This window comes from Donghicola sp. (assembly GCF_025210255.1).
Lineage (GTDB): Bacteria > Pseudomonadota > Alphaproteobacteria > Rhodobacterales > Rhodobacteraceae > Donghicola > Donghicola eburneus.
On the sequence record NZ_JAOARZ010000026.1, the window covers coordinates 1 to 57,671 of the forward strand.

General features: G+C 56.5%; 50 protein-coding genes and 2 pseudogenes (1 of these 52 running past the window's edge). 20 read left to right on the forward strand and 32 right to left on the reverse strand.

What is annotated here, in order from left to right; genetic code table 11:
• A partial coding sequence (locus N4A58_RS12255) for a helix-turn-helix domain-containing protein (protein ID WP_293709987.1) occupies positions 1-256 on the reverse strand: 256 nt, incomplete at its 3' end.
• A 102-nt stretch (positions 257-358) separates the two neighbouring features.
• Between N4A58_RS12255 and N4A58_RS12260 the strand changes: the two are divergent.
• Positions 359-496: pseudogene (locus N4A58_RS12260) on the forward strand (transposase domain-containing protein); the annotation flags it as partial.
• A gap of 89 nt (positions 497-585) precedes the next feature.
• On the opposite strand, the pseudogene N4A58_RS12265 reads toward N4A58_RS12260, so the two are convergent.
• The 5 genes and pseudogenes from N4A58_RS12265 to N4A58_RS12285 all read right to left on the reverse strand — a co-directional run.
• A pseudogene (locus tag N4A58_RS12265) lies at positions 586-774 on the reverse strand (transposase); the annotation flags it as partial.
• Positions 775-974: 200 nt separating this feature from the next.
• Positions 975-2,210, reverse strand: a complete 1,236-nt coding sequence (locus N4A58_RS12270; protein WP_293709988.1) for a hypothetical protein — start codon at positions 2,208-2,210, stop codon at positions 975-977.
• Positions 2,207-4,063 carry a glycosyltransferase gene (locus N4A58_RS12275; RefSeq protein WP_293709990.1) on the reverse strand — a complete coding sequence of 619 codons (1,857 nt, stop codon included), beginning with the start codon at positions 4,061-4,063 and terminating at the stop codon, positions 2,207-2,209. Before N4A58_RS12275 ends, N4A58_RS12270 begins: the two co-directional genes overlap by 4 nt.
• A 153-nt stretch (positions 4,064-4,216) precedes the next feature.
• A complete protein-coding gene (locus tag N4A58_RS12280) occupies positions 4,217-4,870 on the reverse strand; it encodes an ABC transporter ATP-binding protein (protein ID WP_293709991.1) in 654 nt (217 codons plus the stop codon).
• A 15-nt stretch (positions 4,871-4,885) separates the two neighbouring features.
• Positions 4,886-6,253 carry a sugar transporter gene (locus tag N4A58_RS12285; RefSeq protein WP_293709993.1) on the reverse strand — a complete coding sequence of 456 codons (1,368 nt, stop codon included), beginning with the start codon at positions 6,251-6,253 and terminating at the stop codon, positions 4,886-4,888.
• 253 nt (positions 6,254-6,506) lie between these two features.
• On the opposite strand from N4A58_RS12285, the gene N4A58_RS12290 reads away from it, so the two are divergent.
• Positions 6,507-7,328, forward strand: a complete 822-nt coding sequence (locus N4A58_RS12290; protein ID WP_293709994.1) for an ABC transporter permease — start codon at positions 6,507-6,509, stop codon at positions 7,326-7,328.
• A 3-nt stretch (positions 7,329-7,331) separates the two neighbouring features.
• On the opposite strand, the gene N4A58_RS12295 is transcribed toward N4A58_RS12290, so the two are convergent.
• The 4 genes from N4A58_RS12295 to N4A58_RS12310 form a co-directional block, all read right to left on the reverse strand.
• The gene (locus N4A58_RS12295) at positions 7,332-8,438 is read right to left on the reverse strand and encodes a glycosyltransferase (protein ID WP_293709996.1); all 1,107 of its coding nucleotides are present in this window, start codon (positions 8,436-8,438) and stop codon (positions 7,332-7,334) included.
• 49 nt (positions 8,439-8,487) lie between these two features.
• A complete protein-coding gene (locus tag N4A58_RS12300) occupies positions 8,488-9,000 on the reverse strand; it encodes an acyloxyacyl hydrolase (protein ID WP_293709998.1) in 513 nt (170 codons plus the stop codon).
• Positions 9,001-9,212: 212 nt separating this feature from the next.
• Complete coding sequence (locus tag N4A58_RS12305) at positions 9,213-10,754, reverse strand: sodium:alanine symporter family protein (protein WP_293710000.1); 1,542 nt, start codon at positions 10,752-10,754, stop codon at positions 9,213-9,215.
• 25 nt (positions 10,755-10,779) lie between these two features.
• A complete protein-coding gene (locus N4A58_RS12310; RefSeq protein ID WP_092464479.1) occupies positions 10,780-11,214 on the reverse strand; it encodes a universal stress protein in 435 nt (144 codons plus the stop codon).
• A 284-nt stretch (positions 11,215-11,498) separates the two neighbouring features.
• On the opposite strand from N4A58_RS12310, the gene N4A58_RS12315 reads away from it, so the two are divergent.
• The 7 genes from N4A58_RS12315 to N4A58_RS12345 all read left to right on the forward strand — a co-directional run bounded on the left by N4A58_RS12315 (position 11,499) and on the right by N4A58_RS12345 (position 19,865).
• Entirely contained in the window at positions 11,499-12,737 is a 1,239-nt protein-coding gene (locus tag N4A58_RS12315) for an aminopeptidase (RefSeq protein ID WP_293710003.1), read from the forward strand.
• A gap of 334 nt (positions 12,738-13,071) precedes the next feature.
• Positions 13,072-13,401, forward strand: coding sequence for a hypothetical protein (locus N4A58_RS12320; protein ID WP_072702548.1), 330 nt, complete (start codon positions 13,072-13,074; stop codon positions 13,399-13,401).
• Positions 13,402-13,689: 288 nt separating this feature from the next.
• Positions 13,690-14,865, forward strand: coding sequence for a plasmid partitioning protein RepA (gene repA, locus N4A58_RS12325; RefSeq protein ID WP_092464483.1), 1,176 nt, complete (start codon positions 13,690-13,692; stop codon positions 14,863-14,865).
• Complete coding sequence (gene repB / locus N4A58_RS12330; RefSeq protein ID WP_293710006.1) at positions 14,865-15,776, forward strand: plasmid partitioning protein RepB; 912 nt, start codon at positions 14,865-14,867, stop codon at positions 15,774-15,776. The genes repA and repB overlap by 1 nt, the downstream gene beginning before the upstream one ends.
• Positions 15,777-15,958: 182 nt before the next feature.
• A complete protein-coding gene (gene repC / locus N4A58_RS12335) occupies positions 15,959-17,137 on the forward strand; it encodes a plasmid replication protein RepC (RefSeq protein ID WP_293710008.1) in 1,179 nt (392 codons plus the stop codon).
• A gap of 329 nt (positions 17,138-17,466) precedes the next feature.
• Positions 17,467-18,762, forward strand: coding sequence for an AAA family ATPase (locus N4A58_RS12340; RefSeq protein WP_072702559.1), 1,296 nt, complete (start codon positions 17,467-17,469; stop codon positions 18,760-18,762).
• An 11-nt stretch (positions 18,763-18,773) separates the two neighbouring features.
• Positions 18,774-19,865: a ParB N-terminal domain-containing protein gene (locus tag N4A58_RS12345; RefSeq protein WP_293710010.1), complete on the forward strand. Its 1,092-nt coding sequence runs from the start codon at positions 18,774-18,776 to the stop codon at positions 19,863-19,865.
• A gap of 55 nt (positions 19,866-19,920) precedes the next feature.
• On the opposite strand, the gene N4A58_RS12350 is transcribed toward N4A58_RS12345, so the two are convergent.
• On the reverse strand, positions 19,921-21,435 hold the full coding sequence (locus N4A58_RS12350; protein ID WP_293710012.1) for a HAMP domain-containing sensor histidine kinase: 1,515 nt from the start codon (positions 21,433-21,435) through the stop codon (positions 19,921-19,923).
• 459 nt (positions 21,436-21,894) lie between these two features.
• On the opposite strand from N4A58_RS12350, the gene N4A58_RS12355 reads away from it, so the two are divergent.
• Positions 21,895-22,212, forward strand: coding sequence for a hypothetical protein (locus N4A58_RS12355; RefSeq protein ID WP_293710013.1), 318 nt, complete (start codon positions 21,895-21,897; stop codon positions 22,210-22,212).
• On the opposite strand, the gene N4A58_RS12360 is transcribed toward N4A58_RS12355, so the two are convergent.
• The 3 genes from N4A58_RS12360 to N4A58_RS12370 all read right to left on the reverse strand — a co-directional run bounded on the left by N4A58_RS12360 (position 22,209) and on the right by N4A58_RS12370 (position 26,891).
• On the reverse strand, positions 22,209-24,326 hold the full coding sequence (locus N4A58_RS12360; RefSeq protein WP_293710014.1) for a HAMP domain-containing sensor histidine kinase: 2,118 nt from the start codon (positions 24,324-24,326) through the stop codon (positions 22,209-22,211). The genes N4A58_RS12355 and N4A58_RS12360 overlap by 4 nt on opposite strands.
• Positions 24,327-24,551: 225 nt before the next feature.
• The gene (gene htpX / locus N4A58_RS12365) at positions 24,552-25,493 is read right to left on the reverse strand and encodes a zinc metalloprotease HtpX (RefSeq protein WP_293710015.1); all 942 of its coding nucleotides are present in this window, start codon (positions 25,491-25,493) and stop codon (positions 24,552-24,554) included.
• Positions 25,494-25,583: 90 nt separating this feature from the next.
• Entirely contained in the window at positions 25,584-26,891 is a 1,308-nt protein-coding gene (locus N4A58_RS12370; RefSeq protein ID WP_293710016.1) for a type II toxin-antitoxin system HipA family toxin, read from the reverse strand.
• A 278-nt stretch (positions 26,892-27,169) separates the two neighbouring features.
• Here N4A58_RS12370 and N4A58_RS12375 point away from each other — a divergent pair, with 278 nt between their 5' ends.
• Positions 27,170-27,949, forward strand: coding sequence for a HAMP domain-containing sensor histidine kinase (locus N4A58_RS12375; protein WP_293710017.1), 780 nt, complete (start codon positions 27,170-27,172; stop codon positions 27,947-27,949).
• A gap of 138 nt (positions 27,950-28,087) precedes the next feature.
• On the forward strand, positions 28,088-29,134 hold the full coding sequence (locus tag N4A58_RS12380) for a Hint domain-containing protein (protein ID WP_293710018.1): 1,047 nt from the start codon (positions 28,088-28,090) through the stop codon (positions 29,132-29,134).
• On the opposite strand, the gene N4A58_RS12385 is transcribed toward N4A58_RS12380, so the two are convergent.
• Positions 29,131-30,036 (reverse strand): cation diffusion facilitator family transporter, encoded by a 906-nt coding sequence (locus N4A58_RS12385; protein ID WP_293710020.1) that lies wholly within the window; start codon positions 30,034-30,036, stop codon positions 29,131-29,133. The genes N4A58_RS12380 and N4A58_RS12385 overlap by 4 nt on opposite strands.
• A 191-nt stretch (positions 30,037-30,227) precedes the next feature.
• On the opposite strand from N4A58_RS12385, the gene N4A58_RS12390 reads away from it, so the two are divergent.
• Together N4A58_RS12390 and N4A58_RS12395 are read left to right on the forward strand one after the other, a co-directional pair.
• Positions 30,228-30,980 carry an SDR family NAD(P)-dependent oxidoreductase gene (locus N4A58_RS12390; protein WP_293710022.1) on the forward strand — a complete coding sequence of 251 codons (753 nt, stop codon included), beginning with the start codon at positions 30,228-30,230 and terminating at the stop codon, positions 30,978-30,980.
• A gap of 184 nt (positions 30,981-31,164) precedes the next feature.
• Entirely contained in the window at positions 31,165-31,581 is a 417-nt protein-coding gene (locus N4A58_RS12395) for an NUDIX hydrolase (RefSeq protein ID WP_293710024.1), read from the forward strand.
• Between the two features lie 46 nt (positions 31,582-31,627).
• Here N4A58_RS12395 and N4A58_RS12400 read toward each other — a convergent pair whose 3' ends face one another.
• Complete coding sequence (locus N4A58_RS12400) at positions 31,628-32,083, reverse strand: MarR family transcriptional regulator (protein WP_245780470.1); 456 nt, start codon at positions 32,081-32,083, stop codon at positions 31,628-31,630.
• Between the two features lie 447 nt (positions 32,084-32,530).
• On the opposite strand from N4A58_RS12400, the gene N4A58_RS12405 reads away from it, so the two are divergent.
• Genes N4A58_RS12405 through ggpS form a run of 3 tightly spaced genes read left to right on the forward strand, consistent with a single transcriptional unit; the run spans position 32,531 to position 35,957 of the window.
• Positions 32,531-33,634 carry an NAD(P)H-dependent glycerol-3-phosphate dehydrogenase gene (locus tag N4A58_RS12405; protein ID WP_293710027.1) on the forward strand — a complete coding sequence of 368 codons (1,104 nt, stop codon included), beginning with the start codon at positions 32,531-32,533 and terminating at the stop codon, positions 33,632-33,634.
• A complete protein-coding gene (locus N4A58_RS12410) occupies positions 33,631-34,410 on the forward strand; it encodes an HAD family hydrolase (RefSeq protein ID WP_293710029.1) in 780 nt (259 codons plus the stop codon). The genes N4A58_RS12405 and N4A58_RS12410 overlap by 4 nt, the downstream gene beginning before the upstream one ends.
• Positions 34,411-34,448: 38 nt before the next feature.
• A complete protein-coding gene (ggpS, locus tag N4A58_RS12415; RefSeq protein WP_293710031.1) occupies positions 34,449-35,957 on the forward strand; it encodes a glucosylglycerol-phosphate synthase in 1,509 nt (502 codons plus the stop codon).
• 32 nt (positions 35,958-35,989) lie between these two features.
• Here the strand turns inward: ggpS and N4A58_RS12420 are convergent, their stop codons facing one another.
• Together N4A58_RS12420 and N4A58_RS12425 are read right to left on the reverse strand one after the other, a co-directional pair.
• Positions 35,990-37,021, reverse strand: a complete 1,032-nt coding sequence (locus N4A58_RS12420) for a calcium-binding protein (RefSeq protein WP_293710033.1) — start codon at positions 37,019-37,021, stop codon at positions 35,990-35,992.
• Positions 37,022-37,148: 127 nt separating this feature from the next.
• The gene (locus tag N4A58_RS12425) at positions 37,149-38,156 is read right to left on the reverse strand and encodes a calcium-binding protein (RefSeq protein WP_293710035.1); all 1,008 of its coding nucleotides are present in this window, start codon (positions 38,154-38,156) and stop codon (positions 37,149-37,151) included.
• Positions 38,157-38,335: 179 nt separating this feature from the next.
• Between N4A58_RS12425 and N4A58_RS12430 the strand changes: the two genes are divergently transcribed.
• Positions 38,336-38,989 carry a nucleoside/nucleotide kinase family protein gene (locus N4A58_RS12430; protein WP_293710037.1) on the forward strand — a complete coding sequence of 218 codons (654 nt, stop codon included), beginning with the start codon at positions 38,336-38,338 and terminating at the stop codon, positions 38,987-38,989.
• Between the two features lie 62 nt (positions 38,990-39,051).
• Here N4A58_RS12430 and dhaL read toward each other — a convergent pair whose 3' ends face one another.
• The 9 genes from dhaL to N4A58_RS12475 all read right to left on the reverse strand — a co-directional run bounded on the left by dhaL (position 39,052) and on the right by N4A58_RS12475 (position 50,383).
• On the reverse strand, positions 39,052-40,806 hold the full coding sequence (dhaL, locus tag N4A58_RS12435; RefSeq protein ID WP_293710039.1) for a dihydroxyacetone kinase subunit DhaL: 1,755 nt from the start codon (positions 40,804-40,806) through the stop codon (positions 39,052-39,054).
• Between the two features lie 14 nt (positions 40,807-40,820).
• Positions 40,821-41,636 (reverse strand): TIM barrel protein, encoded by an 816-nt coding sequence (locus tag N4A58_RS12440; RefSeq protein ID WP_293710041.1) that lies wholly within the window; start codon positions 41,634-41,636, stop codon positions 40,821-40,823.
• Between the two features lie 194 nt (positions 41,637-41,830).
• Positions 41,831-43,378, reverse strand: a complete 1,548-nt coding sequence (locus tag N4A58_RS12445) for a Hint domain-containing protein (RefSeq protein ID WP_293710043.1) — start codon at positions 43,376-43,378, stop codon at positions 41,831-41,833.
• Between the two features lie 481 nt (positions 43,379-43,859).
• Positions 43,860-46,028 (reverse strand): esterase-like activity of phytase family protein, encoded by a 2,169-nt coding sequence (locus tag N4A58_RS12450; RefSeq protein WP_293710045.1) that lies wholly within the window; start codon positions 46,026-46,028, stop codon positions 43,860-43,862.
• Between the two features lie 108 nt (positions 46,029-46,136).
• Positions 46,137-47,129, reverse strand: a complete 993-nt coding sequence (locus tag N4A58_RS12455) for a LysR family transcriptional regulator (protein WP_072702611.1) — start codon at positions 47,127-47,129, stop codon at positions 46,137-46,139.
• 53 nt (positions 47,130-47,182) lie between these two features.
• Positions 47,183-47,875 (reverse strand): glycosyltransferase family 2 protein, encoded by a 693-nt coding sequence (locus N4A58_RS12460; protein ID WP_293710048.1) that lies wholly within the window; start codon positions 47,873-47,875, stop codon positions 47,183-47,185.
• Positions 47,872-48,444 (reverse strand): VTT domain-containing protein, encoded by a 573-nt coding sequence (locus N4A58_RS12465; protein WP_293710050.1) that lies wholly within the window; start codon positions 48,442-48,444, stop codon positions 47,872-47,874. Before N4A58_RS12465 ends, N4A58_RS12460 begins: the two co-directional genes overlap by 4 nt.
• Complete coding sequence (locus N4A58_RS12470; RefSeq protein ID WP_293710052.1) at positions 48,441-49,565, reverse strand: glycosyltransferase; 1,125 nt, start codon at positions 49,563-49,565, stop codon at positions 48,441-48,443. The genes N4A58_RS12465 and N4A58_RS12470 overlap by 4 nt, the downstream gene beginning before the upstream one ends.
• Positions 49,562-50,383: a UDP-2,3-diacylglucosamine diphosphatase gene (locus N4A58_RS12475; protein ID WP_293710054.1), complete on the reverse strand. Its 822-nt coding sequence runs from the start codon at positions 50,381-50,383 to the stop codon at positions 49,562-49,564. Before N4A58_RS12475 ends, N4A58_RS12470 begins: the two co-directional genes overlap by 4 nt.
• 283 nt (positions 50,384-50,666) lie before the next feature.
• Here N4A58_RS12475 and N4A58_RS12480 point away from each other — a divergent pair, with 283 nt between their 5' ends.
• Entirely contained in the window at positions 50,667-52,343 is a 1,677-nt protein-coding gene (locus tag N4A58_RS12480) for a methyl-accepting chemotaxis protein (RefSeq protein WP_293710056.1), read from the forward strand.
• Between the two features lie 6 nt (positions 52,344-52,349).
• Here the strand turns inward: N4A58_RS12480 and N4A58_RS12485 are convergent, their stop codons facing one another.
• Genes N4A58_RS12485 through N4A58_RS12505 form a run of 5 tightly spaced genes read right to left on the reverse strand, consistent with a single transcriptional unit; the run spans position 52,350 to position 56,959 of the window.
• Positions 52,350-53,228: an energy transducer TonB gene (locus tag N4A58_RS12485; RefSeq protein WP_293710058.1), complete on the reverse strand. Its 879-nt coding sequence runs from the start codon at positions 53,226-53,228 to the stop codon at positions 52,350-52,352.
• A gap of 3 nt (positions 53,229-53,231) precedes the next feature.
• Complete coding sequence (locus N4A58_RS12490; protein ID WP_072702631.1) at positions 53,232-54,020, reverse strand: heme ABC transporter ATP-binding protein; 789 nt, start codon at positions 54,018-54,020, stop codon at positions 53,232-53,234.
• A 1-nt stretch (position 54,021) separates the two neighbouring features.
• On the reverse strand, positions 54,022-55,080 hold the full coding sequence (locus tag N4A58_RS12495) for an iron ABC transporter permease (RefSeq protein ID WP_072702634.1): 1,059 nt from the start codon (positions 55,078-55,080) through the stop codon (positions 54,022-54,024).
• Positions 55,080-55,916 carry a hemin ABC transporter substrate-binding protein gene (locus N4A58_RS12500; protein WP_293710062.1) on the reverse strand — a complete coding sequence of 279 codons (837 nt, stop codon included), beginning with the start codon at positions 55,914-55,916 and terminating at the stop codon, positions 55,080-55,082. Before N4A58_RS12500 ends, N4A58_RS12495 begins: the two co-directional genes overlap by 1 nt.
• A complete protein-coding gene (locus tag N4A58_RS12505; protein WP_293710064.1) occupies positions 55,916-56,959 on the reverse strand; it encodes a ChuX/HutX family heme-like substrate-binding protein in 1,044 nt (347 codons plus the stop codon). The genes N4A58_RS12500 and N4A58_RS12505 overlap by 1 nt, the downstream gene beginning before the upstream one ends.
• 223 nt (positions 56,960-57,182) lie before the next feature.
• Between N4A58_RS12505 and N4A58_RS12510 the strand changes: the two genes are divergently transcribed.
• Positions 57,183-57,671, forward strand: partial view of a TonB-dependent receptor plug domain-containing protein gene (locus tag N4A58_RS12510; RefSeq protein ID WP_293710066.1) — the 5' end (the start) only. 1,485 nt of this gene lie beyond the right edge of the window; the window shows 489 of its 1,974 coding nt (coding positions 1-489); it begins with the start codon at positions 57,183-57,185; its stop codon lies beyond the right edge, outside the window.

Here is a 57,671-nt window from a genome sequence, read left to right on the forward strand (position 1 = left end):
ATTCGATCTCGAGGGCTTGGCGCCCAACCAAGCGTTCGAGAGCAGCAATCCTAGCCTCATATTCTGGGATCTGCTCTGACTGCTGAGTTTCTGTGTCAAATTCGCCGTTCTCGTATTTCTCAATCCAAGTGCGGATCAAATGGCGGCATAGATCATATTCAACACTCAAGGCGTTGAGGGCAGTGCCGTTGAAGTACGCTTCGACGATCATGCGCTTGACCGGAATGCTATGACGACGGTGTCTTCTCTTGGTCATGTGACCTTTCTCCTTGAAGGCCCGACTGGGGAAATTCAGAGATACTATGGTCCAGTTCCAGGGGCGCACTCCACATTCTGGGGATTTTTGACCTGCCATTGACAAACGGCAAAGCTGAACGGTTTCGACCCACAAGCCTACCTCACGGACATCCTGAGCCGGATCCATGATCACAAGATCAACCGGTTGGACGAATTACTCCCATGGAACTGGATAGCCCCGAGCGCGCACGAAGTCTGATCCACATGACGTCAATAACGACGCCAATAATGACATAGCCTAAGAAATTAGCTCCAATTCAGGCGGGCGGTCCCAATGGAGCCGTTACCCTTCATCGAGAGGCAAGTCTGTATCGCGGCGTCGCTGTAGCTCTGATGGCGGCCACGTCTGCTCGTCGGCACTCCATCCCAGCTCATCTCCGGGACAAACCAGATCGTCAGCGAACCTCGGCGCTTGAGCGCTTCGTTATAGGCTGGCCAGTTCTTGGTCCTGTAGGTTGGGGGTGTAGGTGTGCTCACGCATCCCGGCTACCACGCTGGGTTCGCGAGATGAATCCCTTACGCGATTTGTGCAACAAAGCCGCACGTCGCCATCCGATACCACCGAAGCGCAAAAAAGTTCTCCTAAGCAATAATTGTCGCCGCAACCGTTTTGTTCTGGCTTTCAACAAGAACGAGTCCTGATCCTAGTCATTTGCCAACACTAAGATTCATGGCTATTAGCTGTAATTATTGAAGCTGGTTTTTAACTCGTAAATATACTGCTGTAGTTCTTGATCTAGTAAAATTTCTTGATTGCAGTGTAAATATTCAAGAACCTTCTTTGCACACTCGATTTCGCAATAGGGCAACGAGGTGTTTGCCTTTTCTAGATCGGGGAAAAAAGAAGCATCTCCACTGATCTTGGCTATGTAGCTATCGATTGGCTGGAAATCACGAACGAGTTTTTCACGGTTCTTTGGGCCAAATAGCTCAATTTGATTGCTCGGAGGAAGATCACATTCACTGGCAGCCTTTCTCAGAGCTTTGCGAAGGAGTTTAGCTTTACCTGGTGCCAAGTCATGGTTCCCACGGCGTGCGATCTCGTAGGTCGCCCGATGAAGGGAGTCATTAACACGCCTTTCTGGTTCGCTTTCCTTGGGTAGTTGTAGGCCAGTTTGATCGAAGAAGTCTGCCACCGACCCTCCGTTCTGCTGGACTTGGGTATAATTTCGCAGAATGATTTTCGCGTTGGGTAAAGCATTCACCCACCCCTCAAGCATCAACTTGTAGTCAAAGTGAATGCTGGTTTCATATGCCCCCATACCATTATTGGCCAGACGCGGGAGCGAATGACCAAATTTCAAACGCTGACCGTGCCAACTTGCAATATACTCATCAATTCTTCTGAGTGTCGAAACAAGTGTTATATTAGCATCTGGAAAGTGAGAGAGTAAGTTCCGTATCAAACGAGGTTCGACTGCGTTGAAGTTTGCAAATACTTCTGCCGCTAGGATAACAGTATGTGGATTATTAAAGCGGATCTGATTTTTAATCGCGACAAACATTTGTCTGCGCGCAGGTAGATTTTCGTGGTAGCTTGGAACTTCGCGTTTCGTCGCCTCGGCCATCATTCTGAAAGCTAAGGCATTGTGTGGTTCACGTATATTGATAGGGAGTGCGCCATCTATTTGTGAATGACCACTCGCCAAAGAAGCCGCGTAAGAGAGTCCTTCAAAGTCGATAAAAGGATACAAGATTCCTTCGCGCGCAAGCGGGATGTAGTTTCGGGCGAGAAAATCCTGAAGTGACGTTGACCCTACCTTATGATGTCCGATGAAGAGTATCAAATTCAGCGGAGCATTCTTGTCGCGTATTTTAGGGCTCGAAGCGATACAGGCGGTCGAATCTTTTCGATGCTCAAGATCGTTTTTGAAAATGGAATGAATCCGATTCAGCTTGGTCTTCAGTGTCACTCTGCTGCTTCCCGCTGCATTGGCATCTTTTGCGACATGTTTAGCTTTTTACGCCAATATGTCTCACCGGTGTACTCATTATAGGCCTTACGATAGCGGCTCTTAAGGGACTCGTATTCACTCAAAAACGCTATGCTCGCCTTAATAAAACGCGATATTCCCTTCCAGCCTTTGATTTTGCTGTGTTTTACTGTATAGAATTTGTCGCGATCAGTATTCAAATTTGTTATCTCCGAGGCTCCCCAAAAAACTCCCATATGCCCACGCTGTGAAGCGTGGAGAAGGATTTTGGAACCTAACTTTTTGAATCCTGGGACTAATAGACCGTTCAAGGTGAACTTCATCATCGTCCTGTGCCAAAAAGGCGTATATGTCTCGCGGTGCGGAGGCAAAGGCGTGCCGCTTGCCAGCGGCTTCCACGCTTCATTTACTGTCAACGCTTTGATGTCAGCGCGGCGCTTCGCAAGGTCCGCATTCGTATCAAAGAATTCTGGTCCGCGCGTGACGTCTTCCAAAGCCAAGTTGATTGCTTCGATTGTCTCGTAATGCATTCTCGGAAGGTTGCGCAGAAGGAACCAAGCTGCGGTTTTTAACACACGCCACTTCCCAATCTCCATCTTGGGAAGCGTAAGATGGTGAACCATATGGCTCCGCAGATCCAGATACCAAGTGAGGGGACTTTCTTTCTCTGTGAAGCTTTCTTGTATCGAGACGACGCCATTGAGCGTAACCGTGTTAAAATCGTTCGCGAGTGAGAAGCTTACATCGTCGCCCCGGACAAAGAATGGAAAGGCATAATGGTCCACAGTGTCGACCGGGAAGGCGAAAAACCACCAGCCAGCATAGAAATTCCATTTCACAGGAAGGCTTGCTTCGAGTTCCATATCGACCATTTCGAAGGTGCTTCGAAGGTCGGTTCCCATGTGAAGTGGTAGACAGCGGCCATTAAATTGAGCGCCGTTCTCCCAGATTGCCCATCTATGCGTCTCGGTCATCATAGCACCCGCAACAGCAGTTCTGGGATCAGTCGCGTATGCGAGGAACAGCCATGTTCGTTCTAGGCTCTCCATGTGAATCGCAGCGTCATCATCCATGAAAAGGCAGTGTGTGTCACCGCGATCACGTGTTTCCAGAAGTCCGCGCGTAAATCCGCCCGCGCCGCCAAGATTTTCATTAGGGACAAGCGAGACACAATCTGGCAAATCCGAACCATCCAAGTGATCGGCAACAGTTCTGCCGTTATCGGTCACAGTGAGGTGCATATTCGCAGCGAGCGGTGACGTCTCCATAAAGGTCGCAAAGCGCTTCATGGTGCGAATGACGGCTTCTTCGCGTTTAAAGGTAGTGACGGCCAAATTTAATTTTGGCGCCCGCTTTGGCGAGTCTCGGGTTTCCCACCGCGCATCTGTCAGTTTGCCTGGGCACATCGCTTTGAGCGAGAAAAACGCTAAGCCATCGACATGGGGTTCAGACAAGATATGCTGAAGATTGATCCGCAGAAGACCATCGTCTACGCTCGGATCCAGAATGATAATTTCTGTCAGAACGTTTTCCCAAGACCGTTCCCTAGCTGCAAGCATGATAGAAAGTTCAAATGTCCCTTCACCGGTCAGAGCAAGTGAGAGATCGGTTAAGCCGCACTCCCGCTTCCACTTCTCGGTGTTGAAAAGATTGAACCAAGTCCCGAAATCGGCGATGCCAGAGGGAACAAATTGGACCTCGCGTTTGCTGACCGATATTGCAGACGCACCGTTGATACGGACGTACAGATCTCGTTCAGTTGAAATGCCAGGCTCGGGCCACATCAATGACTGCAATGTTGTATAGGATGCAGACTGGGTGTCGTGGCTCATTGCCGAAGCTCCTGAAACGGATGTTGTTTTCTGCGCAGCAGTGCTGCACCGAGAGATGTTTAAGGGCGGTATACTCGTTGATTTTGGCGATGAGTACCGTGAATTTACGCGTAGCGGGCTTTGTGGGCGGAGTTTGGCTTTTTTGATACGTTTTCAATCAAGCATCGCTTCGTGAACAGCAATCGCCTCGTCCAGATCGTCAAAGTACCTTGCACGACCACTCTCCAGCACGACGCCAGCGTTACAGAAATTTCTGACGTCTTTCATGTTGTGATTCACCATAATGGCGCTTGATGTTTGCATACGTTCCGCAAAAATACGTCTGCTTTTTTTCTTAAACGCGCGGTCGCCGACAGCGGTGACCTCATCGACGAGGTAGGTGTCGAACTTGATGCCCATCGAGCAGCCGAAAGTCAGTCGCGAACGCATTCCGCTTGAATAACTGCGCATTGGCATGTGGTAGGATTTTCCGAGCTCAGCGAAATCCTCAACAAATGCGACAAGATCATCTGTATCCACGCCATAGATACGAGCCACAAAGCGGACGTTCTCAGCGCCGGTCAGGTCTCGGTGGAAGGATCCACCTAGTCCAACGGGCCACGAAATGGACCCGTCACTGACAATGCGGCCACTGTCGGGTCGTAAAATCCCAGCAATAATCTCGAGCAGGGTGGATTTACCGGCACCGTTCCGACCCAGAAGTGCCAATGAGCGGTCCGAGGGAATGGTGAGGTTGAGATTGTTGATCACAACCTTCTTTTCGCCCTTTAGTCTGAAGCTCTTGGTTAGATTTTCGAGCCGTATCATGCTCTATACACCTGCTTAGCTTCGGTCTCTGATCGAATAGTAAATGAGGACACCAATCGACCAAATGAACAGGAGGAACAAGGAAGCGAGTCCACCAATCATCACTCTCTGGGGGGCCTCTGCTTCTTGTGCCAAGCTTGGGCTGATGTAGGTGGCAAGATATCGGCTTTGGCGCGAGGCATTGTCGCGCGCCGCATCAAGAGCGGTGAGAGCGGCACGATACGTCTCTTCGGCAAACTGCAGGTCGACGTTAAGCCGTTCGTATTCCGACAAGAGCGCAGGATAGTCTTGCGAGGATGCGACATCTTCGCCTGAGGAGGTTAGGTTTGCCCGCTCCGACTGGATCCGCTCTTTGATCACGGCAATGCGCTGTTCGGACTTTTGAACACGCGGATCGTTTGCGCCGACCGAACCGAGCAAGACATCGTAGTCAATCAGAGCCTGCGCCAACTGCTGTTGGAGGTTATTCATCACGCCCATGCGCCCCTGAATATCCGCTGTGGGATCGACGATCTGGGTGCGTGTCCGGAACTGAGTTAGGGCTTCACGTGCGTCCTTAAGACGTTCCAAAGCTTCGGCCAAATCAGCCTCCGCATAGCCCATCGCATCAGATCGTGCCTGCTCATTCAGCGTATTGATGCGCGTCTGGCTTGCGCCAAGAATGGCCTGAGTTATTGCCTGCGAGTATTCCGCGTCGTACGCGCTGGCTTGAACTTCGATAAGACCAGAGCCACTGTCGTAAGAAATTTTGACCACGCGGCTCCAGTACCAAACCAGTTGCTCTATCGATGCATCAGGCCAAATCGCAAAAGCCCAGTCAGTGGGCCAGTGCTGGCTATAATGCTCTCGTAAATCGAGTTGCTGATCTACGACGCGCACCATCTCTTGGCTCTGGATGAATTCAAAGAGAATGTCGCTATCAGACGCCGTACTGGCGGACGCGAAGCTCGCCAATCCTCCGAGCAAATCACTGGCACCGGAGTTTTCTTGGCTCCGGACCGTAAAGCCGGTGGTAGATACGTACTGATCCTCGGCAACCGTCCATAGATAGAAATTGACAGCGACAACCGGCGCGAGGACGAACAGGAAGAAGCTAAGAATGACCCCCCAATGGCGGCGCTTCATTCGTGCAGGGCGCGCCAGAGGAAATTCCGCCGCGCTTGCGCGTGCGTCATCAAGTTCTTGTTCGAGCGCTGTGATCTTCGCTCGAAGCTTACCCTTGAGTTTCTTGTTGTTGCCGCCGTTCCCCTTGTTCTTGCCAGAACGATTGGTATTCCCCCGTTGTCCTGAGGCGGTGTTCTTTGCCTGCTTTCGGCCTTGGTTCCGAGGTTGCGCCGATGTCTCGTTTTCCACGGAAAGTGAAGGGGTCTTGGTTTCCGTCATAGGCTTTTGTTGTCCTCAGGGGCAATCATGTTGCAGCCATATGGCCTGTCTGCTCTCTTCGACAGTTAGACCTATGGCTCTTGAAATGCAACGCGTTCGCGTTTTGTCTTGAACACTTCTTTGTACAGGTTTTGCCCCTTGTGCGACGAACTACGATTTGTAATTGAGTGAACACTGCAGGGCGTTGCGGTCCGAGTGAAGGACTTGCGAACCGCTCGCCAGTCATTTCCGCATTAGGCGAAGGATGCTCACATTGGTTGACCAAAACGCAGCAGGACTTGTCGCAAAGCGCCGGGCACAGAGCACGAAGCGCTCTTTTGCCTCTATGCGGACTATCTCTGCGCTTGTCCTGCGAGAGATGTCGACCCGATATGGAAGAACGCCGGGCGGCTACATCTGGAGCCTGCTGGAGCCGATCGCAGCAATTTTGTTTTTGTCGTTAGGCTTTTCGCTCATAATCCGGACCCCCCCACTTGGAACGAGCTTCTTGCTGTTTTACACAACTGGCTTTTTGCCGTTCAATATGTATAATAACATTTCGAACACGACGGCTCGGGCGATTAACTATTCAAAATCGCTTTTAAAATTCCCAGCCGTGACTTGGTTGGATGCAATTTTTGCGCGGCTATTGTTGAACAGTCTTACCAATGTGCTGATTATAGTTCTGCTTATCGGCAGTGTGTACTTTATTGTTGATGCGCGATCTACTGTCGACCTGCCTTTGGCTGTGATGGCTGTCGCTCTGTCAGTTTTCTTTGGGTTCGCTGTAGGGACTGTAAATTGCGTATTGCTTGGTTTGTTCCCACTGTGGGAACTTGCCTGGTCAATTATCACGCGTCCACTTTTCATTGCTTCTGGCGTATTATTTCTCTATCGCGACCTTCCTGAAGGGGCGCAACAGTTTTTGTGGTTCAACCCGCTGATGCAGATTGTTGGCATGATGCGGGCTGCTTTCTACTCCACCTACGACGCGTCCTATGCGAGCGTTTCGTATATCCTAGGTGTGTCTCTTGCGCTTCTGACGCTCGGATTGATTTTGATGGGACGGTACCATCAGGACATCCTGAATCGGTGATAGTCAGGATTTTGCGATCCGTAAGACTTGCTTATGGACGCGTTTCCTGCGCCCGAAAATCCCATCAAGCGTGGCCAAGGACAGCAGTTTGAGGAAAGCGAGGCGCTCACCCTCGTGGCTGCGCGTTTTCAGGAGCCATTTGGGTAAAATCACGAGCATCGTGGGCCAGAACATTAGTCCTGCCGCCATCTTGTAGAGGATAAGCAAGTTTCTGTGGTAGTAGTAGACCTTCCACAAAGGAACGAACCTGCCCCGTTGGGCGTTTTCGTCATCGCCGGCTGTAAACGTCCCCATGTCATGTTCGAAAAGAACGGTGGGTTCGAAACCAATCTTATGTCCCGACTTTGTAAGCTCGAGCGTGTAAATCCCGTCGTCTCCGTAAATAAAGAGATCTGGGTCGGGGTAACCAATCTTGCGTATGGCGCGAGCGGAAATGAAAAAGCCCACAAAAGATGTGACGTCGATCTGCATGCTCGGACCATCATAATCCGAAGGCTGTACGTGAAAGCCTGAACGCCCCCCTCCAAATAGCGTGCGAACGAATTCTTTGCGGTGCCAGAATGGATTACGAGAGGGCCGGTTCATCTCACAAATTTCGCCGGTCGGAAAATAAACCGCGGCCGCGATGGCGTCCCATTTGTCTTCGGGGATGGCATGAAACCGTGTCAGAGCGCCTTGGGCAGGGCGTCCATCGTCGTCCATTACAACCAGCCAGTCAGGGGTGTGTGCGCCCATCGCGCGGCGCATGCCGGTGGCAAAGCCCCCTGCCCCACCCGTATTCTCGGCGCTGTGGATGATGTCGAGTCGTGTATCCCCGTCCGAGACCAACTCGCTCTCATAATCATCGATCCAATCTTTGGTGCCATCTGTCGAGGCATTGTTCACCACGACCACCGCTGACAACTCGTCAGTGCTGCTTTCAAGCAGGCGTTCGAGCGTCACCTTCAACTTTTCCAAGCGATTATACGTTACCACGACAGCCACGAGCCGTCTGTTCAAAACGGGCGTCAAAGCTTCGCCGATAGGGTCGGAAACGGTGCGTGTCAAAGGCTCGGATCTCAATAGCGTCTGATCGGCGAAAACACATAATCCGCCGATGGTGTCAATCAATTCACCTCAGGGGGAAGTCAGCCACAGTGAATACCGGTGTCCCGGCAGTTCAATTGGTTGGAATCGACACGCGTAGGTGGACCGTTTCCAAGCCCATGTTGCTGTCATAGATTCCCGCGTTTGATCGGTGGTCGTAACCCAAACCAATTCGCATTCCATTGCGGGCTTCATAGCCAAGCTCAACACCCGAACGGAACTCGATGGGGCCGCCGAGGTCCACGCCGTTGCCTTGGACGTAGAGACCCGGCATCGCGTGGAATTCCAGATAGCCCGCGCCAAAGGTTGTGTCCCAAGACTGACCAACGCCGATCCAGCCATCGTTATCGTCTGTCAAAGACAGGCCATAGATTACTTGAAACGGGCCATAGGCCAGCGAGGTGTCACGGCGCACGTAGAATTCAGTACCAAATGGGTCATCTTGAAAATAGGTCTCGCCCAAAGAAAAAGACATTCGGCTGTCGACTTCGTTCGGGCCAAGACAGCTGCCTGTCGGGCAGTAATTCGAGCCCATATCCAGCAGTCCCAGCGCTAGGGTGAGAACAGCAAAAGTACCGTCAGCCACGAAAATTCTCCTTGGTTGCCTGTCTGCGCTGGTTCATGTGACACCACATGCCGAGCGTGTCTTCAAAGTCTTTGGAGAACAGGTAAGGCACACGCTCGCGTTTTGCACGAGAAAACAGTGGACCATGTTGGGAAAGTGATTGGTCGCCCCCGAATTGCAACAGGCCCCGCGTGTTGCAGGGCCTGCATAGTTCTATACCTTGATCTACTGGCTTATTTAAATTTCTTGATTTCGCCAGATTTCAAGCGGCTGACGTAGCTGTCGAGCTCGCGTTTTACGATCGGCATCAAGAAGTACAGACCGATGATGTTCACCACAGCCATGGCAAAGATCGACGCATCGGAGAAGTCGATGACCGGACCTAGGCTCGCGGCCGCGCCGACAATGACAAACAGGCAGAAGATCACCTTGAACGTCAGTTCCTTTGCCTTGCCTTCGCCAAACAGGAAGGTCCAAGCCTTCAGCCCGTAATAGCTCCAGCTGAGCATGGTCGAGAAGGCAAAGAGGATGACCGCCAAAGCCAGCACGTAGCGGAACCAGCCAAAGGTCGCGGAGAAGGCAGCAGATGTTAGGGCCACGCCCGTGTTTCCGCTGGCGGTTTGGATCGCGCCATTTTCGCCAACCATATACAGTCCGGTTTCGGGATCGACCATCAACTGGCCCGTGATGATGATCACAAGCGCGGTCATTGTGCAGATCACAACAGTGTCGATGAAGGGTTCGAGCAACGAAACGTATCCCTCCGTCACCGGTTCTTTGGTTTTCACAGCAGAGTGTGCGATTGCCGCAGAGCCGACCCCCGCTTCGTTCGAGAAAGCCGCGCGTTTGAAGCCTTGGATCAGCGCGCCAGCAAGGCCGCCGGCGACACCTAGGCCGGTAAAGGCCCCTTCGAAAATCTGGCCAAAAGCCCACCCGATCTGATCAAAGTTGATCAGCAGGATGATGAGCGCTGTGATGACATATAGAACGCCCATGAACGGGACGACTTTTTCTGTCACTTTGGCAATAGACTTCAGGCCGCCCGCGATCACCGCGAACACGATCGCCGCGAAAATGATGCCCGTGATGTAGCCGGGGTAATCCCCGAGAACGTTGGTCAGCTGCGCGTGGGCTTGGTTTGCTTGGAACATGTTGCCACCGCCGAACGCGCCAAAGATACAGAAGATCGCAAACAAGATGGCCAACGGCTTGCCGCCCTTCAGCCCGCGCTCTTCGAAGCCTTTGGTAATGTAGTACATTGGGCCGCCAGATACGGTGCCGTTCGGAAATTCATTCCGGTACTTCACACCCAGCGTGCATTCTGTGAATTTCGAAGCCATGCCCATCAGACCGGCCAGGATCATCCAGAACGTAGCGCCGGGGCCGCCAATGCCGACCGCAACAGCCACCCCCGCAATATTCCCCAGACCAACGGTGCCGGATAGCGCGGTTGCCAGTGCTTGGAAGTGGCTGACTTCGCCAGCGTCATCGGGATCAGAATAGTCGCCCTTGACCAGCTGGATCGCATGTTTGAACCCACGAGCCTGAATCAGCCCGAAGTAGAAAGTAAAGATGGTCGCCGCAACGACCAGCCAAGCCACGATCCACGGAAAACTTGTGCCGGGGAACGGGCTGAAGATGAAGCTCACAAACCAGCCGGTCGAGTTGGCAAAGATCGCATTCACGGTTTCGTCGACTGTGCTCGCTTGCACGGGGGCTGTCAGCAATGAGGCCGCCGCCGCCCCGAGCAGGGGCGCTTTGAAGTGCGTTTTCATGGCAAATCCCTGTTGGGCTTATTGTTTAGGGGACGATCGTCACGGCAACCGGCGCGGCTTGCGCCAGAGTACCCGCAACCGAGCCGAAGAGACGTGTCGAAATAGAAGACTGGCCGGTGCGGCCAATCACAAGCTGTTTGGCACCGCTTTCTTTGACGATGGCCAGCAAGGTTTCTGCAGTGTGGCCGTATTTGACCAGAACCTCGACCTCAACGCCGCTGGTTTGCAGCTCTTTGAGCAAAGGGCTGACAATCGCCTTGTCTGCCCGTTCCAGTTCTTCTTTGCGGCGCATGTGCCGTTCTTCGATTTCTGTCTTTGTCAGGAACGAATAGGGCGACCACTCCAGCACGTGGGCCACGATCAATGTGGCGCCTTTGGCTTTGGCGACGTCCAGCGCGAAGTTCACCGCATTGTGGGCGTTTTCGCTTCCATCGTACGCGACGACGATTTTCTCTGTCATCGGTTCCTCCAGATTTTGTTATGTTTGCCATCAATGGATTTGTTGGAAACTATCGACTCTGCGTCGGGAAGTTCTCTTGAAATGGTGGCAGGTCCTGCGCGTTTCGTCCGAATTTTTGGGGAATTTGAGCCGATCTGCGCAGGTTCTTGCGATCACGTTAAAGGCTTGCTCAAGATTCAGGATCATAAATACCAATCTTGGCCCCGATTTCAGTACTGGCCGATACCTTGACCTTCGTGCGGCGCGATCACACCTTGAGCCTCGCAATACATCACGGAGGCACTATGACGACCGATCCCATTTCCCCCAAAGCGCTCGATAAACTGGCTGATGTGGCAGTGAAGGTTGGGCTGAACCTGCAAGAGGGGCAGGATCTGGTTATCACCGCACCGGTTGAGGCTCTGCCATTGGTTCGCCGGATCACCGCTGCCGCTTACCGCGCCGGTGCAGGCGTTGTGACACCGATTCTATCGGACGCTGGCATTACGCTGGCGCGGTTCGAAAATGCACAGGACGCGTCGTTCGATAAGGCGGCGGACTGGCTTTACGCTGGCATGGCCGAAGCGTTCAAAGGCAACGCTGCGCGATTGGCAATCGTTGGCGAAGATCCGATGTTGCTCGCCGAGCAAGACCCCGAAAAGGTCTCGCGCGCTGGCAAGGCAAATTCGATTGCCTACAAGCCTGCGCTTGAGAAAATCGCGAATTTTGACATCAACTGGACGATTGTCAGCTACCCCACCGTGGCATGGGCCTCGCGAGTGTTTCCTGACCTGCCAGAGGCCGAGGCGGTCGAAAAACTGGCGAACGCGCTCTTCTCTTCTTCGCGCGTGCTGGATGCGGACCCGGTTGCGAATTGGACCGATCACAATGCTAACTTGCGCAAGCGCACTGCGTGGCTGAATGAACAGCGCTTCTATGCCCTGCACTTCTCTGGTCCGGGAACGGATCTGACGGTCGGGTTGGCCGAAGATCATGAATGGCATGGTGGCGCCTCGACCGCGACGAACGGGATCACCTGCAATCCGAATATTCCCACCGAAGAAGTTTTTACCACCCCTCATTCGGCGCGCGTGGACGGCGTAGTTCGGTCGACTAAGCCCCTTTCGCATCAAGGTAGCCTGATCGATGACATCGAGGTTCGCTTTGAAGCTGGTAAGATTGTCGAGGCAAAAGCATCGAAAGGCGAAGCGGTGCTGCAAAAGCTCTTGGACAGCGACGAGGGCGCGCGGCGCTTGGGCGAGGTGGCGCTGGTGCCGCATTCATCGCCGATTTCGCAGTCCGGCGTCCTCTTCTATAATACGTTGTATGATGAAAACGCGGCCTGCCACATCGCCTTGGGCCAGTGCTATTCAAAATGCTTCCTCAATGGCGGCGACCTAAGCCCCGAGGAAATTGCAGCCCGCGGTGGCAACAGCAGCATCATCCACGTGGACTGGATGATCGGCGGTGCTGAGATCGACATCGATGGAATCTTGCATGATGGCACCCGAGTCCCCGTCTTCCGCAAGGGGGAATGGGCCTGATTTGAAGCTGTCGCGGACCGTCAAAAGGTCCGCGACTCATAAAATTTCATCGCTTCTGAAACTTTTTCTGCATTTTTTTCGTTCCAAATGTTGTGCCTGATTACAAGTCGGCACCTATAGGCTGTGATAGGTGCGACAGAAAACCCTTTAATTTCAAGGTGCCCGTGTCTGTTGCGAAACGTGCGTTTAGGCGAATTATACATTTCCATACTTACGGGTATGCCCCCTCCCCTAACGAGATCATTCTAAAATTCGGGGTTCGGCTTTAAATTTGTGTGTAGGCGGTCGTTCTTAAAAGGGACGCGTCAATTAACATTTAACCCGTGAGACCGAAATGCTGAACAAATCACTCATTCTGCGTTTTCCCGACCTTCAAGGTGCACAGATGGCGGCCCCGTTCATGGTCGAGGGACTCGCGACCCAACTTGATGAGTTGCAGATCATCGATCTCAAAGTCATCATCGGGAAGGCGGGTGAACTCGTGGTATCCGCTGGTTTCGAGGATGCCAAGACCCTCAAAAAAGCGGACTCCTTTTTCGCCGAGATGATCGAGACGATGAAGAAGTCATTCTTGTTCCGTGTCAACGTGTTTGACGCGGTCGCCGTAATGAACCTGAACGCGGACGCGATTGAAGCCAAGACGGCGGCGCGAGCCGCGGCTTAACGTATCTAACAGAGTTCCGAACCTCGTGTTAAACGCCCCGCCATCGTGTGGGGCGTTTCGCTGTTTGTGATTCTGTTCTTGCGGTTACGTGGGTCCTGGACGGGGCCGCAATCACCCAGTGAGTCCTTCCAACTCGGTCCCAAAGGGCTAGGAATCCCCATTACTCTGGTGTCATTTACAAAAAGTGCTTGTCAGACTCGGGATGCGTAGGCCATTAATTACGCTAACTAGAGAATATGACGCCTATAACCGTAACAAACGGCGTTGCACCGAGGGCAGACTGAACGAATGGCACAACAGGGCCGCATAGATCTATTGGTTGGGCAGCATGCTGCAAGCTTGTCGGAACGCCTGCAAGCCCACCGCACGCAGCTGTTCCCACCAGATGCGAAACGTGCCCTGCGAAAGTTCACGAGCGGCGAAGTCGCAAACCTACTCGGTGTCAAAGACGCGTATCTGCGCAAACTTCATCTGGATGGTCGCGGACCAGAGCCCGAAATTCGCACTGGTGGCCGCCGATATTACTCGACCGAAGATGTCCAAGCACTGCGCGATATGCTCGAAAAGGGCGCCAAGGTGCCTGGGACCTACCTGCCCGGGCGGACTGAGGGCGACCACCTGCAGGTGATTACGGTCATCAACTTCAAGGGCGGCTCAGGCAAGACGACGACTTCTGCACATCTGGCGCAGAAGCTCGCGCTTGACGGCTATCGCGTTCTAGCGGTGGATTTGGACCCACAGGCGAGCCTTTCGGCTTTGCACGGGTTTCAGCCGGAGTTCGACTTGTTGGACGGCGGAACGCTGTATGATGCGATCCGCTATGATGATCCGGTGCCGTTAGCGGATGTGATCCAGAGCACCTATTTTACCAATCTCGACATCATTCCGGGTAATCTGGACTTGATGGAGTTCGAACACGACACCCCCAAAGCTCTGGCAGAGCGGTCGGGCGATTTGTTCTTTACCCGCGTTGGCGAGAAACTGGCCGAAGTGGAGGCCAGCTACGACGTTGTTGTGATTGATTGCCCGCCTCAGCTGGGGTTCCTGACCATGTCCGCGCTCTCTGCGGCGACCGCGGTACTGGTGACGGTTCATCCCCAAATGCTTGATGTCATGTCCATGTGTCAGTTCCTACTGATGACCTCCAATCTGCTTGGGGTCGTGGCTGAGGCCGGTGGGGATATGTCCTATGACTGGTTGCGGTACCTTGTGACGCGTTACGAACCTGGTGATGGTCCGCAGAACCAAATGGTCAGCTTTATGCGGTCCATGTTTGGCGAGCATGTGCTGAACCACACCGCGCTGAAGTCTACTGCGATTAGTGATGCCGGCATCACTAAACAGACCCTGTATGAAGTCGAAAAGAACCAGTTTCATCGCGCCACCTATGAACGGGCTATGGAGAGCCTGAACAATGTGAACGGTGAGATTGAGGATCTGATCCAGAAGGCTTGGGGGCGCTGATGGCACGCAAGAACCTTCTCGGAAATCTCTCAAACCCAACCGGAGAGGATGCGCCCGCTCCGGCTAAACCGCGTCGGACGACTGGTGCGATTGGGGCTGTGAGCCAGCAGATCGCTGACCTGAAAACGCGCGCTCTTGCCGAAATTCCTCCGGAATTGATTGACGACGCTGGCCTCAAGGACCGGCTTGACGACGATCCAGACGGTCTGGCGGCGCTCGTCTCGTCTATAAAGGAATATGGCCAGCAGGTGCCTGTCTTGTTGAGGCAGTCGCCAACAGATGGCAACCGCTACGAGATCGTCTATGGCCGACGTCGAGTTGCAGCTCTGCGTGAGTTGGGCATGCCGGTCCGTGCAATGGTTCGGGTGCTCAATGATCGGGACCTGATTGTCGCCCAAGGCCAAGAGAACGCAGCGCGCAAAGACCTGACGTTTATCGAGAAGGCTAATTTCGCGCGGCAGATGGTCGAGAACGGTTTTGAGCGCAAAGTCATTTGCGACGCGCTGCATATCGACAAGACCGTTATCAGCCGCATGCTCTCTGTGACGGACGCGGTGCCCTATCCCATTATTATGGCGATTGGTGCGGCCCCCAGCGTGGGACGAGACCGCTGGCTTGCGCTCGCAGCACGGATGCAGGGGCGACCCCTTGAGCAAATCATTGACATGGCGCAGGGGCAAACCTCGGACGATCGCTTTCAAGCGGTCTTCGACGGGTTGGCGCCAGAGAAACTACCCAGGCGCAACACACGCAAGGAGCTGCGCACGGGTGCCGGAAAACCGTTGGGAGAAGTCAGCCGCAAAGGCGACAAGACTGTCCTGACGTTAAAAGACAAGGATGGGTTCGACGACTGGTTGATCCAGAACCTTGATCGCATTCACTCAGAGTTTCTGAAGAACTCGGGCGAATAAACAAGAGCAGTTTGAAACAGGAAAAGGAGGCACGACCCCGACACCAGAAAAGAAAAGACCCCCCAGGACATACATCCCGAGAGGCCAATTCGTCTTAGCACTTCGAACCTACCCTTGGGAGTTGACAGCTGTCAACCATCGTTGAGTCCGATGGATGGTTTTTAGTGTCGTCGTGACAAATTATGGAACACATCTCAACGACGCCTTTTGGGCGGCGGCCGGTTTCGGCTGGACAATTGGCAGCTCAGCAAATGCTCGAGGCGCCGATCCCTGACACTGTGCCTGACAAGTGGACAATCATCAAAGAGCTCACGGCGGCGCGCCTGGCGTTTGGTGTGACAGATCGTGACCTCGCGGTGCTGAATGCGCTCGTCAGTTTCCATCCCCATGATAGCTTGGCTGATGGCGAGGGGACGATTGTCTTTCCATCCAACGCGGCTTTGTCTGAACGCGCCCACGGTATGGCAGAGAGCACACTTAGGCGGCATCTCGCAGCCTTGGTCAATGCGCAACTCATCATCCGACACGACAGCCCGAACGGCAAGCGCTATGCGGCGCGAGGTGTTGATGGGGGTATTGATCGGGCATTTGGTTTCGATCTGCGTCCTCTTCTTGTACGGCTGCCTGAAATTGGGCAGGCGGCCAGAGAGGCACGGGCGGCCGCGCTACGTCTCAAGCGCTTGCGCGAGGCTGTGGTGCTCCGTTTACGCGACGCCGCGAAGCTCATTGCTTTCGGTAAAGAAGAGGTTGAAGGTAACTGGGATCAGGTTGAGGATCGGCTAAAGCTGATGCAGCGTTCGCTTCGCCGTAAGCTCTATGCAGATGAGCTGAATGAGTTAAATCTGATCGCGGATCAGTTGCTCGCAGACGTCAACGTCATTCTCTCTCATGAAATATCGAAAGAAATGAGCGGCAATGACGATGTAATTGAGCGGCACTTACAATATTCAAACATAAAACATTCAGATTCTGAACCTTCCTTAGAAAAGGAAAGGGCGGCCGAGGTTGAGCCCTCCCCTCAGGCGAAGCCGAAGCTTCCACTCTATCTCGTGGTTAAAGCTTGCCCGGATCTGAACGATTACATTCCAACTGGTATCCATTCTTGGCCTGAACTTGTGACAGCTGCCAATTTCATTCGCCCCATGCTTGGGATTTCGGATGATGCTTGGAGACGTGCGGAAGCTGCGATGGGAAGCGAGGCCGCTGCGATCACCGTCGTCGGCATACTGCAAAGGGCGAGTGAAATTCGGAGCCCGGGTGGATATCTGCGCGCGCTGACCTCGAAGGCTGAATCTGGCGCCTTCTCTCCTGGGCCGATGATTATGGCGTTACTCGCAACCGAAAACCAAAGGGCGATGTGATGTGCAGGAAATGGCAGTTGTCAGAGTTGACAGCTGTCAACCTCCTGAGGTTTCGTGGTTTTTTAATGAGAGGTTGGGTATTAGCGTTTCGCTCAATGTGTCATGATGGCGCGCTAATACCTTGCCTATTCAAGGCTTCTGGCGAAAAAGCGTCCAGAGCGCATCTAGTCTTATTCGTGATACTTGTGCGCGCTGAGAGACTATATGTGGGATAAATGTCGCGACCGCTTTCCTGGCAAGACGTTAATCCCACAGGTTTTTTGTTTTGCGTTCGATGCGGTTTCGGCGTAAATTGTAGATGAGCAGAAAATAACGTTGTGAGACAGGCCGTGTACACCCACGAGGAACTGAGCCACCTTCAGGCCCAATCTCTGAAATTGCAGAGCTGGATCCGTCAGCAGACATTCAGTCCCGAGAACATCAAGTATCTTCGCCGGTTTTCGAGCTGGGAGGTGTCTGAGTTGATCCTTGGGATTAATCAGTCGACCTTCCGTGGGCGTTTGGCTTCGGACCCGAATTTGCCGAGCGGTGAGGTTGAACCCGATGGCCGTCAGCGCTGGTTTACTTTGGACGAGATCAACGAACTGCGCCGCCGGATCAAGGTGAACAAGAAGTCGCTTCTGCCGCCGCGTCCTGAGGGCAAGCGCGCTTTCCGTGCGGCGATTGCCAACTTCAAAGGTGGTGCGGGTAAATCGACGGTTGCTCTACACTTCGCTCATGCGGCAGCGTTGGATGGGTATCGTGTTCTCCTCGTAGATTTCGATCCACAGGCGACCCTGTCCCACTCAATGGGGCTAACTGATGTGGCCGAAGAGTACACTGTTTGGGGCATCATGGCGCGCGACCTGATCCGCGAAACTGATCGGATGAATGCAGCAGTCGTTGGCGCGGCAAGCGGGACCGCCCTGCCCCAGCGGCAAATTCCAGCGTCTATCCGTGAGATGGGCCTTGATGCCCTCCGCCCTGCGGATTTCATCAAGGCGAGCGCATGGAGCACGATTGATGTGGTTCCAAGCTGCGCCAATGCGGCATTCGTCGAATTTGCCAGCGCGCAGTATCGTCATTTGAACCCGGAATGGAGCTTCTTTGCCTGTGTTTCGCGCTATCTCGATAGCATTCCGGATGACGCCTACGACCTGATAATCTTCGATTGCCCGCCCGCCATTGGCTATCAGTCTATGAACGCGGTTTTCGCGGCGGACATGCTCTACATTCCCTCGGGACCCGGATACTGGGAATACGACTCGACCACGAGCTTTATCGGTCAGCTTGCCGAAGCGTTGGAAGACCTTTCTGCTGGCTATCAGGGCAGTGTTCCGGGATGCCATATGACGCTGCCCAAGGCCTTTGCCGATATTAAGTTCCTGATGACCCGTTACGAACCAGGGAATGAGTTGCATCGCGCGATGTACGAAGCCTTTCAGAAGGTTTTTGGCGAACACGTCACAAACAATCCGGTCGAGATGACACGCGCGGTCGAGCAATCTGGTCGTTTCCTCGCATCGGTCTACGAGATCGATTACCGTGATATGACCCGTGAGACATGGCGCCGTGCCCGAGCAAGCTTTGACCGTGCTTACGAAGAATTCCGTGGCAACATCATCACCGCTTGGGACAAGATCTGAGGAGAACGACCATGGCAAAGAAACGCCGGATGTTCGACATCAACATGCCCACAGAGATGCCAACGGATGCGCCGGAGGCGGCCGTTCCCACCAGCGCCCCTGCCCCGCGTCGTGGACCTATGGCCACCGCGATCTCTGAGGCGGCGAACAGCACCCGCCAGCGTCAAGAGATCGAGGAAAAAATCCGCGCCGAGAATGACGCGCTGGCCCATGAGCATGTTCGGCTCAAAGGCTTGGGCCTTGTTATGGAATTGGTCCCGCTGAATGCGATTTCGACCAGCAAACTGACCCGTGACCGCGCCAAAGGATTGGATCTGGAACTTGCAGAGCTAAAAGGATCGATCGCGGAGATTGGGCTTTCGAACCCGATCCGTCTCGAAACACGGACCGATGGGCTGTATGAGTTGGTCCAAGGGTTTCGTCGCCTCTCGGCCTACCGCGAACTTTTTGATGCGACAGGTGATGAGCAGTTTGGTGCCATTCCGGCTGTTGTGACCGAAGCGGGCGACACGCTCGAAGACCTCTACCGCCGTATGGTCGATGAGAATTTGGTGCGCAAAGATATCTCGTTTGGTGAGATGGCCAAGCTTGCGCTTGAATACGCAAATGACCCTGAAACCGGCGAAACAGACCCTGATAAGGCGGTTGCGACCCTATATAAGTCAGCCGGTTACCAAAAGCGGAGCTATATTCGGAATTTCATTCGGTTGGTGCGTGAACTAGATGGGCATCTGCTCTATCTGCCGCAAATTCCGCGTGCCTTGGGGTTGTCGTTGGCGTCTCTGATAGAGGCGGACTGCGCTGTTGGCCAAAAAATCGTCAAATCGTTGGATGCCCGACCCTCCCGAACTGCTGAAGAAGAGCTAGAAATTCTGCGCAGCTTCGCCAAAGAGGCTCAGCCTACCAAGATGGCAGCTGGCAAGTCTGGCGGAAAGCGCCCTGCTCCATCGAAGACCAGTTTCGCTTTGGCGGTTGGCGACCGGTCGGCGAAATGCACCGCAGCTCAGGGCAAATTAGAGATCAAATTAGATCGCGATTTTTCATCCATGGATCAGGAGCGCTTGGAGCAAGCCATCCGTCAGTTCCTTGAGACCTTGGATTAACGGTTCCCCTTAAGGGAAAACTGCCTCACTCGCCCCCCGTTTTCGGGGGGCTTTTTTATGCAATGTTTTGTGCAGAAGCGTTGCGGAGCGGGATCGCACAGCGGAATTCGGTGCCCTTCGTCGAGGCAGGGTCCGTATGCACCGCGATCTTGCCGCCCAAAGCCTCGACCAGTCGCGCTGTGATCGCTAGAGCCATCCCATTTTGTACGGTGTTACTGACCGCGCCACGGAACGGTTGGAAAATCTTGGGAATCGCTCCCTGACGAATGCTGGGGCCGTTGTTGTAGACACTGATCATAAGATCGTCGCCTTGAGTATTCCAAGTCAGGTGGATTTCTGGCGCATCTTGATCTGCATAGATGGCCGCGTTCTCGAGAAGGTTCGAGAGGATGGATGCTAGAGCGCTTTCATCCGTTTGGATCGTGAGCTCATGGCCATGAAGAGTAATGATCTTTTTGGCGTCGTGCGGCATGGCGTCAACGAGGTTCTCAGCTAATAGGTTCAGCGCGACGGTCTGACGCTTCGCGACAAAGCGTCCGAGACGCACGTATTCCACAAACGCATCAAGTCGTTCGTACAGAGCTTCGGCGCGATCGCTGATAATATCGGTGCGCTGTTGGAGCTGTTCGTAGTCTTTGGCCTTTAGGTCCTCGCGCAGCCATTCCGAGGTCTGAACGATACCGCGAGCGGGTGATCGCAGATCATGCGCCAAAGCATAGAGCAGGTCTTGGATGACGTTGTTTTGCCGAGTAAGCATCGCGTTTCGCTTATCAGCGCTATCGACCATCGAGAAAAAGACGTCAACCGCGCCTGTCAGGAAACGAGCGCCCGTGATCAGGATCGTGATGATGACAAAATCTAGGAGGAGTCCGGCCGTATCTCCTGTTGCTACATGACGAAACATGCCAGCGAAGATGAAATAGGAAATGGCGGGCAGAGGTAGTGCGATCCCAAGCATGTTCGGATTGCGACTTTGAGGGAGCTTCGCGAACTCAACGAGCGCAATGATCAGCATCAGGGCTGCGAGGGGGAGATTGATGCCTACAACCGGTTGCCAACTGCTGGCTTGCAGCTCGGCGGCCATGCCTGTGAGTGTCGACAAGATGCCGAAGGCTGGGATGATGACATAGAGTGCGTGCCGAGACAGATTCATAAACGCCGGCTCTCTGTCTGATCTAAGGATGGCGCGCGCGCCTATGGCAACTGCCAATGCGATCTCGGGATCTAGAACCCATGCGTTGAAACGCGCAAGGTCCGCAGTTCGGTCAAGATTGATGCCAAACAGAGCCGCTAAAGACGCTGTACACACCAAAATGACGCCGCTGGCCGCTGCCCGCTTTGTATGGACGCTCACGAAACCGAGATTTGATGCGCACAGAAGCCCTGAAAGAGTGACAACAGCGACCGCGTCTATCGGTCTGGCAGCGATAGGAATTAAGTGCGACATGTCTGGGAGCGCGGCAGACAGAACACTTGCTAGTAGGACGATTGCTGATGCGAAGAGCGTTGCGGGCTGCAAGACGGCGCGACGCTTACCCAGGATATCAAGGATCTTGGCAAAGAGTTTCATCGTGGGACGGCCGTTCGCGCTAGAGGGATTGGTTGAGTCGACTATACTGAACCTATCCTAAGGAAGCAGAGCTATTCCGGTTCTCTTTGTGCAAAGGCTGCTTTGCAATCGCACCAGCAGAAAAATGATTTCCTTGCGGGGAAGGGATCTTGGAAGCCGTATGTTGTGTCGAGATCTATTAACTCGGATCATGATGTCTATATGTAGTATAATATCACACCTGCGAGTTACATGCTGCACTGCCGCAGGGTGCGTTGTTTCAATGTCACAGTCTGCAACCATTCAATCAGCCACTGCTGTATAAAAATGCAAAATTTGCCGAATTTTCCACGCAAAAACAAAGGAGAGAGGACGATATAGTCCGGAATATCTGACCGCTATCGACTTACAATTATAGAAACATGTTTGTGCGAATTCGCGTGTATGGCAAAACAACTAAAAATTGTGTGAGTTATTGCCATGGATGATTTAGAAAATTCCTCTTTTCCCCAAGGTCTTTCGGATCCGGATCTTGTTGAGCTTTACCCACTCGCACTTGCGCGCATGGTCCAAGATGTTGACGCGATGATTGATCTACTTAGTGACAAGGATTTCCAGCGCGCGAGCTTTGTCGCTTATAAGCTACACGGCATTTCAGCACTGTTTTATATGGAAGACTTCTCCGCCTCGCTGAAGAAGATAATTGATCACCTAGAGAACAAGAGCAGTTTGGCGAGCGTGTTGCTCGAAGATTTGGGTGCGAAGGCACGGCTGAAGCTCAAAAATTACGAGGCTTAAGGAGCGCGCTTCCAGACCAAATCAAGCGGGATCAGGATGACGAACCTGGCCCCCCTGCCCTCTTTGGCGGGCGACTCCACGACAATTGTCCCGCCCCACTCTTCAATCAGCCGGCGCACCATGGCGAGGCCCATTCCGACACCTGTGTGCTCTTTGTTTCCGGAATAGGTGCGGAAGAGTTCAAAAATCATCTCGTGTCGGCCTTCCGGAACACCGGGACCATCATCTTCCACTTCGATCCGCAGGTTGTCTGCCTGATACGATGTCCTCACCGCGATCATAATCTCTTCTTGATCGTGATGGCTAACAGCGTTTGCCAGTAGATTGTTGAGGACTCGGACCAACCCGTCATATTCGTAATGAATGACCATGTTCGGGGCGCCATAACTCGTCTCAACCGTGATCTTAGGCGAGCGATACAGGTTTGCGGCCGCCTCAATTGCGTTGTTTACGGGAAGCTGGTCTGTCTTGTTTTCACGATTGTCCAAGCGTGCAAGGTCTAGAATGCCCTCAATGAGCCGGCTCAGGTGCTGGATCCGCGAATTGATCAGAGCCATGTAGCGATTGGGAGACTCCGTTTCCCCGTTCTCCAGATCGTCGCGCGCCCACGCGGATAGCTGCTCAATGCCGCGTAGTGGTGCACGCAGGTCATGCGCCGCTGCGTAAACAAAGCGGCGCGTGTAGAATTGCCGGATCGACAGCTGCCTTGAGGCCTCTTGGAACTGTGTGTGCGTGCGTTGGCTGATCTGCGTCAGGATAAATACCCCGAGTATGGCGCCGAGCAAGAGTATCGACATCAAGGTCGTGGCGAACTTGATCCTCTCGCTTCGCAGATCAAATGGCTCCAAGCCAGAGGACCAAAGAAACGCGTCAAAACTCTGCAGTGCTTCATCTTGAGAGATGCCTTGCGGCAGTGACTCAATCCATCGCTTCAGGTCGATAAATTCTATCTTAGCTGCGTCGATGACTTGGGTCTTGAGATAGTCCTGCAGGATCAGCCCAAGGTTCACGGTCATGACGTAGATCTTACTATCAGAGGGATGAACGCTCGTTGCCGAGCTTACGTAGACACTACATCTGGTATCAGCAATGCAATACGTGATGACTGTTCCGGTCGTTGTTGGATTGGTGTCGTGCCACCCCTGTTGCCAACCGTCGAAGTATTTGTAGACGCTCCCTCCTGGGCTGGGACGTGTCATGCCGTATGTGCAATCCACTTGGTGAATTTCGTTGGGTTGAAGCTCAAAGGTAAAGATCAGGGTTAAGCGACTGCTGCGACATGCGCGTGTACTGGCGTGGTCGTGTCCCCTGCCCTCATGCGGTTCGGTGGTAAGCGCGTGACTTGCGACATAAAACGTGGCTGACGCTTTGGCGACTTCATGCTCAAAATACCGCGCCATGCGATCTGCATTGGTCTGATTTAGGGCGTTTGGTGCCGCCAAAGTCAGAATGCCAAAGAACAGCATGGCGCCAGCGATCACGGCTGTGGCGACGACTTCGGCGATATCCAAGAGCCGAAGTGGTAGCCCGTTTTCATCTGTACTCTCTGCAAGCTGCACCAGAAAGAGCAGCATGACACCTAGCGCAGTGATTGGCCCAGTATCCGTCGGGTTGCTGCTCCAGCGGACGGGTGTCGGCAGGTTGCTGAAGATTAGCCCTAGCATTGATATTGTGACGCCGAGCAGAGCGACAATAGCCGCCTGCCCTAGCACCGAAAGCGCCGCCGATGGGCGTGCGACACGGATCAGGCCGCCGTATGTTGCGACCGACAAGAACAGCAGTGCGGAATTTACGGACATTTGTCCTGGAAGCGCGCCCTGTTCTTGGTTCGTCGGTCGAAAGATGCGGTTGATGAAGGTGAGCCCATCAAACCAATGAGAGGCTAAGGAAAGCCCAGCGATCACCGCGATCACCGCAAATGGGAGTAATGCATGCCAAGGCTGTTTGTAACGTGTTCGAAGTACGGTTGGAAGCGTCGCTAGCCCTAGGCAGAGCGCTGTGGAGAATTGTGTTGGAGAGGCTGTTTGAAGTGGCTTGATCAGAGCTTGTATCTCTAACGCCCATCCGAGCAGCACAGAAATGGAGCTGGCCAAGACGAGGAGAGCCAGCGTCATGGCGATCTTCGGAGCGTTTCTGTAGTTCGCTAGCCTATGTACCATACCATATCCGTTGGCGGATAACTGGGACAGGTGCACTCGGAAACAGCCGCACGTATTAGAAGTTACTCACAGAAGTATGACCCGCCTTGCGCTTATGTCGCAAGGCGGATTTCAGATTTTCAAATGCGTATTAGGGGAAAGTTTGCTTTTCTTCCCCGTGGGGAAGATTGCAACGGGGCTTTAGGTCCAAGGGCCGCTTTTGCGGCGCTTTCTTCGAGTGTTCGGAATGCTGGACGCCGAAACAGTCGTTTGTCGTTGTGCATGCGGTTCTGAGCCGTTCGCCATCGCGCGCAAGGCAGCAACCCGATTTTCTGTGGCGGGGTGTGTAGCAAACAGATTGTCCATTTTGCGCCCGTGGAGCGGGTTAATAATAAACATATGTGCGGTCGCCGGATTGCGCTCTGCCGCAATGTTGTCGACCTGCGCCGCTCCGTGCTGAATATTCTCAAGCGCCGATGCAAGCCACAAAGGATGGCCGCAGATTTCTGCCCCGATCCGGTCTGCTTCGTATTCACGGCTTCTGCTGATCGCCATCTGAACCAGTGCGGCGGCCATGGGAGCAAGGAACATCATAGCAAGTGTCCCGATCAGACCCAGCCCGCCGTTGCCTTCTTCGTCACGGTTCCCACCGCCAAAGAATAGTGCAAAGTTTGCGAGCATGGAAATCGCACCCGCGAAGGTCGCCGTAACCGTCATGATGGCGGTGTCGTGGTTTTTGATATGCGCAAGCTCGTGGGCGATCACGCCCGCCAGCTCCTCGCGGCTCAAGACACGGAGGATGCCGCTCGTTACTGCGACGGCTGCATTTTGTGGGTTGCGGCCTGTGGCAAAGGCGTTGGGCTGCGGCGTGTCGATCAAGTAGACTGCGGGCACAGGCATGTCTGCATTGCGCGCCAAGTCAGCTACCATCTGCTGAATGCCAGATCGATCGCCAGGCGATAAGAGCTGCGCGTTGTGCATGCGCAGGACCATCTTGTCAGAATTCCACCATGTGAAGATGTTCATCGCACCGGCAACGACAAGCGCGATGAGCATCCCGCCGGCACCAGCCAGCAAATAACCTAGCCCCATAAACAGAGCCGTCATGGCAGCCATGAGAAGTGCAGTTTTAAAATAACCCATCGGAACCCTCTGAAGCGACAGATGCCAGTCTGGGTTCGATATAGGAAGGATCAGCCCCTACGCCAACGGGCGCGAGGGCTGATCAAATCGTCATGTCCAACTGCGCGCACACTCAATGGCATCCTGGATGCTGCGGCGCAGGAGTTTTGGGACGGCGCAGGCTTCGGCAAATTCGGGCCAGCGGCTTAGGGCATCGTCGACTTTGGCGATCATGTCCCAAACAGTCTCACGCTCGATTCCTATAGCACGGGCCACGTCGTGGAAGTGAATACGACCTGGCTGGTGCCGATTGCCCGCCACGGACAGCGAGTGGAGACCGCCGCGGCCATAGCTATAGGAAAGGTCGTAGGCAGGCGCCAGAGACCATCGGCCTGTGTGGTCCATCATGAATGCGTGGTTCTTGAGATGGTCATCGCGGTTCACAGCGCGCACATTAAAAATCATGCGGCGCATCATCTCGTGTACCTGTCGTTCATCCCGAGTGAGGGCGTGCGTCAGCTTGAGCAGTTCAATGTAGTCTAGATTTGCGGTCCGGAAATCGAGTCCGAAGAGGGCCGCAACAGTTTGCACATGTACCCGCGCATTTCCGACGCGGTCGAAACGTTCGGTCGCGAAGTAATGTTCTCGGGCACTAGAACGGAGCATACCCATCCAGGTGGTCGTCAAACCTGCCTCGCGGGCCATCATGCCGTAGGCGACCTCGGCCTCGATCGTGCCGTTGCGATCCTCTCGACCGCGGCGCTTGATTAGGACGTGTCGCCAACCGTCGCGCAAGGGTGCGCGGTGATTTCGCAGGTCTTCTCCATCGGGGGACAATTGGGCCAAAAGCTTGGGCTTTTGCCCATGAGTGCCACCAGTTGCATTCCTCAGGCGCGTGACTGCCTCAATGTTTGTGCAATCGCCCACATCGGCCGCCAAGGCCGCGAACCAGTCGAGTGAAACCGCACCAGGTTCTGACAGAGGGTAGGCGGGGCGGAAAGTGAGCGCTCCGATTCCATGCAGTCCCACCAAAGACAGACGTGTGAGTGGCCCGGTCTGCGCCGGACTGCCTCCGCTGGCGCGAATTTCATGGTCCGCCAAAAGGCGGCCCCAACCGTCGGGCATGCTATCGCCGAGAAGGGCAGGGGCTCCTTCGAAGGCCCACCCTTTGCGCGGTCTCAAACTTCCTGCATGGCGCCTCACGAGGATCGGCGAAAGTGGCAGAGGGTCGGCCACGAAGCGTGCGTCCCACTGTAGAACCGCCTGACGGCGGGTGTCGTCCCATTCAACAGATCCGACGGGACGTGGCGTTCTTCCCGCTCCGAAATCCAACGCAACCTCGAGCGACTGAGGTTCTGAACGCAGGAAGGCCCGGGGGCAGGGAATCGCTTGGTCGAAGTTGTGGTGTATATCGGTCATGCTGATCAGATAGCCAAAAGCGTGCCAACCAACTTGCGGCGGTAGTTTTTTTCACTCGCTATGCTAAGGGGTTACTCCAAGGCAAAAGCGGATAGTCCTTATATCCTTGTTTGGCAGCGATGCGTGGGTACGGCCAAACGCGCCAATAGCATACCTTCGATATATGAATAGTTGCCTTTGCAGTAATCGTCGTTTGTTGATCCCCTTGTTTTGCGTATTACTGGTTGCAGATTGAAACAAACGCACAACCCAGCCTCTTAGAGGAAACGAGCAGCCGGATGACGATGGAAAGACAGATCAAGACCGCAACAGCGATCAAGTGCGCTTTGCCTGACTCTGGTGCTGGTCGGACTCCCGACTTGGCAGAGCTAGAGCAGCGCGCAGAGCGTCAGCGTGTCATGGGTGAACTTGCGGCTGACGTTGTGCACGACATCAACAATCTGCTTGCGGCGGTCGAGGCGATTTCGCGTTTGCTGGACATGAATGTCGAGGATGACAACCTGAGTGCGTTGGTCCGCCGCCTATCGCGGTCCGCGCATACGGGACGCGGTATGACCCGTCGCCTACTTGATTTCGTGCACGACGATGGCAACGGCATGGCCGAGGTTGATCTGGCCGAAATCGTAGAGAACGAGGTTGAACTCCTTGATCACATCGTATCCCGTCAGATTTCCCTTAAAATCGAGACCGAAGAAAGCAGCACACGTGTGTTCGCCGATCCTGTGCGTGTCCGTTCTGCGTTGTTCAACCTGATCGCCAATGCTCGGGATTCAATCTCTGGTGCGGGTGAGATTGCTGTTCGTCAGTACGTCGTGCCAAGCGTCGGGTCCGAGCCGATGTGTCAGGTTTTGACTGTTGCCGACAGTGGCTGCGGAATGGATAAGGATACACTTAAGAAAGTGGGTCAGCGCTATTTCACCACGAAGGGCAGGGGCAAAGGTTCTGGTCTTGGTCTTGCGTCGGTTATCGAGTTGGCCAACGACTGCGGCGGTCGGGTCGAAATCGAAAGCACCGAGGACGTCGGGACGCGTGTCCGGTTTATCCTTCCTTGCGTGTAATCATCCCCGCGGGGAAGGTAATACCAACGCATATCATTCTGACCTAAAGAGCTGTTCGCTATCCCGCAGGCGGGCTCGGATTTCGCTGAGGGCCGCTGTAAAAATCTACGCTAGTCGAATGGGCGTAGAGAGTGGCAGATGGCAGATATTCAGACATGGGGGTGGTACGTCCCCAGCTTGTGGCCCGGCTATAGTGCCTCGGATCCCGACAACTTGGATGCGATCGGCAACGGGTTATCCGTTGATCCGGCAGGCTATGTCGAGTTCATTATGCGTGACGCCAACAACGATGGCGTCATACACGATAATGATGGTTTCGATGGCAGCTCGACCGCACCCGGCGAGTTGGTCATTGGGCCGAATGTCACACTCACCCCTCAAGAAATCGCCCTCTACACGGACTCAACGATTGTCGCCAAGGGCGTTACGTACACGGTAGATATCGAAGTTACTTTGTTCACGAATGGCACCTACGGGGTGCGCATCATGGACTATGATATCCCCGACTTTCACCACAAGCATGTGACCGAAGTTACCTTGGGAACGTGGAACGGTGTCGAGTATGGCGGGATTTACACGTCGGGCGTGGACGAGATGTTCATCTGCTTTGGCCAAGGCACTTTGATTGACACCGCCGACGGTCCGCGCGCTGTCGAAGATCTGCAGAACGGGGACATGGTTCTCACTTTGGACCATGGTCCGTCTACGGTGCGCTGGACAGCGCGCCGAACGACCAGCGGACAAGGAAAGAACGCCCCAGTTTTGTTTCGGGCAGGGGCCATGGGCAACGTACGCGACGTATATCTGTCACCGCAGCATCGGGTGCTTGTGACTGGCGTAGACGTTGAGTTGCTCTTTGGCGTGCCCGAGGTGTTGGTTTCGGCGGCTCAACTTGTGAATAGCTCGACTATCGTGCGCGCACCGCAACCGACTGTCACTTATGTACATTTTGTCTGCGATGAACACGAGATTGTCTGCGCCGAGGGAATACTCTCCGAGACACTCTTGCCGGGCCCGCAGGCGATGCAGACCATCGCACCCGAAGATTTGGCGCGCTTGTTCCAGACTTTTCCTGCGCTTCGGCAAGGTTGGAATTCATATGGCTCTGCCGCGCGCATGTGCCTGACCGCTGCAGAGGCTCGGGCATTGCGAGATGTTGCGAGCGGGCTCGCGCTGGCGAGCTAGTCTTTTGGCGGAAACCAGACGTCTTTGTGGATCATGACGTCTGTGTGGGGATAGGCCTCTAGGATTTTGGACCGCAAGCCCGCGCTGATCTCGTGCGCGTCGTACAGGGATTGATCCCCGTCCAATTCAATATGCAATGTCACAAAGGTCCGCGAACCAGCCATGCGCGTTTTAAGATCGTGAAATCCCAACACACCGGGGTAGGTGCCCGCAATTGCCGAGATGCCCTCGATTTCGGTGTCCGGAGCTTGTCGATCCATTAGGGCGTCAATCGCGGTTTTCCCAATCTTGAACGCGCCAAACATCATAAAGAGTGCCGCGCCGATTGCCACCAAACTGTCGATGAGTGTCAGGCCAAGCTGCCGCGCCGCCAACAAAGAAGCGATTGCGCCAATATTTGGGACCAGATCGCCGATGTAGTGCAAACTATCCGCAGACACGACCTTGTTGCCAGTCTTGGATGCAACGCGGCGTTGGTATGCCACGAGAGCGAGGGTCAGCACGATCGACAGCACCATGACAGCAACACCCGCAGTCTCAGACGTTAGCTCCGTGTGATCAGGTGATAGCATCCGGCGCGTGGCAGCCCAGAGGATCGCCGCGCCAGACCCTAGGATAAAGGTCGATTGCGCCAGAGCTGCTAGATCTTCGGCCGAGGTGTGTCCGTGCGCGTGATCTTCGTCCGGTGGGCGGGCGGCGTAGGTGATCGCGGCCAAGCCAGCGAGTGACACCATCAGATCGAGCCCGCTGTCCACCAAGGACGCTCCGACCGACAGTGCGCCCGTCGCAGCTAGAGCCCAAAGTTTCGCCAGCACCAATGTAGTTGCCACCGCGACAGAGGCCAGTCCGGCGCGCTGATTTAGGCGGTCACTTTCTGTCTGTTTTGCGGTTCTGTGGGGCATATCGGACTCGACTTCGGCTTCTGAGCTTTCCTTAGGTCATCTCGATCCGATTGTCACAGGCCTGCCGGAATTTTGAGTTTCACTGTCAGGTGAAGAGCAACTCGTTCGTCGTCAGCACGTACGATGTTGCGCATGAAACGGTTTCGACGAGACAAGTTTAGCGCTATCAAGTGCTTGGAAGAGGAGAAACCATGTCAGATTTTGCGATTTACCCAAGCCTCAAGGGGCGCGTGGTCTATGTGAGCGGCGGTGCGTCCGGTATCGGCGCACGTATTGTCAAAGGCTTTGCAGAGCAGGGGGCGCAGGTGGGCTTTCTAGATTTGGATGCTCAGGCCGCAGAACGCCTCAGCGCCGAGTATGACAATGTCACCTACGAGATTTGCGACCTAAGAGACATCGACGCGCTGCGCGATGCCATGGCGAACCTGAAAACGCGGATCGGTGCAGCGGAAGTGCTGGTGAACAACGCCGCCCGTGATGATCGCCACAATTGGCAGGACGTCACGCCCGAATACTGGGACGAACGCCAAGCCACGAACATCCGGCACATGTTCTTTTCGATCCAAGCAGTGGCGCCCGATATGATCGCAGCAGGGGGCGGTGCCATCATCAATATGGGATCAAACAGTTGGTTCGAGGCGGGTGGTGGGTTCCCTGCCTATACGACGGCCAAAGCCGCCGTACAGGGCCTGACGCGGACAATGGCGAGAGATTTGGGGCAGCACCACATACGCGTGAACGCAGTCATCCCTGGCTGGATCATGACCGAACGGCAAAAGGAGCTGTGGGTCACACCAGAGGCGCTGGATGCCCACCTGACGCGCCAGTGTCTGCCGGATCCAATTGATCCTGTATATGTGGCGAGAATGGTACTTTTCCTAGCGTCCGATGATGCAGCGATGTGCTCGGCCAGCAGTTACATGGTCGAGGGCGGCTCTATTTAAGACGCTGTTACACATCCGTCGTGAACCGGTACTAGGCACGTCCTGTCGCCGGTTCATCAGTGCTTTATGGATCACGGCATTCGTGACTTGTGCGTGCTCTGGAATTGCGTCCTTATCAGTTCCAAATTGCAACAGGCCTGCGCGGTTCGGTGCGGCAGGTTTATTGTCGAAAGACCTTAATCATATGTCAAAGAGCACGTCCGCATCCCAAGTCGCTCTGCTGTGCTATCGGGGCAAGGAGAAGGATCGCGAGTACTTGCTGGTGACTTCAAGGGACTCGGGGCGCTGGGTGCTGCCGAAAGGCTGGATTAAAGACGGAAAATCGCCCGAGGTTTCGGCTTTGGAGGAAGGTTGGGAAGAAGCGGGGATCGTGACTGCGACCAAGGCGCCGATCCTGATCGGCCACTACAATTACATAAAGCGTCTGGATAAGGGCGAGGTTCTGCCCCTGCGCGTAGATGTGTTCCAAGCGCGTCTGGCGAAGCTCGTTCGCAAGTATCCAGAAGACGGTGAGCGCAAGCGCAAGTGGATGTCTGCGAGCCGTGCGGCCAAGGCCGTAGACGAGCCAAGTCTTTCAAACCTGCTGAAAACGCTGCCCTAAGGGCGAGGCAAAATTTGCCTCACTTGCTCTTCGATGCTGGTGCGCCTCAACGGCGGCCAGAGGCCACAAGCTTGGCCAGAGCGCGCTTCAGCGCACGTGCATCTCGAACACCCAAAGCGCGTGCGAGCTGGTTCTCGAACTCTTCAGCGTAATTGATCAGAGATGAGTAGGCGGCGATACCGTCCGGCTTCAGGATCAGCGTCTCGCTGCGGCGATCCTCGGGGCGTTGTTCACGGGTCAGGAAGTCTTTCTCTTCCAAACCGGCGACCGCGCGCGAAATTTTGGTTTTATGCAATTTGGATTGCTGACCCAGTTCCTTCGCACTCATGTTGCCATAGCGGCCCAAGTGAAACAGGACGCGCCACTCGGTGCGGGTCATGCCGTAATTTTCACGGTAGTAGCGAGAGAATCCATCGCTGGTGGCTTCGGCGGCCACGTTCAGCATGTAAGGTGTAAACTCGCGAATATCAAAGTCGACGTCGTCAGACTCTTGCATCAACATTTTAAAAAGTTTCCCGACTTGGGTTCTTAACTGGTAACGCCTATGCGTTTAGGCAGCACATCACCGTAACGCAACTCCGCTTTTTCATACAGCGCAGCTTTCAGAACAATTTGTTGCCGCAACGAACCAAAAAGTTTGCAAAAAAGGCATCTTCATTGCTGTGAGACGTTTTTCGGAGCGTTAACGTTTCATTAACAGACCAATTTTTCTCTCACTTGGCTAGTTCTTGTTGCTGATTGTTTACCGAAAGTGACCCAAAATCAGGCGATTTCCGCAGGTGCGAAGAAAAATGAAACATTTTGCACCTGCAGCGGAACCTTTCACGGTTTCGTCGGTTAGGGTGGTGAGGTCTGGCGCAAAACGCCGACAACCCGTCGCTTTTTAACCGCACCAAATTGATTAAGGAACATGCCGCAATCATCGAGTGAAGACCCGTCAACACCTCTTATGGCCCGCCGTTACGAGGCCATCACCGTTATTGGATGTGGCGCCTGGGGAACAGCCCTAGCCGCCGTAGCCGCTCGGGCAGGAGCCCACACCACGATTTGGGGAAGAGATCCGCAGGTATTAAATGCGATCCGAGAGCAAGGGATGAACACCCGCTACTTGCCCGACATCCCTCTTCCGAATTCACTACAGGCTGACGCCGACATGGGTTCTGCTCTTGCAGGAGCTCAGGCCGTGATGATCGTTGTGCCCTCGCGCGTGCTTCGCAGCGTCTGCGCGCAAGTGGCAGAACACATCGCACTCGGCGTACCAGTCGCTGTCTGCGCCAAAGGGATTGAGGCCGAGACTGGGCTCCTGATGACTCAGGTCGCGGCCCAAGAGCTGGGAGATCGCCCTGTTGGCGTCATCTCTGGTCCGACATTCGCGCATGAAACCGCACTGAATAATCCTACCGCAGCAACAGTGGCCTTTCCCTTTACCAAGGCAGACCGCGAAAACCCGAACGAAAGCGTCGCTGCGCGCTTTGCTGTCTCCCTGTCAACCGAGGCTTTTCGTGCCTACGTGAGCGACGATGTGGTTGGCGTTGAAATTGGCGGCGCGGTTAAGAACGTCGTAGCCGTCGCTTGCGGTATGATGACTGGCGCAGGTTTCGCTGAGAACACGCGCGCAGCTTTGATCACGCGCGGCATGGACGAAATGAAAACGATCGCCGATGCCCTTGGTGGCCGCCGCGAGACTGTGACCGGTCTGTCCGGCGCGGGCGATCTGACACTGACCTGCTCTAGCCCGACCTCGCGGAACATGTCGCTGGGAACGCAGTTGGGGCAGGGGATTCCCCGCGGGGAATGTTTCGAAGGCCGCCCTGTGGTGGTCGAAGGCGAGGTCAACGCCCGCTCTGTCGCCCAACTGGCGGACAAACTGGGTCTGGACCTGCCGATCTGCAGGGCTGTGAACGCCATTCTGCACCAGGGCGCCCCGCTGGGGCAGACCTTTGCCGAATTGTGGTCGCGCCCGATCGAGGCGGAGCCGCGTGCGATGGACGTATTGTTCGACCATCCCGCAAACCCCGCCGCAATTGCCAACTTAGCCGAGAGGATTTCATGACTGACACCCTGACACTGGACCGCCCGAAGATCGCAGAGAAAGACTTTGTTCTGGCAACCGATCTGGATGGAACGTTTCTGGGGGGTGAGCAGTCGGATCGCTCTGCCCTGTATGACTGGATCGAGGACAACCGCGACACTGTGGGTTTGATCTTTGTCACTGGCCGCGATCCCGAGTTCATCTTTGAACTCTGCGAAACCCAAGGTGTGCCGCGCCCCGAATACGTCGTGGGCGATGTCGGCACCACAATTGCAGAAGTGACCGACGACGGCCGGATTGCACCGATCCCCGAGTTGGAAGAAGAAATCGCCGCTGCCTGGGGCGAAAACACCGCGACACGCGTGCGCATGGGTCTTGACCCGATCATGGGGCTCAAGCTGCAGCCAACCAAATTTCGCTATCGGATGAGCTTTGACTACGACCCGCTGAAATTCGATCCGCTCGCGTTCGAGATTGTCGACCAACTGGGACTGGATCACCTGATCAGCGCAGAGCAGTTCTTTGACGTTCTGCCCAAGGGTGTCAGCAAGGGGCCGTCGATCCTTCGCCTGCTGGAGCATCTTGGGATCGAACAGCGCAAGACGCTCGTGGCTGGCGATACCTTTAATGACCTGTCGATGCTGAAAACTGGCTTGCCCGCCGTAGCTGTTGGTGGCTCTGAAAAGGGTCTGCTCGAGGCCGTCAAAGACATCGAGAGCGTTTATCAAGCCACCGCGATCGGCGCGGCTGGCATCCGCGAAGCCATTCGCGAAATGAATATGCACCCCGCGGCCTAAGACCCGCCGACCTTACGGAACAGAGGAAAGGACGCCAAATGCAATCCGATCTCGTGATCGTCTATCACCGCCAACCCTACGAAGAAGTCGAGGAAAACGGTGAAATCGTCTTTAAAGAAAACAAAAGCCCCAACGGCATTGTGCCCACGCTGAAGAGCTTCTTTGGCAACGTGGACAAGGGCTCTTGGGTCGCTTGGAAGCTTGCCGAAGACACTTCGAATCCTGATTTCGAACCCGTGGTCGAAATTGAGGACAAATACGGCAAATACAATGTCACGCGTTTGCCCCTGTCCGCAGAGCAGGTGCGCCAGTTCTACCACGTTACGTCGAAAGAGGCGTTCTGGCCGATCCTGCACTCGTTCAAAGAGCGCTATGACTATGACCCAGTGGACTGGCCTAACTTCCGCGAAGTGAACTGGCGCTTTGCTGAAGCGGCCGCCGCCGAAGCCGCGCCCGGTGCCTTGGTTTGGGTGCACGACTACAATCTGTGGCTCGTGCCCGGCTACCTGCGTCAGATGCGTCCAGACGTGAAAATCGCATTCTTCCATCACACCCCCTTCCCCAGCGCAGACGTGTTCAACATTCTGCCGTGGCGCAAAGAGATCGTCGAAAGCCTGCTGCACTGTGACGTCGTCGGCTTCCACATCCCGCGTTATGCCGCGAATTTTGTTTCCGTGGTGCAGAGCCTCACTGATGCTGACGTCACTGAGCGTGTCCGCGTCGAAGATGACTTGATCTCCGAAGGGACTGCCCTAACCGAACGCGCTGTGGCGACTAAGCTTTCCATCGACGACCGCGAGGTGATCGTGGGCGTGGCGCCTGTGGGCATCGATATGGACTATATCCAACAGGTTGCTGGTTCCGAAGATGCAGCCAAGAAGAAAGCCGAAATCCGCGAGGAATTGGGCGATTGCAAGTTGGTTCTCTCGGTGGGTCGTACAGATTACACCAAGGGCGGTGTCCAGCAGTTGAACAGCTTTGAGCGGCTGTTGGAGCAGCACCCAGAGTTGCGGGGTGAAGTGCGCCTGCTGCATGTGTCGGTCATGGCAAACCGCGCAATGACCGTTTACCAAGAGATCCAGTCTGAGATCGAGGAAACTGTAGGTCGCATCAACGGCCGGTTCGGAACTTTTGACTGGACACCGGTGACCTTGGTGTCACGTGCGATCCCGTTTGACCGCCTGATTGGCTATTACCAAGCGGCGGACGTGGCGTGGATCACACCGCTCGCGGACGGCATGAACCTCGTTGCCAAAGAGTTCGCGGCATCCCGCCTTGATGGCGATGGCGCTCTGGTCCTGTCGGAATTTGCCGGCGCTGCGGTAGAGCTTAGCAGTGCGGTGCTGGTCAATCCGTTCTCGAACCGTGCAATGGACGAGGCGATCCATATGGCTCTTCAGATGCCCGAAGAAGAACGCCGAATTCGCATGAAAGAACTTCGCCGGGTGGTTGATAAATACGACATCGCCGAGTGGGGCGAAGAGTTCGGTCGTCAGATGTCACGGGTCAAGCGCGGCCTGCCCGACGCGGACCGTAGCGCCGCATAACCGACAAGGGGCCGATCAAGCGGCCCTTTTCTTTATCCGAAAATGAAGTCGGAGTTGGCCAGATCGTCGACATCCGTCTCCACGAAGATGACTTTACCCTCGCCGTAATTCAGGATCGCATGATCTCCCTTTTGGCGGAAGGTCAGGTCGTCGAGGCCATCTGCCGAAATATTCTGCAGCAAAACGCGGTCGTGTCCTGCTTCGAAATCCATGACACTATCGCGCCCGTCAGAGGCGTTGAAGACAAAGGTATCGCGACCTGCGCCGCCAAACAATTTGTCGTTGCCGGTGCCGCCGGTCAGCGTGTCGCGTCCTGCATTGCCCTTCAGAATGTCACGTTCGGCGCCGCCATCGAGCCAGTCGTTCTGTTTCCCACCAAAAAGGCGGTCTTTCCCTTCGTCTCCAACCAGAGTGTCATGCCCTGCGCCGCCGAATAGCTTGTCGTTTCCATTCAACCCGTAAAGCTCGTCGTCACCGGCCCCGCCGATCAGGCGATCATAGCCACCCTCACCGAGCAGCGAGTCATCGCCGGCGCTGCCAATCAGCGTGTCGCTGCCACCGTTGCCGATGATCAGATCATTGCCTGCAAAACCATCTAAAGTCTGGCCGGAATAGCCTTCATTAAACAGCAAATCGTTGCCCGCTAATGCCAGAGGAACGATAGAGCTAATCCCGTCCATATGAGCCTGCACCGGCGCTTCGGAGAGGCCGGTTTGTGACGCATAAATCAGTCCGGCTTCGTCCCAAGTGTTCAAAGGTTCCCAAACATAAAGGATCGAAGTCACTACCCCGTTGTTGCTCTGATTGTCAGACAAGCCGTTGCCGATCAGACCAAGCACCTCATCATCGCTCTGGTACGCCAGAACTTCATCTGCTGAGAGTTCGATTTCGTAAGTGATCCCGCCGAACTCTAAGGTTTCCACGTCGGTCCCCCCAGGTAAAACAGACGGCGCGCTGTCGCCAACCCATGACGTGGACGGAGGGACAAGCGCATCTGAGGTAATGTCTATGCCATAGACCGTGACGACAGATGAGAAGACGTCGAATACTTTGATTGTGGCCAAAATTGCCCCCTTGCGAAGCGTAAAATGCGCTGAGTTTTTCGTCTATAAATTGCAAAGCCCCACCACGCAAATCACGCTTTTTGGGGGTTGGCGGCGATAGCAGGCCAATGAAATGGTCATCCGCCAGTCAGAGGAAGCTCATGTTTTCGTCGACAGAGATGTCGTTGACCGCGATGTCCCACAGCAGAATGGTGCCTTTGCCATAGTCGATCAGGACGTCTGTCCCCTGCTGTTGAACGGAAATGTCTGATGCGCCTTCTGTATTCTTCCTGAACACAAGAATATCATCGTCTGTGAAGTCTGTGATGGTGTCGTGTCCAGCGCGGCCTGCGAAAATGAATTTGTCTGCATGCCTGCCGCCAGTCAGGAAGTCGTCCCCTTTGCCGCCTATCAAAGCGTCGCGACCCGCGCTGCCGTAGAGCGTGTCATTCCCGCCTTGGCCTGAAACGCGGTCCTTGCCTGCATTGCCAACGAGCAGGTCAGCGCCGCGCCCGCCTGAGATGTTGTCTTTGCCTCCCATCCCCCAAATGCTGTCGTTCCCTGCGCCACCGCTGAGGGTGTCATTACCCGCACCAGCAACAACCGTGTCGTTCCCCTTGTTGCCGCTGATGACATCGTGCCCGGCGTCACCCCAAATCCCATCGGCGCCTGCGCCGCCAATTACGGTATCGTTTCCGTCCTGCGCCAGAACTGTCACGCTCGGTCCTGCGATCAAGATTAGGTCGTCGCCCGATAAGACCTCTGGCGTGATCTCCTCTCCGGCGTCCAGATGGCCAAGCAAAGTTTGCTCGCTGACAGGATCTTTGGACACAAAGAGCATGGAGAAGTCGCCATTATATGCTGCGAACGATGTCATGGACCCATTGTCATCTTCATCATCCGAAAGCGCACGGCCCGTGATGTACAGGGACTCATTTCCTGCGACGAAGCCGATTTCTTCGTCATAAGAGAATGTCACACGATATGTATCGCGCCCAACTTCGTAGGTTTCGTCAATCGTTCCACCTTCCCAAACTTGAGGAGAGCCGCTGTCATCCCATCCGCTGGGAAAGGGAACAAGGTGCCTGTCTGTAATGCTAGCACCAATGGTTAGAATAGCGGTATCGGCGACGTCGAGGACGTTGATAATGGCCATGAAATGAACTCTCTAAACAAAAAACAATGTAAACTACTTGTTGAACTTTTAAGTGCGCAGCTGCTGCTTGGCAAAGTTCCCAGAGCAGAGGGGAGGTAAGGATTCCATTACCGCAATCTCTGGCTGGACCTTGGGCGCCGTTTAGATAACCTGCGCCAGAATTTTCGGAGGAGGTCATCATGGCACAGCAGTCGGTAGATTTTGACGGGCTCGTTTCGGCGGCATCGGAGCGGCTCACGCTGCCTGGACGCCAGTTCATTGGTATTGCGGGCGCTCCGGGGTCGGGCAAGAGCACAACCGTCGAACGGCTTTACGATGCGTTGATCACACAGCAGCCCGATGCTGTGGCGATCCTGCCGATGGACGGCTTTCATTACGATGATGCTGTGCTGCATGACATGGGCCGCCTTCCATGGAAGGGCGCGCCGGATACTTTTGATGTGGGCGGCTTCGTCTCGGTGCTAAAGCGTCTGCGCGACCCGAATGAGACACGCGTAGCTGTCCCTGTGTTTGATCGGGATCTGGAGATTTCGCGCGGAAGTGCGCGGATCATTCCGGACAATGTGAAACTGATCTTGGTCGAGGGGAATTACATCCTACTCAATCGCGCCCCTTGGAACGCGCTGGAGAAGTCATTCGATCTGACAGTGATGATTGATGTCCCCGAAGACGAACTACGTCGCCGTTTGCGTGCGCGGTGGGAGCATTTTGGTCTGAGCGAAGACGACATTGCGCATAAGCTGGATGGAAACGATCTGCCCAACGGGCGGGCTGTGATCCATGAAAGCCGCGCGGCGGATCTGGTCTATCAACAGCTGTCGGACAGCGTTTAAACGCCAAGAGATAATGTGTCCTGCCGATCGGTGGAGGTAACCGGCAGGACGGAGGGGAGCCTTTAGCCGAGCGCCTTTTTGGCGGCTGCGGTGATTGCTTCGAGCATGACGTGGGCCGAGGCCGCACCGGGATCGACGTGACCGATCGAGCGTTCGCCAAGCTTGGCCGAACGGCCACGGCGGCTTTCGATTTCAGCGGTGTAGTCGCGGCCGGACTTGGCGCCTTCGGTCGCGGCGGCCAGACAGCCGATCGCGTCAGCGTTGTCGGCCAGAGCCTCTTTTGCCTTGGCAACAGCAGGAACCCAAGCGTCGATCATGGTCTTGTCACCGACCTGAGCGCCGCCACGGGCCAGAATACCTGCGCACAGGCCGTCTACCCAAGCAACCATCGCGCCAGCATCAAGGTTCAGGCGATCTGACACGCTTTCACCCGCTTTGCGGAATGCCGAAGCGTAGAGTGGGCCCGAGGATGCACCGACCGCATCAAGGAACGCCTTGGCCATGATCTCGCAGGTCTGGCTGATGGTTTTCTCGCTGTCGTCGGTCACTAGCTTGCCACGCACGGCGGTCCAGCCGATGTCCATGGTCACGCCGTGGTCGCCGTCCCCGATCACGCCATCCAGCTCGGACAGCCAGTCGCGCTTTTCGTGGATGGCGGCCCCAGCAGCCAGCATCATGTCCTTGAACATTGACGGTGTGATCGGACCGTCCGCGTTCAGTTTACTGGTGTCGATCGTCTCTTCTTCTTTGGCGACATCCGCGTGGCGGCGGGTGCGGGTGCCCTTGGGCTCAAGCGAGCCGGCGACGGTCAGGCCAGGGGTGCGGCACGGGGTGTCCAGCAGGGTCTGCAGGTCATCATCCAGCTTCATCAGAGTAATCGATGCGCCTGCCATCTCCAGAGAGCTGACGTATTCGCCAACCCAACTGTGGTGGATGTCGATACCCTTTTCGCCAAGGATTTCGGCCACGCGGCGGTGGATGATGTAGAGTTCCAGTTGGCCAGTCGCGCCGAGACCGTTGACCAGAACAGCAACTTTATCACCCGATTTCAGACCCATATCGTCCAAGATCGGCTGCATGAGCTCGTCCGTCACCGAGTCTGCGTTTTCCAGCTTGCCGCGGCGAATACCGGGTTCGCCATGCACGCCCATGCCGATTTCCATCTCGTCATGGCCGATCTCGAAGTTCAGCTTGCCAGTCTGGGGCATGGAGCAGGCGGTCAAGGCAACGCCCATGCTGCGGGTGTTGGCGTTTGCGGCCTGTGCGGCGGCATAGCACGCCGCTAGGTCACGGCCATGTTCGGCGGCTGCGCCTGCGATCTTGAAGACAAAGAAGTCGCCCGCGATACCGCGACGCTCGTTCTGGCGCTCTTTGGGGGCAGAGGCCACGTCGTCGATCACCTGAACCGACTTGGTGGGGATGCCCGTGCTTTCGCACTCTTCGGCGGCCATGTCGAAGTTCAGCACGTCGCCGGTGTAGTTGCCATACAGGAACATCACGCCAGCGCCGCCATCCACGGCGCGTGCCGCATCCATGATCTGCTCGGGCGAGGGCGAGGCAAACACGTTGCCCACAGCCGCTGCGTCCGCCAAGCCGCGGCCTACGTAGCCAGCGAATGCAGGCTCGTGGCCCGAGCCGCCGCCGATCACGATGCCGACTTTGCCGTCCCGAGGGCCGTCCACGGCCACAACCGCGCGGCCTGTGGGGCCTTCGACGGATAGGATGTCGGGGTGAGCCGAAACCATGCCCGCAATCATTTCCGAGATAATATTCTCGGGGGCGTTAATCAGTTTTTTGGTACGGATATCTTCGGTCATTGGTCGTTCTCCTCTTAGCGGCCTTTGACGAATTCTTTTGCAGCAGCAACGGTTTGCTCGATCCAAGGCTGCTCTTGTGCGCGTGCCTCTTCCAGACCGGCGCCGATGGGCAGCCAATGTTCTAGGAGAACGCTCATGTCTGCGGGGCAGTGGGTCAGCTGGTCCAGAATCCACGGGATCGGCGCGCGGCCCTGACCGAGTGGGGTGCCGTGGATGCGGAAACCAACGCCATAGGGATCAGGTGTGATCTCATAATCCTTGAGGTGCAGGTTGATCGTGTAGGGCGCGAGCATCTTGATGGTCTCTTCAGGCCATTCCTTCGCACAGATCGAGTTCGCAACGTCTAGACACACCCCCAGCGTCTCGTCGTTGATGGTGTCGAGCAGTTCGACCATCCGCGGCGAGGGGTAGTTGAAGTGGTTCTCGATCGCGATGCGCATGCCAGCATTGCGGGCCTTGTCCAGCAAGGGACGCAGCTGTTCCGCCAGATCGGGCACAGACATGTGGCCATCGGCTTCGTCCAGCGCGACGCGCATGATCTTTGCGTGCAAACGCTGGCCGATGGTCAGGTAGCGCTCGACTTCATCTGCGTCGAAACACTGTGTGCCGAGCTCGAGCGCGATCCCTTTGGACTGCGCGACTTCGTACAGCTTGTGGTGATCCGCCTCGGAGTATTTATCCAGCGGCATGTTGTCGGCATATTGCACGACCTCGAGCCCCAGTGCCTCGGCACGATCCAGCAGATCGAATGCGTTCAGCGGCGCGGCAGGCTGTTGGTCCTTGATTCCGATAGACCAGCGATAGGCATAGCTGCCCAAACCCAATTTCATTGGTACTCTCCTCCTCGTCGCACGGGAAAATGCCGCGCTTTCGTCGTCGCAGAGTGTTATCGCGTGGGCGGAACGGGGGGAACGGGCCTTGTTTTAAGAATTCCTAAAAGGTCTGTTAAGCTCAGTTGTCGGAAAAAGACCCTGCCGCAGGGGCAGGGCAAGTTGGGGTCGTCCTGTGGGAGGTTGGGGCCGACTTACATCAAGAGCAGGGGCGCTTCGTGCGCCTTCACCGATTGGCGGGCCAGCGCGGACACTTGCATGCCTTCGCCGTCCACATGAGCCAATTCGGGAAACAGCTCCAGAATTTCGTCTTTCGACGCTTGGGACAGGGTGTCCATCGCCTGCATGCCGGGGTGGAAGCTCTCGCTCGGGCAACCTTCGGCAAAGACGATCTCGTGCTGGTCAAACAGCATGTGGTGATAGCCGATCACACCGCCCCGCTGCTGGGTGATGCCGTTGTGGCCGACCAGAAACTTGGCAGGCACCAGAACTTCGTGATCCCCAAGCATCAGCTCTGCCTCGGCCGAGCGGACCCACATGCGGTGGTTCGGGGAAACGACCAGCTCGCGCTCATTGCCCAAGGCGCCCGCAGGGATATGAATCGGAGCGTTCTTGCCTGTCGCGCGCACGGTGCGGTTTCCCAGCCAGCGCACTGGCTTGTAGCCATTGTCCATGGTCAGGATGCGATCATCAGGCAGCAGCAGCTCGATTGGGATTGCGCCGCGCTTGGTGGTGATCAGAGTGCCCGCGCCAAAGCAGATGACTCCGGTAGTTTCAGCCGTCAGCTCGGTCGAGGCAACCGCCGCTCCCCCCAGTTCGAGGCGCAGGTTGATGCCCGCGATGATGGCACTGTAGTCGGTGCCGTTGATATTGCCGTCCAAGGTGCCGTCTGCTTGGTCCGCCTTCAGCATTCCGAGTTCGGTGGTGAAGTTGTCGGTCCCGACTGCATTCACGGCTGCCAGAGTAGAGGCATTATAGAAATCGGTCAGGTCGACGAAGTCATTATTGGTCGCGTCACCATCCAGTGCGTCACCGGTGTCGTTGCCGAAGTCGGCGATGGTGTCTGCGCCTTGGCCCGATGTGTAGACAAAAGTGTCGTCGCCATCGCCGCCTGTCAGAGCATCATCGCCAGCACCACCGTCGATGGAGTCATCGCCTGCACCGCCGTTTATGACGTCATTGTCTGTGCCGCCATCAACCGTATCGTTGCCGCCGCCCGCGTTAATGGTGTCATTGCCTGCATTGCCACGGATGCTGTCGTCACCGTCGGTGATGACGTCGCCATCCGCGTCACGATAGCCGACGCTCATGTCCTCGCCAGCGGCAAGCCCGTTGACGATCCCGTCCGTCACGGTCCCAGAGACATCAAGGTCGCCGCCGCGCGCCGTCAGTTCGAAGGTCAAAGAGCTAAGAGCTGGCAGGCCGCCTTCGGCATAGAAGTAGAGTTCGCCGTTGATCAGAACCAGCGAGACCGGCTCGGAAAAGAGGCCGAGCAACGAGTTCATCGTCGCATTGCCAAGGAACTGAATGGATGCGGGCTCCGTAGACCCCTGAAGGTAGATTTCGCTGTCTGTATCCGAGGTCGTTAAGACGCCATCGTCGTCGACCAGCGTTCCAGAAGTGGCTGCAGAAAAGCTGCTGCCCACATACGACGCACCCAGCAGGTCGTCGATGTTGTTAATGTCTAAGCCGAGTAAAGAACCATTATACTTGTACAAACCACTCAGAAGATACTGTGCCATAAGCCAGACCCATCATTTGATTTGTTATAACGGTCTAACGGGTGCCTGCTTTAGATAGTTTCAGTATCTTTGCGTTTTTGTAGATCAAAAGATTGATGCTGCCGCACAGAGCGTCAGAATTTCAAGTTACAGGTGCAACTTTATGGTGAGCCTTAGGTTCGTACCTAGTCCAGTGTTACAAAGATTATATTTCCATATATCTGAGTTTGATGGGAAAAGTGGATGTCATTACTTAACGTAACTTGACCTAAGGTTGAAATGAGAGCTTTTGCAAAAAGCGAACTTGAAAGTTTCAAAAGGGAGATTTTCTTGTTGTGCATTTTTGGTTTTACGTAAATGCAAAAATATAGCGCTCTCTTCGGGGTGGGTTGGGTCGCAAAATGAAAGTTGAGCTGTCTAATAAGGCGGTGCTTTTTTGGTCGTAAGAAAACGGCGCGCAGGGCTCGCGCGCCGTTTAATCGATGTTGGTGACGGTGAGAGCTTAGTTCAGCGGTGTGACCGGACCTAGGTTCATGAAAAACGTCTCGCCCGAGCTGTCATCTACGCCATCATTATCGGTCACGATCAGCATGTTTCCTTGGCCGTCAAAGGTCAGGCCCTCGACTTTGTCGACCACGTACCCAGCAGGAGCCTGCAAGTCGGGGATCAGGTCGCGCACAACCTCTTTGCTGACGACCGGCAATTCGCCGCCGAGCGGCGCGGGCTGCAGGTCAGCGACCGCCACGCGAGTGACTTGCTTGATCTCGGCAGCTGCCCCGATCTGGTTGTCACGTTCGATTAGGTAGACGGCGTCGCCATGCAACGTGATTTCCGACAGACCAACCCAGCCGGTTTCTGCGGCTTCTTTGGGGTAGTGCACAGCGCCCCATTCCTCGGTCTCGAGGTTATAGGACACCAGCTTGGTCATGTTTTCGGGATCATCTTTCCACTCGCGCTGAACCGCCATCCACAGAGTGTCGCCAATCAGTGTCAGACCTTCGAAGCCAAAGCGCTTCTCGACTGCCATCAGTTCTGCGGGCAGGCCAATTTCGTCCTCGATCTCGCCTTCGGCGTTCACGTGATACAGGGCGTGAGGGATGACGCGGTCGGTGCGGCCTTCACTCGCGATCCAGAAACCACCTTCGCCGTCAGTGGTGATGCCTTCCATGTCCAGTTTCTGGGCAGGCTGGCCCGCGCGGGTCACGCGGATGGCTTTCTCTATCTTTGCGGGGGATTGGGTCGCGTCGATCTGAAAGATGGTGGGTTGATAGCCGTAGAAGCTGTCGTTGACCGCGTAAACCTTGCCATCGGCGTAGGTCATGCCGGACAGCGCGCCCCAGCCGATCAGCTCGTCTGCGCCCGCCGATGTGATGGTCGGATAGGCTACAGGGGCATCTTGGTATTCAAAGATGGTCACGTGGGCGCGGGCGCCCCCGTCCTCGATCAGGTCCGCCTCGTTCGCGGTGGCCAAGATGCCCCGCTCGGGGATCGCGACCGCACCTTCGGGGCTGATGCCCGAGGGCAGCATTTGCTTCAGCACAGGGTTCGCAGGATCGGTCACGTCATAAACCGCAGCCAGCGACGCACGCTCGATCAGAACAAAGGCGTAGGTGATGTCGCCAAAGGTTGCGACTTCCATGCCCTCGGGCTCTGCGCCTTTGGAGTCAGAGCGTTTGTCAGGGTAGTGGCCGGTTTGGATCACGGCGTGCTCCATGGTGTTGCCGCTTTCCCAGACGACGGTGCCGTTCTTGTGGAATACGGTCACACCGCGCGCGCCGCCATCCATGTCGCCTTCGTTTGCGATGATGAAGTGGTCATCGTCGATCCACCCCAGGCCATCGGGTTCGCGCAGGCGGCCCATCTGCTCTTCGGTGAAGATCAGAGCGCCGCGCTCGTCAGTGGCGTCGATGTCGGTCAGGTCTACTGCGCCCGCCGAGAAGCTATTCATGACGGTACCATCCGCACCAATGATGACGATGGCGTTGTTTTCTTGAAGAGTGACGGCAATTTCTCCCAGACCGTTCACGTCCGCAAATTCAGGCTCGGGGTCGTTCGGCGCAATCTCGGTCAGGCCGGTCACGTCAATCTTTTGCAGGCCATCACAAACAGCTGCGTTGTTCTCTAGAGGCAGCTTGACCATGAAGCCTGCAGGTTCCTGACCCACGCGGCCGTCGCCTAGATCTTCGTCGCGCTCGTTTTCGATGGCGAGGGTCACAAAGGAGTTGTCCGCCGATTTTGCGATCGAGTCCGGCTGCCCGCCGAGGTCACATTCCGAAATGATCTCGCCCGAGGCGACATCCATCGTCACCAGCTTGCCCGAGGGCTGTGTGTAATTTTCCGACGTGTTCACGCCGATCAGCGCGGTTTGTCCAGCAACCACAACCGAGGTCGGCTCGCCGTTCATTTCGACGTTGCCCAATGGCTTGGGCGCCTTGGGGTCGGCGATGTCGATGCGGCCGACGACGCCCAATGGGCTGTCGGTGTAAACCAGTGTCATGCCGTCTTCGGTTGCCGAAATAATCTCGGCCGAGGTTTCGCGGCTCTGATCTTCGCCTTCGGCCATGTTCAGCGGTGTGGCAAAACTGGCAATGCGATTGAAATTCATTTCAGCGGCAGCTTCGTGCGCAAAGAGAGCGATGGCCGCCGTCAGGCAAACGCGTGTGCGGTGCATTGGAGTATCCCCGTTTGGACTTGTAATCGCAAAGTCCTTGGCTGCGGGGCGTATCGCTGGCGTTAAGCTTTTATGAAGAATAGGTGACGATCCACGCGGCGGCCGCGTTTATTGGCGGGCGTCATCGATATCGCGGTTCAGGATCGTGCTTTCTTCTTCCTGAATGGTGCAGCCAAGGCTGCGCAGCATGTCAGCTGTTTTGTCGTCATGGGCGCTGCCCTCTTTGCGCATCCATTCGGAAAAGAGCCTGACAATACGGCGGTTCGTATGGCGCGAAGGGCAAACCAGCCAGTAGGTCGGCACCTTAATCACTGCAAAGGCGCGGGACAGGGGCACCAGATCGCCGCGCTCGAGCTCGTTGATCGCCAACGTTGCGCTTTCCAGAACCACGCCTGCGCCGTCTGCTGCGACCTGAATGGCCATATTAGATCGGTCGAAGCGCAGCGGGTAAACCATGCGACCCCCCATCGCACCGTGCCGCGCCAGCCAGAAATCCCACCGGAAATGGGTTTTGACCGAGTCGATCAGACGGGCTTTTAAGAGCTGGCCAATCGGGTCGCCTGACTGCTCCTTGAGTTCCGCCAGATAAGAGGGTGAGCACATCGGCAGGACGAAGTCGTGGACCACGGCCTCTTGGTGCAGGCCCGACCAGTCGCCCGCGCCGTAGCGCAGGTCTAGGTCTACAATCTCTGTCTCGAAATCCGAAAAGTCTGGCGCGCCATCGACGCGCAGGTCCCAACCCGGATTTGCATCCAGAAACCCCTTGAGCCTTGGGGCCAGCCAGCGCACGCCGAAACTGGGGCTGACGCGCATAATAAAGTGTCGGTTTTCACGCTGGCGCACGATGGCGCTGCGCACGTCGCGCATCATGCGAAAGGCTTGGGTCGTGGTTTGAAACAGACGCTCGCCATCCAGTGTCAGGATCAACCGGCGTTTCTCGCGGCGAAAGAGACGCACGCCGAATTGTTGTTCTAACTGCCGGATCTGCTGACTGACCGCCGAGGCCGAAACGCCTAGCTCTTCGGCAGCCTTCGACACCCCGCCCAAGCGGGCGACGGCCTCGAAATAGTTCATGGCATTTAGGTTTAGATCGTGACCCATGGCGCCCTCCGGATGGGCGGCTTATGGCACGGATCAGCGCCCGATGGCAGACCTTATTGCGACACGCGCAGGCCGCGCAGGGCAACGATCTGGCCGACGGCGCTGGTGGGCGAGACGGTTCGGAACATATCCGAAAACATGCGGATATCGGCGCGGATGCCCGCAAATGGACCGTATTTCTGTGCCTTGAACGGGCTTGCGACCTTGGGCCAACGCACCACAGCGACCGAGAGTCCCTTGGCAATCCATAGGCGATTCAGGAATACCTCGAGTCCGAAGCTGCGCAAATTGGCGATCCGGTCGATGTGATCCACCAGCAGCGCACGCGGCATGATCCGCTCACCTGAGATGTAATCAAGACCGATCCAATGCCACAGGCGCGGAGCATTGCGGCGCAGGGACAGGGCGACATCTGACCGCCCGTCGCGCACAGGAGCGATCAGTGCGCTCAGCTCTGTTTCACGGAGTCCAACCAGATCGCTGTCCAGAAACAGCAGGTGCGCGCCCTGCGCAATTGCGACCCCCGCAGCGACTGCGCGAGATTTGCCGCCATTCTGGGGCTGTCGGACCAAGCGAAATGCCGGATGCCCTTTTGCCGTCTGCTCCGCAATTTCTGAGGTACCATCCGTCGAGCCATCATCAATCACGATGACCTCTGTGATGTCGGGGTGTGGCAGGACAGCGCGCAAAACGTGCGTGATCCGGTCCGCTTCGTTATAGGCAGGGATGATGCATGAAATGCTCATTTGCAGGCCCTCAGCCGGAGCATCCATGCCGCCAGCGCGATGGCCATACCAGCCAGCACCGCGAGAGAGGCATTTGAAAGCCACAGATAAATCAGGCGATAGGTGTGCCCGATCAGATACCCTAGTGCGACAAAGGCCAAGGTTTTCGGGATCGTTGCCAAGGTATTAAAAAGCATAAAGGCCGCAAAAGGCATTCGGGCCAGTCCGGCTGCTACCAGCACCGCCGCGCCTGCCGCGTGTGTCAACTTGCCCAAGGTCAAAATGCGCCCCCCCTGATGGTCGAACTTGCGGGACATAAGCCGCAGGCGGCCTTCGCGCAGACCTACGCGGCGCAGCCACGTCGCAGGCAGCAGGTGCAAGCCCCAGCGCCCCATTGCATAGAGCAGCGCGTCACCCGCTAAATCTGCCAGTACGAGGACTAGGATCAACTGAGTTAAATCGAACAGCCCGCGCTGCGCCAGCCATGCCGAAATTACCGAGACAATTGGCCCTTCGAGCACCGCGATCGGCGCGACCACCCACAGGCCGTGGGTCGCGATCAGGTTCTGGATCGTGGTCAGGTCGATCATGCGCGGCTCGGTTTCGCCGGATGACTGACGCGGTTTCCGCGCCAGATCAGTCCCCTTTGCGTCCACGTTGCGGCCCAAATCACTGGGATCAGAGCGTCTCGCAGAACAAACGCTGCGACATCGCGAAACGAGGCAGGCCAACGCGCCAGCCAAGCCAGAGCCCATTCTGCGCCATACCAGACGGTCAAAGTCGCCAGCAGCGCCCAAGCGGGCAGGGCGCCAGACCCCACCAAACCTGCGCAGATCAGCGTAGGAAGCAGGGGGCCTTGGACCATCTCCAAGAGAAACAGATGCAAGAAACCTTGTCGCCGGATCAGGGACCAGCGCAACTGCCGCGCCCACACTTGATCGAAACTTTTTGTCCCGATCGGCTGCACATAAAGCTGCTGAGCAACGCGAACGCGCTTGCCCTGATCACGGATCAGTTTGGTCATCGCGACATCTTCGGCCAGGTCACCGCCCAAGGCCTGCAAGCCACCGCCCGCATTGATGATCGAGCGCTTCCCGTACAGTGTTTTACCCTGCGCATACCCCAAACCGATTGAGTCTGCGGCCAGTTGCCAGCGGCCTTGATGCGTGTTCAGAAACGCGCATTCGACAGCAGACCACAGGTTTTCGGCATGGCTCCCTGCTGCAGGCGACGTAATGAGCCCCACCCGATGATCCTGCCAGCGGGCAACCAGCTGTCGGAGGTAATCGCGCGGTAGCAGTAGGTTGCTGTCTGTCATCACGATGTGGTCGGTATAGGCCGCCAGATAGCCCTTTTGCATGTTGTTGATCTTGGGGTTGCCGGTGATGTGGGCCTCTCCGACCATTAGTTTAGCGGGCACGTGGGGGAAGTTGGCGATCAGCTTTGTGACCAGAGCACAGGCGGGGTCATCGGCCCGCGCGGCGCAGAAAATGATGTTGTAGTCGGGGTAATCTAACAGGAACGAACTGCGCAGCGTCACTTCGTCAAAGGCATCAAGCCCGCAGACGGGGCGCAGCAGAGTTATCGGGGGCAGGTCGGTATCCGAGTCAATCCGCTCTGGCGGGCGGGTGTAACGCAATCCGGCCAGAACCACGGTGGCCAGGTGCAGTGCCAACAACGCACCGAATGAAATCATGAGAAAAAGTGTCATCCTGCCACCTCGGCCAGTACGTCTTTGGGGTCAAAGGTTTGTGCCCATAGCGCATGGGCGACGGGCGAATAGTCCAGCAGTTCGAGTGTGCCGTCGAAGGTTTCGATGACGGCGGTCATGCCATCCACCCAGTCTCCGCAATTGGCAAAAGTCTTGCCCCCCCAATCGCGTAGTGCTGGTTTGTGCGAGTGGCCGCAGACGACGCCATCGGTGCCTGCCTCGGCTGCGAGCGCCAGCGCCTTGTGATCAAAGACATAGCCTGTGCTCATCAGCTTGTTCGAGGTTGCGATGATCCACTCTACGGGCGTGCTTTGGTCAGGGCCAATCGACCAAACCTGCCGGTACCCGCTGTCGAGCCAGCGCAGCCAGCTGTCCAATCGGCTGCCGAGTCGGGTCATGAAGTGCTGCCGCAAGAGTCGGTTGTCACACTGGTCGCCATGCAAAACCAGATAGGTGCGGCCATCGGCGGCCTCGTGTACCAACTCGTTCTTTATATCCCACCCGCCGTCTGGCGCATCTGCGCCCGTCCGCATCGGGGCATCGTGATTCCCGGGCAGATAGGTGATCTGCGTGCCGGTGCGCGCTTTGCGGCGCAGTTCGGCCAAAATAGCGTCGGCCGTGTCGCACCAGTGGATGCGGCCCCCATGCCAGATGTCCAGAATGTCGCCGACCAGATAAATCCGTTCAGTCGTAAGGTTTCGCAGGGCGGCAAGAATTGTCGCCGGATTGGCGGCGCGCGCCCCCAAATGCCAGTCGGACAGGAAGATGCTGCGGCAGCAAATATGAGTGTCGGGCTGGATTTCTTTGAACGGTAGCATCGTGTTTCGCGAGCTCGGTCAGGGAAAGGATCGGGTCTGCTGGCCCTCTTATCCCCCTGCGTTGTATCGGGAATATGACGATTGGCGTTCACACTACTGTCACATGGGCCGCGCGGGTGCAGGCGCAGCGCCAACCCGCGCGGCCTCAGGCGCCGACTGGCATGCGGCTTGCAAGATACCCGCGACCCATTCGGCTAGGTTTCTAAAACTCTACGCCTCGCGCCGTTTGCCCAACTAAGCATCGCGTGATGCGCGCCGATTGAAAGACGAAGGAAAAACAATAATGTCCACGGCAAATGATGCCCTCGTGACCAAAGACGTATCTGCAGCGCTGGACCTTCTGTCCTACCCTGTGATGATCTCTGATGCGGACTTGATCATCCGCTTTGTGAACAAGGCCGCCTACGAGATGTTCGGTATGATCGAGGCTGACTTGCGCGCGGCGCTTCCGGCTTTTGACACAAGCGACATCATTGGGCGCTCGATCGATTTGTTCCACCGCGCCCCTGCCAACCAGCGGAAAATGCTTGCCGGTCTGCGCAAAACCCACAGCGGCGCGTTCAAGGTCGGTGCCAAGGCTCTGGCATTCAAGGCGACGCCACAGTTTGATGAAAATGGCAAAACGCGCGGGTTTTACGTGGAGTGGTCCGACCGCACTGAGATTGAGCGTGCGCAGTCCCAGACCCAAGCCTTGTTGAATGGTGTAAAGACCCTGACCGAAGCCCACGCTGCAGGTCAGCATAGCAAGCGCATTGAGCTGAATGCCCTAGAGGGTGAGTATGCGGATCTTGCGGCTGCAACTAACCTCATGCTGGACGGCCATGGCCAGATCAAGCAGTCGATCATCGAAACGATTGAGGCCTTTGGTCAAGGTGATTTCGATCATCCCTTCCCCTCGCTTCCTGGCGAAGGTGGGGCGATCACGACGGCGATCGAGCGCGTTCGCGGCTCCTTTAAGCGCGTAATCTCTGAAATTGACACCCTCTCGAATGCACTGGTCAGCGGTGATCTGACTCGCCGCGCCGATGCGAGTGCGTACGAAGGGGTTTACCGCCAGATCATTACGAATTTCGAGCGGTCCTTCGATGCGCTGAACGCCACCATTTATTCGGTCAAAGAGCAGGTCGCCCAAGTGTCCGAGGCGATCACGCAGGTCACCCGCTCGGCTGGTAGCCTGAACGACAACGCGCAGGCACAGGCTGCCGCACTCGAAGAGATTTCGGCCACTGTCGAGCAGACCGATAATATGGTGCGCTCCAACGCCGAGGCGTCCAAGAAAACCGTGACCTCTGTCGGCTCGACTCTGTCGATCATCACGTCAGGCGAGGGCCGCGTGACTGAAATGGTCACCGCCATGGAAGACATCCAGAAATCTTCGGATGACATTAGCCGTATCATCAAGGTTATCGACGATATCGCCTTCCAGACCAACCTTCTGGCGCTGAACGCAGCGGTCGAGGCTGCGCGTGCGGGCACACATGGTCGTGGCTTTGCGGTCGTGGCCCAAGAGGTCCGGAACCTTGCGGGTCGATCGGCCAAAGCGGCCAAAGAGACCGCCGAACTCATTGAGGATTCGACATCCAAGGTAAACTCGGGCGTCGAACTGGCCAATGACACGCGCTCGGCCTTTACCGAGATTTCGACCAACATTCAGGAGATCGAGAGCGAGGCACGCCGTGTGCAGGATGGCAGCATGGATCAGGCGCGCGGCACACAGCAGATCGCGCAGGCGCTGGGTGAGCTATCCATTGCCGGATCGCGTATCACCAATCAGGCGGACGAGTTGAACGCCGCGGCGATTCAGATGCAGGGCGCGACCCGAAACATGTTGGACAAGGTCGAGCACTTCAGCCTGCGCCCGACCCGCAGCACAGCCACTGCAGGTACGGCGATGCCGGACTTGTCGCAACTGACGCCCGAAATGATGGCGCAGATCCAGCGAATGATGGCTGCGCGCTAGGCGGCTTTAGCGCGACTGCACCTCGAGCCTGAAGGACTGCGCGCCGACACCCAAGCCTTTTGGGGCGGGCGGGAAACGACCCGCCCGCTCGACCGCCAGCAAAGCGAGGCGGTCGATCTTTTGACTTCCGGACGAATTTGCCAGCGCGGCGCCCTGTAGGCGGCCATCGGCCCCGATCGTCACACGCACAGTGGCGGCCCCGCGCCCCGCGCCCCGCGGTACATTCCGCGCAATCCGCGAATGGATCGCTGCACCCCATTCCCGCATGAGGCTTGTTTTCTTGGACTTAGACAGGCCAGCTTGCTCTGACGTCTTCGCCTGTCCTGCTGCTGTTCCGCCCCCTTGGCCCGCTGCCTTTGCCGCATTCGAAGCCCGCGATGACACGCTGGCGGTTTTGCGCTCTGACTGCGGTTTTGGGTCAGGCTTTGACGCCTGCTTCGGAGCGGGCGGTTTGGGTGCAGGCGGCTTTGGGCGCGTCATGGGGCGCAACGCTTCGGTAATCGCGGGCTCGGCCTCTGGCGGGGGCGGCGCGGTTTTCTCGACCTTGGGCAAATCGGGTGTGGCCGGCGGTTCTGTCATCTGCGGCAGGGCAATGCCCGGTGTCTGGACTTGCGGCATCTCTGGCATGCTCGTCTCTGGCAGCGAAGGGACAGGGGCTGCAATAGGAGCGGCAATGGTGGGTTCAGGCACACTGACGTCGGGCGGTGTTTCCCACTCCTCGACCAGCATCGCGACGGCTTCGGAACTGGCGGTCAGGGACAGCAATTCGGTGCCTTGGTTGCCCGCCGCTTGCGGCGCGCCCTCGGGCATTTGAAACACAAAAGCAAGGGCGTGGGCCCCCACCGCAATCGAAAAGAATGCCGTAAACTCTGCCAGTCGTCGCATGGATTAAGCCCTTGCTCCTGCCATTTGAGGAAGAATGAATGTGGATTGGTCTGGCGGCGCGACCCCGACCCGCAATGGGCAGCCATAAGCGTGACTGAGGTGGTCATCGACCAAAACCTCCCGCACCAGCCCTTGGGCTGTGATCTGACCGTTGCGCATCAGGATCATGTGATCCGCGAACATGGCCGAGAGGTTGAGGTCGTGCATAACCGCAACCACGCCGCCGCCTTGGTCCGCAAAGTCCCGCGCGATTTGCATGACCAAGAGTTGGTGCCCGATGTCCAGACTGCTGACCGGTTCGTCAAGGATCAGCCAACGCGGGGCACCGTTGGTGCTGATCGGCTGCCAAACCTGCAAAAGAACGCGCGCCAATTGAACGCGCTGCTGCTCTCCGCCCGACAGGTCACTGTAAAAGCGGCTGGCGTAGCCCTTCAGGCCAACGCGGTGCAGCGCATCAAAGGTGCGGTCTGGACCACCCGCGCCGATCCCGCCCATCTGCCCAAGGCGGACCACTTCGGCCACCGTGAACGGAAAAGCGAGGACCGTGGACTGTGGTAGGACAGCCCGCATCGAGGCCAACTTCCAAGCGGGGGTCTGGGTGATATCATGCCCGTTCAGTGTGATCTGGCCATCGAACACAGTCTCTGCTGTCAGCGCACGAAGCAATGTCGTTTTGCCGGACCCGTTTGGCCCGACAATCACCGATAGCTGAGCGGGGGCAAAGCTGGCGGAGACGTCGTGCAGAATTTCTTTGGACCCAAGTGTGACGTGAATGTTTCGGGCGATCAGCATCTTATCCCCCCATCAGGGCGCGGCCGCGCAGCAGCAGCCAGAGGAAGAAGGGCCCGCCCAAAGTTGCGGTAACGATGCCGATGGGCAGCTCTGCTGGGGCCACGATCACGCGGCTGATCAAGTCCGCCAACAAAAGCAGGCTCGCCCCCAGAAGCGCGGCATTGGGCAACAGCTCTTCGTGGTCGGGGCCTGAAATCAGGCGCAGCAGATGGGGCACGACGATCCCGACGAAGCCGATCCCGCCGCTCACCGCCACGGCAGCTCCGGTGGCAGCGGCGGTCGATAGGATCGCCACACGCTTCAGACGTTGGACGGGCAAGCCGATGTGATAGGCGGCTGCCTCTCCCAGAGCGAGGCCGTTCAGCCCGCGCGCCAAAGGCCGCGCGCAGAGAAGACCCGCGATCATCAGGGGCGCGGCAGCCATCAGCTTGGTCCATGTGGCACCGGCCAGCGATCCGAGGCCCCAGAAGGTCAGGTCGCGCAGTTGGGTGTCGTCGGCAGCATAAATCAGCACGCCAGAGAGCGCTCCGGCGAGGGCGGAAATCGCGATCCCCGCCAACAGCAGTGTGGCGATGGTCGTCACCCCACGCCGCGTCGCGATCGCGTACAGCACCATGATGGTCCCCCATGCTCCGAGTGCGGCAGCAAGCGGGACGAGCCAAGGGCCGAGCGCGCTCGCAAGCCCAAAAGGCAGAGCCGACCCCAGCACGATCGCGAAGACAGCGCCCGTCCCTGCACCTGCGCTGACCCCGACAATTCCAGGGTCGGCAAGAGGGTTGCGGAACAGACCCTGCATCACTGCGCCGGAGACAGCGAGCGCAGCCCCGACGACAATCGCCATCAGCATACGCGGCAGGCGGATGTCCCATAGAACCACCTTGGCCGCCAAGGGCAGCTCTGCGGGGGTGACAGCTGCGACGAGTGCGTCCCACAAGGTGACGCCTGTCGCGCCCGTTGTCAGGCTTAGGACGCAGCAGGCCAGTAGTGCGACCCACAGCACACTGCGCACGCGAACCGCGATGGCGCGGCGTGGGGCGATATTGTCAGGGACAGCAACCATCAGCCGGCCTCTTTGACCGAGTGTGGCAGTTGACGCGACAGATCACGGATGGCGTCGGGGGTGCGCGGGCCGAACCCCAGCAAGTATACGCCGTCCATGCGGATGATCGCCCCATTCTGCGCCGCTGGAGTCGCACCCAGAGCTGGGTGCGACTGGATCGCAGCGTCGTTGATCGCGTGCTCCCCAGCGCGGGCCATCATCAGGATCACGTCTGGGGCGGCGGTCAGGACGGCCTCGTCGGTGAGCTGCTTGTAGCCGTCAAACGCCGTAATCGCGTTTTGCGCACCGGCGAGGGTGATGATGCCGTCGGCTGCGGTTTCGCGGCCCGCTGCCATCACACGGCTTCCTTGCAGGGACATCACGAACATGACGGATACATCATGATTTGCGGCATCCGCTTGGGCTGCGGCCAGTTGTGTCTCGATACGGTCCGCAAGCGCATCGCCCTGATCCTCTAGCCCCAAGGCTTCTGCGATCACGTGGACCTTGGCAGGAATCGCTGCTGCGTCGTAGCCGCTGGGAACCGTCACCCACGGGACACCTGCGCCAGTCATCAGATCAACTGTTTCCGCTGGACCCGCGCCGGTTTCGGCCAGAATGAGGGTGGGATCAACGGAAAGGATGCCTTCGGGGGCCAAGCGGCGGACGTATCCAACGTTAGGCAATGCCTCGGCCTGCGCGGGATGGGTCGAGGTTTGATCCCGTCCAACCAGCAGATCACCTGCGCCCAAGGCATAAACGATTTCGGTTACCGCCCCACCAAGAGACAAGACGCGCGGGGATTCTTCGGCCGCCAGAGTGGTTGGCAGTAGGGCAATGAGGGCAAGCCAACGCATCACAGACCCTCCGCCGCGGTGGGCAGGTCACGGACCATGTGGTTCCAGCCCGCGTAGAAATCCTCATCACGGGTTCGGACCCCGAAAATCTGCAGGATCAGCCCCCCCATGGCATCAAAAGCCTCGACCGACAGGGCAGTGCCGCGACGGGTGGGCTTTTCGACGGCGTACACCTCGGCGATGGGGTCGGTCTTGAGGTGCAGGTTAAAGCCGGGATCAAGGATGTTGAACCACGGGCCCATGACCTTGGTGGTTTGCGGGGTGCCTGTGTGGATCTGGATGCAGCCGTGGTTTCCGACAAAGGTCATCACTGGCACTTCATGGACGGCACTTTGTTCTAGCGCGGTCAGTACTGCACCGGCGTCCAATTGCCGGACAAAGGGCGCACCCGCGATACGATATGCCCCAAGGCGGTTCATCTTTAGCCGGTCCACGAGGCCCAGAACCTGATGGGTGTCAGTCATGGCCGCCCATTGCTCGCGCAGACGGTCGGCTTTGTCGTGGTTTTCTTTGGCTGGCTCGATCGCGCGACGCGGCTCAAAATCCCCCACGGGGGCCGCAACACGCAGCTGTTCGACAACGTCGGCCCATGGCTCGGCGTCCGAGGCGGCGGTCAGATGGACCTTGTGCATTGCATCGCCCGCCGCATCAAAGAATTGCAGCGAATGACGCGGCCCATCGTCGGTGTGACGCTCGACCGCAAAACCGCGCACAAAATGGCGGGGGAAATAGCGCATGTCGATCGGGCGGTTCAGGATCATGCCGGCGCGTTCTCCGGCGCGGTATTCGCCATACTCGCCGTGCACTTCGCTGACGACATGCTCATTGCGGGTCAAAGCCATGACCTGTCCGAAACGCGGCACTTGGGCGAGCGCGGCTGTCAGATCGGCGGTGATTGGCGTTACACCCTCGCCGATATGGGCGTCGAGCACAGCGGCCTCTGACAGTCCATGGGTTGTGGCGAAGTCGCGGATACGCTGGTTCGGGTTTTCCGTGCGCAGGGATCGGATGTCTGCGGCGGTCAGGTGAATGTCTTTAGGCATGAGAAGGCACCCCGTAGAACGGTAGATTGGAGTAGGTGCCTAGCTTCGCCGCTGTGCATGAGGAAACACGGGCGATGCGGGGTAAATCAATAGTTGACAATAATAGTAAGAAAAAATATCCGGCGCAAGTCTGATCCGCAAATGATGCGGATCACATCCATGATATCTTTCACTGCCAGCCCCGCGCCAGCGCTGTAACCTTCTGATCAAAGGGGACTGCTCTATGCGGACTTTTCTCTCTGTGCGTGTGGCATTGCTGGCCAGCTGCGCGATGTGTTTTTCGACTGGCGCCTTGGCTCAAGACATCACTCTGGACCCTGTCGTTCTGGCCAAATCCAAACGCGAGGTGCAAACCGACACCGCCATTTCCGAAACCGTTGTGACCGAAGAAGAGGTCGAGGACCGGCAGGCCGGCACGATCGCTGAACTGGTGGATACTGTGCCGGGCGTGACTCTGGTCAACGGCTCTAGCCCCCAAGGGTCGGGCATCAATATTCGTGGATTTGGCGCGAACGGCACCTATGGCAGTGACCAAAAAGTTCTGATTCAGGTGGACGGCGCGAATGTCGGGTCCGAAGAACTCTACCGCATCGGTACACAGCTCTACACTGATCCATCGCTGTACAAAGAGGTGACGGTTGTGCGCGGCATGGCGGGAACCTTTGAGTACGGTTCGGGCGCCATTGGTGGTTTGGTGCGTCTAGAGACCAAG

What these genes read in the sequence shown, in the direction of transcription:
- N4A58_RS12400 (WP_245780470.1), bottom strand. Translation starts at nt 32,083, where the DNA reads ATGTTGATGCAAGAGTCTGACGACGTCGACTTTGATATTCGCGAGTTT.
- N4A58_RS12450 (WP_293710045.1), bottom strand. Translation starts at nt 46,028, where the DNA reads ATGCACCGCACACGCGTTTGCCTGACGGCGGCCATCGCTCTCTTTGCG.
- dhaL (WP_293710039.1), bottom strand. Translation starts at nt 40,806, where the DNA reads ATGACCGAAGATATCCGTACCAAAAAACTGATTAACGCCCCCGAGAAT.
- N4A58_RS12355 (WP_293710013.1), top strand. Translation starts at nt 21,895, where the DNA reads ATGGATGATTTAGAAAATTCCTCTTTTCCCCAAGGTCTTTCGGATCCG.
- N4A58_RS12445 (WP_293710043.1), bottom strand. Translation starts at nt 43,378, where the DNA reads ATGGCACAGTATCTTCTGAGTGGTTTGTACAAGTATAATGGTTCTTTA.
- N4A58_RS12440 (WP_293710041.1), bottom strand. Translation starts at nt 41,636, where the DNA reads ATGAAATTGGGTTTGGGCAGCTATGCCTATCGCTGGTCTATCGGAATC.
- N4A58_RS12380 (WP_293710018.1), top strand. Translation starts at nt 28,088, where the DNA reads ATGGCAGATATTCAGACATGGGGGTGGTACGTCCCCAGCTTGTGGCCC.
- N4A58_RS12285 (WP_293709993.1), bottom strand. Translation starts at nt 6,253, where the DNA reads ATGACGGAAACCAAGACCCCTTCACTTTCCGTGGAAAACGAGACATCG.
- N4A58_RS12465 (WP_293710050.1), bottom strand. Translation starts at nt 48,444, where the DNA reads ATGATCGACCTGACCACGATCCAGAACCTGATCGCGACCCACGGCCTG.
- N4A58_RS12430 (WP_293710037.1), top strand. Translation starts at nt 38,336, where the DNA reads ATGGCACAGCAGTCGGTAGATTTTGACGGGCTCGTTTCGGCGGCATCG.
- N4A58_RS12315 (WP_293710003.1), top strand. Translation starts at nt 11,499, where the DNA reads ATGACGACCGATCCCATTTCCCCCAAAGCGCTCGATAAACTGGCTGAT.
- repA (WP_092464483.1), top strand. Translation starts at nt 13,690, where the DNA reads ATGGCACAACAGGGCCGCATAGATCTATTGGTTGGGCAGCATGCTGCA.
- N4A58_RS12460 (WP_293710048.1), bottom strand. Translation starts at nt 47,875, where the DNA reads ATGAGCATTTCATGCATCATCCCTGCCTATAACGAAGCGGACCGGATC.
- N4A58_RS12275 (WP_293709990.1), bottom strand. Translation starts at nt 4,063, where the DNA reads ATGAGCCACGACACCCAGTCTGCATCCTATACAACATTGCAGTCATTG.
- N4A58_RS12470 (WP_293710052.1), bottom strand. Translation starts at nt 49,565, where the DNA reads ATGACACTTTTTCTCATGATTTCATTCGGTGCGTTGTTGGCACTGCAC.
- N4A58_RS12350 (WP_293710012.1), bottom strand. Translation starts at nt 21,435, where the DNA reads ATGAAACTCTTTGCCAAGATCCTTGATATCCTGGGTAAGCGTCGCGCC.
- N4A58_RS12490 (WP_072702631.1), bottom strand. Translation starts at nt 54,020, where the DNA reads ATGCTGATCGCCCGAAACATTCACGTCACACTTGGGTCCAAAGAAATT.
- N4A58_RS12505 (WP_293710064.1), bottom strand. Translation starts at nt 56,959, where the DNA reads ATGCCTAAAGACATTCACCTGACCGCCGCAGACATCCGATCCCTGCGC.
- N4A58_RS12485 (WP_293710058.1), bottom strand. Translation starts at nt 53,228, where the DNA reads ATGCGACGACTGGCAGAGTTTACGGCATTCTTTTCGATTGCGGTGGGG.
- N4A58_RS12320 (WP_072702548.1), top strand. Translation starts at nt 13,072, where the DNA reads ATGCTGAACAAATCACTCATTCTGCGTTTTCCCGACCTTCAAGGTGCA.
- repB (WP_293710006.1), top strand. Translation starts at nt 14,865, where the DNA reads ATGGCACGCAAGAACCTTCTCGGAAATCTCTCAAACCCAACCGGAGAG.
- repC (WP_293710008.1), top strand. Translation starts at nt 15,959, where the DNA reads ATGGAACACATCTCAACGACGCCTTTTGGGCGGCGGCCGGTTTCGGCT.
- N4A58_RS12425 (WP_293710035.1), bottom strand. Translation starts at nt 38,156, where the DNA reads ATGGCCATTATCAACGTCCTCGACGTCGCCGATACCGCTATTCTAACC.
- N4A58_RS12370 (WP_293710016.1), bottom strand. Translation starts at nt 26,891, where the DNA reads ATGACCGATATACACCACAACTTCGACCAAGCGATTCCCTGCCCCCGG.
- N4A58_RS12345 (WP_293710010.1), top strand. Translation starts at nt 18,774, where the DNA reads ATGGCAAAGAAACGCCGGATGTTCGACATCAACATGCCCACAGAGATG.
- N4A58_RS12310 (WP_092464479.1), bottom strand. Translation starts at nt 11,214, where the DNA reads ATGACAGAGAAAATCGTCGTCGCGTACGATGGAAGCGAAAACGCCCAC.
- N4A58_RS12455 (WP_072702611.1), bottom strand. Translation starts at nt 47,129, where the DNA reads ATGGGTCACGATCTAAACCTAAATGCCATGAACTATTTCGAGGCCGTC.
- N4A58_RS12375 (WP_293710017.1), top strand. Translation starts at nt 27,170, where the DNA reads ATGACGATGGAAAGACAGATCAAGACCGCAACAGCGATCAAGTGCGCT.
- N4A58_RS12480 (WP_293710056.1), top strand. Translation starts at nt 50,667, where the DNA reads ATGTCCACGGCAAATGATGCCCTCGTGACCAAAGACGTATCTGCAGCG.
- N4A58_RS12475 (WP_293710054.1), bottom strand. Translation starts at nt 50,383, where the DNA reads ATGCTACCGTTCAAAGAAATCCAGCCCGACACTCATATTTGCTGCCGC.
- ggpS (WP_293710031.1), top strand. Translation starts at nt 34,449, where the DNA reads ATGCAATCCGATCTCGTGATCGTCTATCACCGCCAACCCTACGAAGAA.
- N4A58_RS12395 (WP_293710024.1), top strand. Translation starts at nt 31,165, where the DNA reads ATGTCAAAGAGCACGTCCGCATCCCAAGTCGCTCTGCTGTGCTATCGG.
- N4A58_RS12500 (WP_293710062.1), bottom strand. Translation starts at nt 55,916, where the DNA reads ATGCGTTGGCTTGCCCTCATTGCCCTACTGCCAACCACTCTGGCGGCC.
- N4A58_RS12390 (WP_293710022.1), top strand. Translation starts at nt 30,228, where the DNA reads ATGTCAGATTTTGCGATTTACCCAAGCCTCAAGGGGCGCGTGGTCTAT.
- N4A58_RS12305 (WP_293710000.1), bottom strand. Translation starts at nt 10,754, where the DNA reads ATGAAAACGCACTTCAAAGCGCCCCTGCTCGGGGCGGCGGCGGCCTCA.
- N4A58_RS12405 (WP_293710027.1), top strand. Translation starts at nt 32,531, where the DNA reads ATGGCCCGCCGTTACGAGGCCATCACCGTTATTGGATGTGGCGCCTGG.
- N4A58_RS12495 (WP_072702634.1), bottom strand. Translation starts at nt 55,080, where the DNA reads ATGGTTGCTGTCCCTGACAATATCGCCCCACGCCGCGCCATCGCGGTT.
- N4A58_RS12280 (WP_293709991.1), bottom strand. Translation starts at nt 4,870, where the DNA reads ATGATACGGCTCGAAAATCTAACCAAGAGCTTCAGACTAAAGGGCGAA.
- N4A58_RS12360 (WP_293710014.1), bottom strand. Translation starts at nt 24,326, where the DNA reads ATGACGCTGGCTCTCCTCGTCTTGGCCAGCTCCATTTCTGTGCTGCTC.
- N4A58_RS12385 (WP_293710020.1), bottom strand. Translation starts at nt 30,036, where the DNA reads ATGCCCCACAGAACCGCAAAACAGACAGAAAGTGACCGCCTAAATCAG.
- htpX (WP_293710015.1), bottom strand. Translation starts at nt 25,493, where the DNA reads ATGGGTTATTTTAAAACTGCACTTCTCATGGCTGCCATGACGGCTCTG.
- N4A58_RS12410 (WP_293710029.1), top strand. Translation starts at nt 33,631, where the DNA reads ATGACTGACACCCTGACACTGGACCGCCCGAAGATCGCAGAGAAAGAC.